We start from the raw sequence: 42,860 nt of genomic DNA, 5'->3' as shown, positions 1-42,860 counted from the left end.
CCCGCCCCGGCGCCCGCCCCGGCCACCGGCATCGGCATGCCGCTCCCCGCCGCCGCGTCCGCCGTACCGGCGGGTGCGGGCGGCGGGATGCCGATGCCGGCTGCGGCGCAGATGCCGCAGCCGGCGATGCCGCAGCCCCAGATGCCGCAGGCGGTGCCGCAGCCCGCGCCTCAGCCGATGGCCGCCCCGGCCCCGCCGCTGACGCCTGCGGCACAGGCGCCGGCACCGGTCCCGGCGCCGGTTCCCGCTCCGGCTCCGGCTCCGGCTCCGTCGCCCATGGCCGCTCCGTTCACCGGGCCCACGCCGCCGGGTGTTCCGGCCCGTGGGGGCCTGACAGCGGCGCAGGTGCGGGGGACGAACGGGCTGACGCCGGCGCCGGCCACGGGGTGGCCCGCAGCGCAGAGCTGGCCCAACGCCGCGGGGATGGGGCAGGCCGGGTAGTTCGGCGGGTGCGGGTGCGGGGTGGCCGGTCGCGCAGTTCCCCGCACCCTTGGTGGACTGCACCGCTGTCCCTTTCCGGGGTCAGTGGGCGACGGGCCATCCGCTGCTCCAGTTCAGGAGGTTGATGCCCAGCTTGGGTGTGCCGTTCGCGTTGCCGTCGTAGTAGTGGTAGACGATCAGGTCGCCGTCGGCGTCCTTCAGGATCGACTGGCCGCCGGGGCCGATGACGCTGCCGTGCGACTCCAGGACGGGCGTGCCGCCGTTGTTCATCAGGTCGACGCCGTTCTTGTCGCGGTACGGCCCGGTGACACCGGAGGCACGTCCGACCTTCACCTTGTACGTCGAGCTGGTGCCTGCGCAGCAGGTGTCGTACGAGGCGAAGAGGTAGTAGTAGCCGCCCCGCTTGACGATGAAGGGCGCCTCGACGGCCTTGGTCCCGGTGGGACGGGAGGCGAGCGAGTACCGGGCGGTGTTGGAGGAGAGCTGCTTCCCGGTGGAGGGGTTGATCTGGATCATCTTGATCCCGGCCCACCAACTGCCGAACGACAGCCACCACTTGCCGTCGTCGTTCACGAAGAGGTTCGGGTCGATGGCGTTGAAGTCGCTGGACGAGTTCGAGGTGTGGACCGTGCCCTGGTCGGTCCAGCTGCCCGGCCGGCCGGTGCTGGAGGTGGCGAGACCGATGGCAGAGGTGTTCGAGCCGAACTTCGAGACGGAGTAGTACATCAGGTACTTGCCGCCGTGGTACGAGATGTCCGGCGCCCAGGCCTCCGGGACGGACGAGTAGTTCCGCCACCAGCCCGGCCTGCTGGAGAAGGCGTCGCTGCCGTTGCGGAAGGCGGTGCGGTCGCTGCTGGTCTTGTGGGCGATGCCGCCGCCGGTGGCGTAGAGCAGGTACGCGCCGGACGAGGTGCGGATCATCGACGGGTCGTGGGTGACGACGTCGCCGGTGACCCGGCCGGGGTTGGGGTATGCGGACGCCGTGCCCGGTACGAGGGCGAGCAGGAAGGCTGCGGGGAGGGCGAACAGGGCGGTTCTCTTGCGCAGGACGGAGCGGCTCATGCGGGTCCTCCTTGCGGTGGGGGTGACAGGGCCGTCCGGCATCCCGAACAGCGATCGCAAGTTCGAACGGACCGTAGAATCGAACCCCTTGCGCGTCAATGGTCCGCGCGGCAACAACCGCGCGGACCATCGAGGTCCGGCTCGCGGCGGGTCAGCCGGTCGGAAGTCCCAGCCCGTAGTACCTGACGTGATAGCCGTCCACGTACTCGGCCTCACCGCCGACGATCAGACCGGCCGGCTCGGCCACCCCCGCCGCCCTGGCCGTCGCCACGAGCATCTCGGCGAGGGCGCGGCCCTTGGGTTCGCCGGGCCCTCCCGCGTCCACGCGCCACAGCGGATCGTCGTCGCGCCACACCGAGGCCGTACCCGGGTGCTCGGCGACGGTGCCCCAGCCGAGCGCAGCCGCGTCGACGTCGTCCGGGGCGAAGCAGCCGATCGACAGCCGGTCGCCGCACGTGAGGTCGAAGAGGAGGGGTGCACCACCGCCGGTCCGCCCGTAGAACGGCATTCCGAAACCGACACCGAGGGCGACGGCCTCGGCGGGCAGGGATTCCAGGAAGTCGCCCAGCGACCGGGTGACGGTCTCCCAGCTGCGGGCGGTCCAGCCACCGGGGAAGCCGAGGCCGGCGTTGGCGGGGTCGCTGTTGCTGCCGAAGAAGCCGCTGATCGCGTGCTCTTCGCCGTGGCCCTGACGCCAGAACCAGTTCTCCGCCGGGTCGGTGGGCTGTAGGACCAGCTCCGGCCCCGCCTTCCCGGCGCGCAGCTCCAGGGTGTCCGTACTGCCGCGCCAGCGCAGGAAGGGGGCGCCCCACGACGGCCCGCTGTCGTAGAAGGGACCCATGCCGCCGTGCGATCCCATGACGGACGGCCGCCCCAGGGCCGCGGTCAGTTCCTCGTTCGCGGCACGGAAAGCGGCGGCCTGCGCCGCGGCGCCGGGATCGGCGGTCGCCACCGGCACGGCGAGTTCCACGTACGACTCACCGGCGGTGTACCGCTCTTCGTAGGTGCCGACGGGACGCAGGCGGGCGTCGCCCGAGGACCGGCCGGTGACCAGGACGGGTCGGTCCGCCGTGCCGCCCCGGGCCCAGCCGAGCCCGTCCGCCAGGGTGTTCACCCCCTCCGGCGTCCAGCCGCCGGTGTCCGCGGCGAGGAGCCGCCGGGCGAGGTCGGCGAGGGATGGTTCATCAGTGCTGCCCCGTTGTCCGTTCATGCGCTCATCGTGCCGCAGCCCTGTCCCTCGGTGTCGAGCGCGGTCCCGTAGAGCCGGTCCACCTTCAACCGGATGACGACGCGCCGCTCGTCGACCAGTTGCCGGAGGAAGGCGTCCTCGTCCTCCGGTTCGGCGCCGGGCGGGATCATCGCGAGCAGCTCCCGGCCGACCGAGTCGCCGGGGACCGTCGTGACGTCGGAGACCTCGGCGTCGCCCTCCGCCACGGCGAAGGACCAGACGTCCCCGCCCTGCACGTGCAGCGCCGCACGGGGTGCGCGGCGCAGGTGCTTGACCTTGACGCGGTCGGCCGCCGTCGAGAACCGCACGGTGCGGGAGTCGGGGTCCCAGCTGTAGACCATGGTGGTCAGATGGGGGTGACCACTGCGCTTGACGGTGGCGAGCGTGCCGAACCGCTGCGCGGCGAGCAGGTCGGAGAGGGCTTCGTCGGACAGGAGGCGGGGTGTCGGTCTGTCGGTCATGCCATGGCCAACGCCCTTGAGGCTTCGATCATTTCGAGATCCGCTCCGTCATCCACTCCGGCAGATGTACCTCCGCGCACACCGTCTTGCCGGGCGGCTCGCGGTCGAGCACCTCCCAGTGATCGGCCAGCGCGTCGACGAGGACGAACCCCCGCCCATGCTCGTCGAGGGGCCGGGGTGGCCGCACGGCCCCCGGAGCAGGCGGACGCGGCGGCTCACTGCGGGTGTCGGTCACCTCCACCCGGAGGCTGCCCGTGCCGATCGCCAGCCGCAGTTCGAAGTCCCGTCCCGGGACGCGCCCGTGGGTCACGGCGTTGGCCGCCAACTCGGCCACGATCGCGCCGGCCGCGTCGGAGACGTCCGTCCCGTAGGGGATCCCCCAGGTGTGCAACTGGTTCAGCGTGAGGTGCCGGGCAAGGCGGGCACCGCGCGGAGTGGAGCTGAGGCGCTGCCTGAACACACGTACGGTGACCGGGTTCCGGGAGATGGACTGTGGCGTCATGCGCCCAATCTGACGGCCGAGAAGGGCGATTCTCCAGGCTGCCGCCGCGTACGCTGCGGCAGCGTACGCGGTGACAGACTGGACAGTACCGGTGACCAACCGTGACGATCCCTTCGGGAGGTGACCGACGGTGGTCGATGGCGCGGTGGGGACGGGCACGGGTGGCGAGCCGGAGTCGTCCGACAGTCTGCGGACGTTCGGAGCGGTGGTCCAGGGCTTGCGCGAGCACGCGGGGCTGAGCCGGGAGGAGTTCGGGGAGCTGGTGCGGTTCTCCAAACACACGGTGGCGTCCGTGGAGTTGGGGAGGCGGATGCCGGATGCCACGTTCGTGGCCCGGGCGGAAGAGGCCTTCGGGATGACGGGTGTCCTCCAGAAGGCAGCGGGACGCCTGGAGCGGCAGCCGGGGCTCGCCGCGTGGTTCCGACGGTGGGCCCAACTGGAGCAGGTGGCGATCACCTTGTACACCTACGAGTGCCGCATGGTTCCAGGCCTCTTGCAGACAGAGGCTTACGCACACCAGCTGTTCATCGACGAGCTGCCCCCGCTGGGCGACGAGCAGATCGAGGCCCATTGGGCAGCACGTGCCGAACGGCAAACACTGTTGCAGGAGCGCCCGAGCACCGCGTTCAGCTTCATTCTCGAGGAGCACCTGTTCCTACGGCGCACAGGCGGGACGGAGGTCACACGAGGTCTCATCGACCACGTCTTGGGGATCGCGGAGTTGCGGAACGTCGAGATCCAGGTCATGCCGTTGATGCGGGAGTCGCATGCGGGGCTGCACGGCCCTCTGCAGTTACTGGAAACCCCGGAGAACCATTGGTTCTCCTACCTGGAAGGACAGCAGAACGGGCAGCTCATCAGCGACCGGAAAGTAGTCAGCGTGCTCCAAAGGAGGTATGCCAGGATGCGTGCACAGGCTCTCTCCCTCTCAGACTCCGTGAGCCTGTTGCAGCGCTTGCGAGGAGACCTATGAGCACCAGCGAACTGGCCTGGTTCAAGTCGAGCTACAGCAGCAGCGGTTCCGGCGACTGCCTGGAAGTCGCCACCTGCCCTGAAGCGATCCACATCCGGGACTCGAAGAACCGGCAAGGTCCCGAACTCCACCTCTCCCCCACCGCCTGGTCCGCCTTCCTCACGCACGCCGCCAAGTGACTGTCGGGGCCGCTCATCCCTGGGCGGCCCCGAACAGCCCGTCGACGATGCGCCGCAGTACGGCCTCCTCCTGACCGGTGTCTTCACCCCGCTCGTACTCGGTCAGCGCGATGCCGGCGAGCGTGAACTCCCCCGTCAGTGCCCGCACCGCTCCCAGCAGGCCGTCGACGTCCAGCCCCCCGGGTTCCGGTGTGCCGACGGCAGGGAAGACCCTCGGGTCGAGGACGTCGAGGTCGATGTGGACGTAGACCGCCTCGGCGCCGGTCGCGCGCACCGCCGCAAGGAGCGGACCCGGTTCGGCCAGCTGCTCGACGCCGACGTGCCGGATGCCGCGACGCTCGACGAGGTCCCGCTCGCCCGGGTCCAGGGACCGGGCCCCCGCCAGCACCACGCGGTCGGCCGACACGCTCCGCACGGGTCGCAGGCCCTCCGGTCCGTCGCCGATGAGTGCGCGCAGCACCATGCCGTGGAAGGCCCCGGAGGGAGACGACTCCGGTGTGTTGAGGTCGGCGTGCGCGTCGAACCACACCAGCGCCAGCCGGTCCCCGAACGCGGAGAGGGCGGTCTCGACGGGGGCGAGATCGACTCCGCAGTCGCCGCCGACGGTCACGATCGTGTCACCCGGCGGAACCTCGGCCAGCGCCTCGCGCACCGCGTGCAGGTGCCGCTCCAGCACGTCTGCGTTCCGTACGCCGCCCCGCGCGTTCCCGGCGCCGCCGTCGAGCACGACCGCGCGCCGCCGGCCTTCGGGCATCAACTCGACAAGCCGGGCCGCCCCACTGCGCAGACGGCCGGCTGTCGCCGCTCCCGACCCCTGCCACTGGGCCACCTCAAGTACGACCCGACCGGACACGGGAATCTCCTCTCGACGGTGATCAACCCAGCCTAGGGGCGGCAGGGACACGGACGGCCGTGCCCCCGGCGCCTCACCGTCGCCCGCCGAACTCCCAGTCATGCACCTCGATTGCGGCGTAAGGCTCCGGGGTCAGCACCGCACGCGCCGCCTCCGCACTCACAGCCCGCACCAGTGCCGCCGTGCCCACCCACACCGCACCGTCGTCGGACAGCAGCGGCCCGTACGCGATCAGTTCGTCCCGCCAGGCGTCCGGCACATCGAGGTCGGCACCGCCCCCCGAGCCGAGACCGATCACGAGGTAGCGCCTCCCGCCCGTCCGCCCACCGGGGAACTCCCCCATGGTCCGCCCCAGAAGATTGCGCCACCGCCGCACCAGCACGTCCCGGTACGCCCCGGCCTGGTAGTTGGGTTCGTCGAAGGCGAACGCGCGGGCAGCGGCGGCATCCGGCAGGTCGACGATGTGCACGCTGCCCGTGACCGTCTCCCCGTCCTCCCCGAAAGTCGGCCCCCGGGCGATCAACTCCGCTTCGTAGCGGTCCATATAGGCCCAGTGCGCCTCTCCCAGCTCCTCACGCAGGGGCAGGGAGCCGGGCCGGTCGCGGTGGTAGCAGAAAAACTCCATGGCTCATCCAACCCCGGTGGCTACGCTCGTGTCTCCGTCGTCGTGACCGTACGGCCGTGGCCGGCCTCGGCCACGGGCCGGACGACGCGCGGAAGCAGGAAGGGCGACCCACCGGACCACAAGGCCGGTGAAGCCGCCCCCCGTTCACACCGTCACGACTTCTTCGGGCACTGCTTCCACGCCAGGTGGTAGACCGTGCTGATGTCCCCGTCCGTGGAGTCCATCGTCATGAAGCTGACCTTGTCGGCCGACTGGGTGCCGGCGTTGACGCGGAGTTCGGTGTTGATGTTGAAGTTGCGCTGCACTCCGCAGGGCGCGTAGACCAACTGGGCCCAGTCCGTCTCGTCGGTGGCCTGCCAGTTGTCGTTGAGGGGCCCGTTGAAGGGGTGGTTCTTGTACACCGTGCTGGGCGAGCCCTGGAAGTAGTACGAGGCCCGCTGGCTGGCGCTCGCCCCGCGCTGGAGCGAGGCGAATCCGCGGTAGTCCGCGCTGGCGATGGCGTAGGTGAAGCCGCCGGGGACGTGGACCTTCAGGTTGAGCTGGCAGTTCCTGCGGAACGCGGTCGGGTCGGAGCTGCCGCCGGCCTGGGCGAGGTAGTCGCTGTAGGTGACCGTGAACGCCGTGTTGTCCTCGGAGACGGCGACCGCCGCCGTGCCCTGCGGGCAGCCGGAGCCGTTCACCGTGGCGACCTGGATGATGATCTTGTCCGGGGGCGGGTCGTCGAACCCGGAGGACGGGGATGATGCGGGAAGTGCGCTGGTGAGCAGCGCGGCGATCGCGCCGCTCAGGAGCAGGCCACCGGCCATGGTTCTCCCATCCGTTCGTGGGGGGTGGATCGTGACGATGCATGAACATGCACATGTCAAAATGACAAGTACACACACCCCCGGCCTGTGACCATTCCATGAAGGAGATGTGAAGAGCGGGAGCGGTCGCATCGTACGCAGGGCGGCACGGGCGGGCCAGGTCGCTCACCGGCCATTCACACTGGCGGGAATTCACCCGGTACCGGCGGACGCATAGGGTGCGTTGCACCAGCGCGTCGGACCGAGGACATCCCGAGGACGGAATGAGGATCACGCACAGTGCGCGCAGCGCCGCGCACCACCGCCGCCCCTCAGGGGTTCTCCCAGGCCGCCGGTTCCGCGGCCAGCCGCTCCACCGGCTCCGGCAGCGCCCCGGCCGCGAGGTCGGCGAGCGTCACACCCTCCAGGACCCTGCGGACGTTGGCCCGCAGGGCGATCCACAGCGGCAGCAGCGGCTCGGCTGTGCCGGAGTAGGCGAGGCCGGTCGGCCGCTCGCCGCGCACCGACACGATCGGCCCGTCCACGGCCCGGATCACGTCCGCGACCGTGATCTCCGAGGCCTCCCTGGCCAGCCGGTAGCCGCCGCCCCCGCCGCGCCGGCTGTCGACGACGCCGCCACGCCGCAGATCGCCGAGGATTCCCTCCAGGAACTTGTGGGGGATCTCCTGCGCGGTGGCGACGGCCTCCGCCTTGACCGGCCCCTCCCCCTGCCGGACGGCCAGCTCCACGACCGCTCTTACCGCGTAGTCCGCACGTGCCGAGATCCTCATAGGACCATTGTGGCCGTCACCCTGTAGACATTGAGCACACGCACCCCGCAACACATCGAGCACACGCACCCCGTACGACGAGCACACGCACCACGTACCGCATGGCACAACAGGAGGCGCTCCCTTGGAGCTCAGCAGGCGTACCTTCCACGCTCTGGCCGGCACGGCGGCGCTCGGCTTCGCGCTGACCGGCAGCGGGTCGCCGACCTCCGCCAACCCGGCACGCCCCGCGCCCACCGGCCCGCCGCCCCCGGTGCCGAGCGCGGACGGCCGGCCGCACGAGATCGGCTTCGACCACCACTCGCTGATCGTCGACGGCCGCCGGCTGGTCCTCTGGTCGGGCGAGATGCACCCCTTCCGGCTGCCGAGCCCGTCGCTGTGGCGGGACGTGCTGGAGAAGATGCGCGCCCACGGCTACAACGCCGTCAGCGCGTACGTCGCCTGGAACCACCACTCCCCCGCGCCCGGCCGCTACGACTTCACCGGCGTGCGCGACCTGGACCTGTTCCTGCGGACGGCCGCCGAGACGGGGATGTACGTGATCCTGCGGCCCGGGCCGTACATCAACGCCGAGGTCGACGCCGGCGGCTTCCCCGGCTGGCTGACCGCCACCGAGGGCCGGGCCCGGACCTCCGACCCCACGTACCTGCGCTATGTCGACGAGTGGCTGACCGCCGTCAACGCCGTCGTCGCGAAGCGCCTGTTCACCCGGGGTACGGGCACGGTGCTGCTCTACCAGATCGAGAACGAGTACGACGCGCACGTCGACGAGCCGTCCGGGCGCGCCTACATGTCGTACCTGTATGAGAAGGTCCGCGCCGACGGCATCGACGTGCCGCTGTTCCACAACGACAAGGGCAGGAACGGCTTCTGGGCGCCCGGCTCGTTCGGCACCGGCGGCGAGAAGGGGCGCTGGCTGTACGGGTTCGACGGGTACCCGGAGCCGGACGAGGTGCCTCCGGACTGGGGGTTGTTCGGCAGCGGCGGCAAGAAGGGCGGGGCTACGGCCAGTCCGAAGACGCCCGGGTTCGTGCCCGAGTCCGGCGGGGGCTGGTTCGACCCGTGGGGCGGGTCCTTCTTCGACGGCAAGGGGTACGCCGAGGCGCGCCGGACCCGGGACGCGGCGTACGAGCGGCGCTTCTACCTCACCAACCTCGCCAACGGCATCACGCTGCACAACGTCTACATGACGTACGGCGGCACCTCCTGGGGCTGGCTGCCCGCGCCGTCCGTCTACACCTCGTACGACTACGGCGCCGCCTTCGACGAAGCCCGCAACGCCACCCCGAAGCTCGCCCCGATGCACCAGATCGGGCAGTTGCTGCGGTTCGTGCCCGACCTCGCCCGGCTGAACCGGGCGAAGTCCGTGCGGGCGGCCGACGAGCGGATCAAGGTCTACCACCTGGCCAACCCCGACACCGGGGCCCGTTTCTACGTCTTGCGCAACGACACCGGCGAGGCGGTCTCCGCGCCGCTCCCGGACGCCGGGATCGACGTGCCGGTCACCGTCCCGGCCCACGACGCCAAGCTGATCGCCGCGAATCTGCGGCTCGGCCGGCGGACGCTGGTGCACGCCACCGTGCAGCCCATGCTGAGCCTGACCGCCGGACGGCAGGACATCGCGGTGTTCGCGGGCCGCCGGGGCGAGATGGCCCAGGTCGTGCTGGAGTGCGCGGACGAGCCGACGCCCATGCGGCTGGACGCGGAGCCCGCCTGGTCCTGGAACCTCGGCAAGCTGAACATCACCGCTCCGCTCGGGGCCGGCGGGCTGAGCCGCGTGCGGGTCGAGGGCGACGGTGTGGACACGACGATGCTGGTGCTGTTCGCCGACGACGCCACCGCCCTGCGGCTGTGGCCCTACGAGACCCCGTCCGGCCCGCTCCTCGTCTACGGCCCCGCCCTGCTGCGCTCGGCCGAGCTGCGCGGCTCCACGGTCCACCTCACCGGCGACACCACCGGGCAGACCGGCCTGGAGGTGTGGGGGCCGCGCGGGATCACCCACGTCACCTGGAACGGGCGCCCGGTCCCCACCCGGATCAGCGCCTCCGGAAGTCTGCTGGCGCTGCGGCCGCTGCCCGGGGTGACCCGGCCGGCCCTGCCCGCCCTGGACGGCTGGCGGCGGCGGGACGGGAACCCGGAGGCCGAGCCGGACTTCGACGACTCGGCCTGGACGACGGCCGACAAGGAGACCACGTTCAGCACCACGCCCGTGCCCGACGGGCAGCCCGTCCTGTTCGCCGACGACTACGGCTTCCACTACGGCGACGTCTGGTACCGCGGCGAGTGGACCGGCGACAGCGGCATCGAGTCCGTGTCCCTGGCCTACAGCACGGGCACGCAGGGCCTGCTGATGGCCTGGCTGGACGGCGAGCCGCTGGGCACGCACCGGATGCCCGTGCCGGACAAGGATCGGGCGCGGCAGGGCACGTGGACCGCGAAGGCCGGCTTCGACCTGCCGGAGCGGCTGCGGGAGAAGCTCCGCGAGGAAGAGCCGGAGCAGCGGCACGTGCTGTCCGTGCTCGTCCGGCGGATGCAGCACGACATGGACGGCGCGGCGCTCGACACGCACAAGGCCGCGCGCGGGCTGACCGCCGTCACCTTCGGGGGCGGCTCCCCCGGGGTGACGTGGCGGATCCAGGGCGCGACCTCGCCGGACCCCGTGCGCGGTCCGATGAACACCGGCGGGCTGCACGGGGAGCGCGAGGGCTGGCACCTGCCCGAGTACGACGACGGGGACTGGAAGGACGCCGAGCTCCCCGCGGCCGGCCGGCGGCAGGGCGTCACCTGGTACCGGACGGACTTCCGGCTGGACGTCGCCCCCGGCGTCGACGCCTCGGTCGGGCTCGTCCTCGACGACGACCCCGAGCGGGCGTACCGCGTCCAGATCTTCCTCAACGGCTGGAACATGGGCCAGTACATCAACGACGTGGGCCCGCAGCACACCTTCGTGCTGCCGAACGGCATCCTGCGCACCCGGGGCGCCAACACCCTGGCGCTGGCGGTGCTGTCCGACGGGACCACCCCCTCCGGGCCGGGCGAGGTGCGGCTGACGCTGCTGGGCGCCGCGGCCGGAGGGGTGCCCGTGAAACCGGTCTGACCGGACCGGCCGGGGGCCGTCAGGCCAGCCGGATCACGTTCCAGGACAGCGGCTCCAGGACGGCGCTCAGCGTGCCGTCCCGCAGAGCCGTGCCGTCGACCGGGTGGGGAGCGACCCGCTCGGGCTCGTCGAGGGTGTTGCGGGCGTCGGGGTCGGCGTCCGCGAGGGCGCTGTGCTCGACGACGCGGTCCACGTCGAGGCCCCTCAGGGCGACTTCGAGGGGCAGGGCGTCGGTGCGGCTGCGGTTGACGGCGAAGACGGTGACGGTGCCGTCACCGGCGCGCACGGCGGTGGCGTGCAGCAGGTCGGTCTCGCCGTACTTCCTCGTCTCGTACGTCGGCGAGTCCACCCGGACGTCCAGGACCTGGCCGCGGCCGTACCGCGCGGCCTGCGCGAACGGGAAGAACGTGGTCTGCCGCCAGGCCGGGCCGCCGGGCTCGGTCATGATCGGCGCGATGACGTTGACGAGCTGGGCGAGGCAGGCGACCGTGACGCGGTCGGCGTGCCGGAGCAGGGCGATGAGGAGCGAGCCGAAGACGACCGCGTCCATGACGCTGTAGTTGTCCTCCAGCAGGCGCGGGGCCTCCGCCCAGTCCCGGGCGCCGGAGTTCTCGATCTCGTGCCACTCCGACATGTACCAGACGTTCCACTCGTCGAAGGAGAGGTTGATCTTCTTCTTCGACTTCAGCTTCGCGCCGATGTGGTCGGCGGTGGCGACCACGTTCTCGATGAAGGACTCCATGTCGACGGCGGAGGCCAGGAAGGAGTCGAGGTCGCCGTCCTCGGGCTGGTAGTAGGCGTGCAGGGAGATGTAGTCGACGAGGTCGTACGTCTCCTCCAGGACCGTCGCCTCCCACGCGGCGAACGTCGGCATGGACTGGCTGGAGGAGCCGCAGGCGACGAGTTCGACGCCGGGGTCCAGCTGGCGCATGGCCCGGGCCGTCTCGGCGGCGAGGCGGCCGTACTCCTGCGCCGTCTTGTGGCCGGTCTGCCAAGGGCCGTCCATCTCGTTGCCCAGGCACCAGAGGTTGATGCCGAAGGGGTCCTTGTCGCCGTGCGCGGCACGGAGGTCGGACAGGGCCGTGCCGGCGGGGTGGTTGGCGTACTCCTGGAGTTCGAGGGCCTCGGCGACACCCCGGGTGCCGAGGTTGAGGGCCATCACGGGCTCGGCCTGGGGGCCGATCTTCTTCAGGAAGGCGATGTACTCGGAGAGGCCGAAGCGGTTGGTCTCGGTGGAGCGCCAGGCGAGGTCGAGGCGGCGGGGCCGGTCCTCGACGGGGCCGACGGAGTCCTCCCACTTGTAGCCGGAGACGAAGTTGCCGCCGGGGTAGCGGATGGCGGTGACGCCGAGTTCCCTGACGAGGTCCAGGACGTCCTGACGGAGGCCGGCTTCGTCGGCCGTGGGGTGGTCGGGTTCGAGGATGCCGGTGTAGACGCAGCGGCCGAGGTGTTCCACGAAGCTGCCGAAGAGGCGAGGGTTGACCTCGCCGACCGTGAAAGCGGGGTCGAGGGTGAAGCGGGCGGTGTGCATGGTCGCCTTTCGGGGTGGGTGGTTCGGTTTCGGTGGCGGCTGCGGCTTCGTGGGGGTTGGGGGGTTGTTCGCGCGGTTCCCCGTGCCCCTGAACATGGGCGCTATTGGCCTGCCAGGCCTGTGTGCGCCACGCCCGCCACGATCTGCCTCTGGAAGAACACGAAGACGATGATCAGGGGCAGGCCCGCCATCAGGCCGCCGGCCATGAGCTGGGCCCACTGGATGCCGTAGGAGTTCATGACGGTCGCGATGCCGTTCGGCATGGTCATCAGGTCGGGGTTGTTGGTCACCATGTACGGCCAGAGGAAGTTGTTCCACGAGGCGATGAAGGTGAAGATGCCGACCGCCGCGAGGGAGGGGCGGGAGAGCGGGAGGACGATGGTGAAGAAGACCCGCCAGCGGCCGGCGCCGTCGATGAAGGCGGCCTCCTCCAGTTCGCGCGGGATGCCCTGGAAGAACTTGTAGAGGATGTAGACCATCGCGGCGGGTGCGCACTGCGGCAGGATCATGCCCCAGTAGGTGTCGACCATGCCCATCTGCTGGACGGTGGTGAAGAGCGGCACGCCGAGGACCGCCGGGGAGATCATCAGGCCCGCCATGACCATGCCCATCAGGACGTTCTTGCCGCGGAAGTCGGTGCGGGCGAAGCCGTAGCCGGCCAGGGCGCTCACCAGCAGGACGACGGACGTCACGCAGACCGAGACGACCAGCGAGTTCACGAACCAGTTGGTGATGTTGCCGGACTCGAAGAGGGCCTTCCAGGCCTGGCCCGTCCAGTCCTCGGGGAGCCAGTGGGGCGGGACCTGCACCGCCTCGGTCTCGGACTTGAGCGAGGTGAACAGGCCCCAGGCGAAGGGCGCGAGGAAGACGACCGACACGGCCGTGGCGAGGAGGGTGAGCAGGATCTGGCTGGGCGTCCACGCCTTGGTGGTCATCGGGCGCTCTCCTCACGGTTGCGCAGCAGCCACATCCGGGCGAGGGCGACGGCCGCGATGATCACGAAGAAGATGACGGAGATCGCGGAGGCATAGCCCACGCGGTAGCTGGTGAAGCCCTCTTCGAGCGTGTACTGCACGAAGGTGCGGGTCGATCCCTCGGGTCCGGGGAGGAAGTCCATCATCACGACGGCCTGGTCGAAGATCTGGAGCGAGGCGAGGACCTGGAGGGCGACGACCAGGCCGGTGATGTTGCGCAGCAGCGGCAGCGTGATGTGGACCATGCGGTGCCAGGCGTTCGCGCCGTCCAGTCTGGCGGCCTCGTAGAGGTGGTCCGGGATGCCCTGGAGGGCGGCGAGGTAGAGCAGGAAGCTGAAGCCGACGGTCCACCACAGGGTGGTGATGACGATGGCGAGCATCGCGTAGGACTTGTCGGTCAGCCAGGGCGTCTCCAGGCCGAAGACGTGGTCGATCATGCCGGTGCCGGGATTGAACAGCCACTGCCACAGGTTGGCCGCGACGGTGGACGGCAGGAGGAACGGGGCGAAGAAGCACAGCCGCCACAGCCACTTCCCGCGGTCGATGTGGTGGGCGAGCATCGCGAGGAGGAAGGCGAGGACGGTGATGCAGGGGACGACCAGGAGCGTGAAGTACGCGCTGTGGCCGAGGGAGTCCCACACCAGGGGGTCGTCCAGGGCCTCGCGGTAGTTGTCGAGGCCGACGAAGCTCGCGCCCTCACCGGTGATGTTGGCGTCGGTGAAGCTGAGGTAGACGCCGCGCAGCAGCGGCCAGATCACGAACAGGGCGAAGAGCAGCAGAAACGGGGCGACGAACCAGCCGCCGTGCTGGAAGCCCTGCCGGCGGCGGAGGGTGGCGCTGCCGGCGGCGGTCGTCACGCGTGCGGGTGCGGCGATGGTGTGGGCGCCGGTGGCCATCAGGCGGCACCTCCTTCCGCGGCGGTCTTCCCGTCCATGGGGTTCTTCGTGGCGAGGAGCTGGGTGAGCGCCTTCCTCATGCGGCCGGCCGCGGTCTCCGGCCGGGCGGAGCCCATCGTCGAGGAGACGACGACGGGGCCGACGCGCTGGGCGAGGATGCCGGTGGAGCCCGCGAACCACACCTTGGGCTCGGTGGCCTGGTGGTCCATGGCGGAGACGTATTCGCTCTGCGGGTCCAGCTTCTTGTACGCCGCGGTGGACAGGGTGGGGGTGTACGCCGGGATATGACCGCCGGCCGCCCACTGCCGGGCGTGCCGGACGACGTAGGCGGCGAGCCGGTGGGCGGCCTCGTTGGCGGCGCCGCCGCGCTCGGACTGGTGCGGCAGGACGAAGGAGTGGGACTCGGCGTGGGTGGCCTGCCGGCCGAAGACGGGCGGCAGGGGGGTCGCTCCGTAGTCGAGCTTCGCTCCGGAGTAGACCGGGACCGACCAGTTGCCCTCCCAGACGAAGGGGGAGCCGTTGATGAACTGCTCGGCGCTCGCGAGGCCTCCGAAGCCCGGGTCGGAGTACCCGTCGGTGACGTGCCGGCGCAGGAACTCGAGGACCCGGACGGCCTTGTCGGTGTCGAAGGTGACCTCGGTGCCGCCGGCGTCGAACCAGGTGCCGCCGAGCTGGGTGTAGAAGGCGACGAAGAACCACCACTGGAAGTTCTGGTCGGCGTTCCACATGCCGATGGTCTGGAGCCCCTTCTTCGTGGCCCGCTTGGCCTCCTTCAGGACGTCGAACCACTCGTCGGTGGAGGTGACGGGCACGATCCGGCCGTCGTCGCCGAGGAGCCCCGCCTTCTTCAGGACGTCCTTGCGGTAGAAGCAGAGCTGGACGTGGATGTCGAGCGGGAGGGCGTAGAGCTTGCCGTCGATGACGCCGCGCTTCCACAGGGTGGGGTTGTAGTCCTGCTCCCGGACGCCGTACTTGGCGAGCAGGCCGATGTCCCAGGGGTCGAGGAGGCGGCCGGGGGCGAAGCCGGTGACGCGGCCGAGGTGCATCACGCCGAGGTCGGGCGCGCGGTTGCCCGCCGCCGCCATGGCGAGTTTGGTGTAGAAGGGGCTGCCCCACTGGAGGGTGGAGTCCTTGACGGCGAGGTCCGGGTTGGCCGCACGGAAGGCGTCCAGCATCGCGATCATGTTGGAGCCGTCGCCGCCGCTGAAGAGGTTCCAGTAGCGCACCCGTGTGTCGGCGTCGGAGGCGAGTGCGTCGGCGCCGGTGCCGAGCGCGGCGAAGCCGAGGCTGCCGGCGACGAGGAGCCCGCCGAGCCCGCCGAGAAGCTGCCTGCGATTCAGGTCAGGTCCTGCCATGCCCTGCCCTTACGATCGATGACGAAAGCCGTTCGGTATTTCGGATAGCGCTCGTTACTTCGAACGGGACCGTAAATTCGAAGCGCTGGCCCGTCAATGGTCCGGTCAGACTTCGGTCGGGACTTTTCCGGACAGGAACGGTCGTTCTCCTTTGAACATCGGACGCCGGATCGCATGACGCGCACACTTTCGGGCGCGTAGTCTCGGACCCGCGACAGGCCGTCGGCCGGCGGTGAGAAGGGGGAGCGATGGACATCGCGGGCGCGCGGGCCCGGGCCGCCCGACTCTCCGCCGCGCTCAGGCGCTCACGCAGTGGCTCGGCCATGCGCGGCCTGGCCGCCGAACTCGCCACCGCGGTACGGAAAAGACCGGACCACCCCACCGACGTGCGGTCCCTGTGCCGGGCACTGTGCGAGGAGATGAGCAGCCGGCGCGGCGGGCGGCCCGTCGAGCTGCGCTTCGAGCGCTTCCCCGACGAGATCGAAGTGACCGGCCTGTGGGTGGAGTTCCAGGACTTCGACCTCGTCATCGTCGAGGAACGGGCCGAGGCGGTGCAGCAGTTGGTCATCCTCGGGCATGAACTGTGGCATCTGCACGCGGGGCACGGGCATCACCACGGGGCGGGTGCGGCGGCGGCCCACGCGTTCGCCGACCGGCCGGGGTGGGACGACGCCGCGCTGGCGGTGGCCGCCCGCAACGGCTCCCGGGAACGGGACGAGGCCGAGGCCGACGCCTTCGGCCACCGGCTGGCGGCGGGGTGCCGGGCCCTGCTGCCGGGCGGGCGCGGGCCGGCGGCACCCCTCGAACCCGTGCAGCGGTCGCTGTACTACCGGGGACCGCGAGGGGGTGCGGCACCGTGACGACGGTGGCGCTGACCCCGGCCGAGTTCGTCAACCAGTTCTATCCGAACTTCTGGTGGATCCCCGCGGGGGTCCTGGCGGCCGCGCTGGCCATCAAGCTGCCGAGCATCATCCGGCTCTGGAAGGACCCGATGCTGCGCGCGGTCGGCGGGCTGCTGCTGCTCGCCTGCGCGGTGTTCGTGTTCGTGGCGCCGTCGACGATCGCCCGGGTCAACCGGCTCACCGGGGTGGCGAACTTCTCAGGACCCTGGGTCTACTCGCTGCTCACCGCGTTCTGCGCCTTCTGCCTGCTGCTGATCATCTCCTGGCGGAACGGTCTGTCCGACCGCTCGGAGCGCACCCGGCGCGCGATGCGCGGGGTCGTGGCGGTCTACTCCGGTGTGATCGTCGCGATGTGGGTGCTGTTCGCCCTCGCGGACGTGCCGGTGGAGCGGCTGCGGGACCTCGACACGTACTACGCGAACACCCCGTACATGCGCGAGGTGATCGTGCTGTACCTGCTCGCGCACACCGTGGCCGCACTGGTCACCAACGGGCTGATCTGGAACTGGGTCCGCACCGACGGGCTCGACTCGCTGCTGCGCTGGGGGCTGAAGTTCCTCGGCGTGGGCTACGCGGCGCAGTTGTTCTTCGACGTGGCCAAGATCAGTGCCGTGGTGGCCCGTTGGTCCGGGCGGAACGTCGACTGGCTGAGCACGGCCGTCGCCCCGCCGCTCGCCTGCCTGTCCGCCGTGCTCATCGCGGTCGGCTTCATCCTCCCGCACGCCGGGCAGTACCTGCACGGCCGCTGGCACGTCCGGCTCGCCCACCACGAACTGCGGCCGCTGTACCTGCTGATGAGGACGGTCAACGGCACGGGGGTCCCGTTCCTGCTGCGCGCCACGCCGGAGCTGCGGCTGGTCCGCCGGGAGACGTTCATCCGCGACGTGCTGCTGCCGCTGGCCCGGCACATCGACGAGGACCGGCGCGAACGGTTCCACGATGCCGCCCTCGCCCTCGGTCACCCGCCCGACCGGGCCAGGACGCTCGCCGCCACCGCGGCGATCCTGGACGCGGCCGACGCCGGGAACCGGACACGGCAGGACGACGGCACCGGTGCCCGGGACACCACGGACCTGCTGCGCGAGATCGGTGCCGTGTCCCGGGCCCTGCGCCGCACGGAGGACCTCCGGGCGATCCGCGCCCTGGCACGTGACCACACGGACGGCAGATCGCTGACCGGCTGACCACGCCCCGCCCGCGACCGGTGCCCCTCGCCTCCGGCGGGATCGCGTCGACGTGACCCGCACGGGGGCCGCGCACGGTATGTGAAGGTACGGTGAGAGCCGTCCGGGGCGGGCCCGTGTGGCTCGAAACCGGCGCCGGCGGACGGGTGTTGTGCGCCGCGCGGCTGCGGCCGGACGACGGGGAATGCCCTCAGGGCAAAGGAGCCTTCATGGCTGATCGCGGGGAGTCGCATGTCGCGTAGAGCTGTCGTCATCGGTGCGGGTCTGGCCGGCATGCTGGCCGCGGCGGCCCTGTCCGCCGTCGCGGACGAGGTGGTCGTGCTCGACCGCGACGATCTGCCCGAGGGGCCGGAGCACCGCAAGGGCCTGCCGCAGGGACGTCACGCGCATCTCCTCCTGGCCGGCGGTCTGGCCCCCATGGAGGACCTGGTGCCGGGCGTGAGCATGCGCAAGCACCTGCTGGCCGCCGGTGCGCACGAGATTCCGCTCGGCTCGGGCATGGTCGCGCTGACGCCCGAGGGCTGGTTCCGGCGCTGGCGTCACCCCGGACCGCGGATGCTGACCTGCACCCGGGCCCTGCTCGACTGGGCGGTGCGGGGCGCCGTGCTGGACAGCACCGGGGTGGTAATCCGCAAGGCGCGGGTGCTGGAGCTGACGGGGTCGCGGCAGCGGGTGACCGGGGTCCGCCTGTCGACCGCCGCCGGGGAGGAGGACCTCGCCGCCGACTTCGTGGTGGACGCGAGCGGCCGCGGCTCGCGGATCGTGACCTGGCTGGCGGCGCTGGGCGTCGACGACGTGCGCGAGAAGACGGTGGACGCCGGCCTGGTGAACGCCACCCGTCTCTACCGCACTCCCGAGGGAGCCGGGCGGTTCCCTCTGACCATGGTGCAGGCCGATCCGTACCAGGGGCGGCCCGGCCGCAGCGGCATGGTGCTGCCGATCGAGGGCGACCGCTGGATGGTCAGCCTCGCGGGTACACGGGGCGGCGGCGAACCGCCGTCCGATCCGGACGCGTTCCTCCGGTACACCCTGGACCTGCCCGACCCGATCGTGGGCCGGCTGATCTCCGGCGCGGAACCGCTCACCGACGTCCATGTCAGCCGCAGCACCAGCAATCACCGCCGGTACCTGGAGAAGGTCCGCTCCTGGCCCGACCGCCTCGTCGTCCTCGGTGACGCGCTGGCCACGTTCAACCCCGCCTACGGACAGGGCATGTCGGTGGCCGCGCTGGGCGCCCGGGAGCTGGACCGCGAGCTGCGGCGGTCCGGCCTCGGCGAGCCCGGGCTCGCCCGGCGGGTGCAGCGGAGGGTGGCCAGGCCGGTGGAGTCCGCGTGGACGATGGCGGTGAGCCAGGACGTCTGGTACCCCGGGACGCGCGGGGGCTCGCCCGGGGTCGCCGACCGTCTGGTCACCGCCTACACCCGCCGCATGATCCGCACGGCGACCGGTTCCTACACGGCGGCGTCGGCGGTCTGGGACGTGATGAGCATGACGACGGGGCCGACCCGGCTGCTCCGGCCGTCGACGGTCCTGGCGACGCTGAGCGGGCCGCCGTTGCCCGCGGCGGTGGGGGCGCCGCTGACGGACGACGAGCGTGCGGTCCTGCGGCGCCTGGACCGCACGGGAGGCTGAGCCAGGGTGGCCCGGTGCGGTTCGGGCTCCCGGCCGCCCCGCCGCTCGTCAGCCGGCGAACGCGGGCTGTGCCAGTCCCTTGCCCGCCCCGGGCACCACGAACAGGGACCCCGCCAAGGCGGGCGGCTCGGTCAGCCCGGTACGGGCCGTGGTGATGTACAGGTCGGTCAGGTCGGGCCCGCCGAACGCGCAGGCCGTCACCAGCGGCACCGGCAGCTCGATCACCCGGTCCAGCTCACCGCCGGGGGTGTACCGCCGCACCGCCGAGCCCTGCCACAGGGCGACCCACACGCACCCCTCGGCGTCCACGGTCAGCCCGTCCGGGAAGCCCGCGGTCTCCTCGACCCGGGCGAGGGTCCGCCGGCCGGAGATCCGTCCGTCCGCGTAGTCGAAGACGTCGACCCGCCGGGTCGGGGTATCGATGTAGTACATGAGCCGCCCGTCGGGGCTCCACCCCGTGCCGTTGCTGACGGCGACGTCGTCGAGCACGACCTCCACGGTGCCCTCGCCGGTGACGCGGGACAGCGTGCCGCCCCCCGGCGCCTCGTCGTAGCGCATGGTGCCCGCCCACAGCGCACCGTCCGGCGCGATCGCGGCGTCGTTGGCGCGGCGGCCCGGGACCGGCTCGTGGTGGAGCCAGCGGAAGCGGCCGTCCGGGCCGAGGAGGCCGATCCCGTCGCGCAGGTTCAGCACCAGGCCGCCGCCGGCGCGCGGCTTGACGGCGCCGATGTGCTGTTCCGTACGGCGGACGGTGCGGCGCCCGGTAGCCGGGTCGTAGGTGTGCAGGCGGGAGCCGAGGATGTCGATCCACAGCAGCCGGCCGGCCGCCGCGTCCCAGGTGGGCCCCTCGCCGAGTTCGGCCTCGGCCCGCACGGCGACCTCGTACGGCGCCGTCGCCGTCATGCCAGGCTCCGGTGACCGAGGTGCTCGGACAGCTCGGCGGCGCCCTTGACGGCGAGCTGCTCCAGCTCGGCGCGGCGCTCCTCGCTCCAGCGGATCATGGGCACGGAGATCGACAGGGCGGCGACGACCTGCCCGGTGCGGTCGCGGACCGGCGCGGCCACGCAGGACACGTCCGGGTTGGACTCGCGGTTCTCCACGGCGAGGCCCCGCTCACGGATCTCGGCCAGGGCCTCGCGCAGCGCGCCCGGGTCGGTGATGCTGTTGGGAGTCATCGCGGCCAGCTGGGCGCTGTCCGGGATGCGCGCGGTGAGCTCCGGCTCGGGAAGGGAGGCCAGCAGCATCTTGCCGACGGACGTGCAGTGGGCGGGCAGCCTGCGGCCGGCCGCCGACACCATCCGCACGGCGTGCGTGGAGTCGACCTTGGCGATGTAGATGACGTCCGTGTCCTCCAGGATCGCCACGTGCACGGTCTCGTCGCAGGTCTCGGCGACGGACCGGGCGACCTGCTGGCCCTCGGCCGCGAGGTCCAGCTGCTCGGAGTACCGGGCCCCGAGCTGGTACGGGCGTACGCCGAGCCGGTAGCGTCCGGGCTGACCGGGCATCGGGACGATGTACTTCCGGGCGGCGAGCGTGGTCACCAGCTCGTGCACGGTGGTGCGCGGCAGCTGGAGCTTGCGGACGATGTCGGGGGCGGAGAGCGTCCCGTCCCCGTCGAGGAAGAGCTCCAGAATGTCGAGAGCCCGGGTCACGGCTGGTACGAGGCGTCCCACGACCGGCCCCCTCCCTAAATGTCTCAGGCGCCTGTGTTCGAGATTTCAACAGGCGATCGGCATGACGAACACAGGCTAGCCATAGAGGTATGTCCGGGCAATGGGCAGCGGGCCTACAAGCGGAATCCCCCGAGGGCCCCACATGCGCGTGGTGTGCCCATTAAGGTGCCCGGTGTGCGACACGTCACAGGTGTCGCAGAGGTGGGGGGATTTCTGTGCGGGACATGACCATGGGCTCGAACGTGTCTTTAACGGCCCTGAGTGAGAACGTCGGCTCCGCGATCGTCAGCCTGGGCTGGTCCAGCCCGACCGGGGAGGGCGACGCCGACGTGTCCGTCCTGCTGCTGGACGGGAACGGCAAGGTACGCAGCGATGCCGACTTCTACTTCTACAACAACCCGGTGGCCCCCGACGGCAGTGTGCAACTGCTCGGCAAGGAGCCGACGGGAGACGGCAGCGAGGACCGGATCAGCTTCGACCTGACCGCTGTACCGGCGGAGGTGGAGCGGATCGTCGTGGCCGCGAGCCGCTACGAGGGGGCGCGCTTCGGCGAACTGGACGACCTGAAGGTGACGCTGGCCGACGCCGTGGGCGAAAGCCTCCTCCGGTTCGTCATCGAGGACGCCGGCCAGGTGAGCGCGATCATCTTCGGTGAGCTGTACCGGCGCGGCGAGGAGTGGAAGTTCCGAGCCGTCGGTCAGGGGTACGAGAGCGGGCTGGCGGGACTGGCAACGGACTTCGGCGTCGACATCGAGGACGACGAGGCGGAGTCCGGGAGGGAGGTGGCGCCGGAGCTCGCCGTGAGCACCCCCGGCGCTCCGCCACAGGCGACACTGGAGGCGGTGCCCGCACCACGCCCGCCGGCCGAGGAAGAGGCCCCGCCGAAGAAGCGGGCCGGTCGGCCCCGCACCGCGAAGAAGAAGGTCACACCGCCCAGGGCGCCCGTGAAGAGCCTGGCGGAGAACGAGTCCTGGAGACAGGCCAGGCTCTTCCCGGTGTCTGCGCTCAAGAACGACCGGGACCGGGAGACGCGGGCCACGTCGGTGCTCTTGTCGGTGATGGCCCAGGTGCCGCGGTTCGGCCGGCGCATCACCGCTCCCTTCGGCGCGCCGTCCGGCCGCATGGAGACGTTCACCGAAGTGTCCCTGCCGCACGGGGACACACCCCGACGCCCCGACGGAGTCATCCGCGTCGAACGCGCGGGCAAGCTGTGGACGGCCCTCGTCGAGACCAAGACCAACGGCAATCCCCTGAAGTCCGACCAGGTACAGGCCTACATGGACATCGCTGCCCGGCGCGGCTACGAGGCCGTGATCACCCTGTCGAACGACGTGGCACTCGAGGGCAGCCCACTCGTCGACGTGAAGATCGACCGGCGCCGCAAGCACCAGGTGGCGCTCTGGCACCTGTCCTGGGCCGAAGTGGCCCATCAGGCGCAGATGCTGATCCGGCACGAGGGCGTCGGCAACGCGGCGCGCACCTGGTTGCTCCAGGACTTGCTCCACTACCTCCAGCACGACAACTCCGGCTGCCACGGCTTCCAGAACATGGGCGCCGCATGGGTGCCCGTGCGCAACGGGATCAACGACGAGACCCTCTGTCAGGGCGACCCCCGCTCCCTGGAGGTCGTGGAAAGCTGGGAGCGGCTCATCCGGCAGGTGTGCCTGCGGCTCGGGGGCGAGCTGGGGCAGAAGGTGCTGCCCACCCAGCGTTCCCGGCGCGGTACCGACCCCGGGACCCGCCGCGCCCGCCTGGCGGACCAGCTGTGCCTGGAGGGCAGGCTCCAGGCGGAGTTGCGGGTCGAGGGGGCACCCGGTCTGCTCACCATCAGCGCCGACCTGCGGACCGCCAAGCTGCGCACGTCCGTGGAGATCCCGGCGCCCGAGCAGGGCTATCCACTGACCTGGGCCAAGCGTCTGATCCGTCGTCTCGCCGAGGCGCCGGCGGATCTGCACGTCGAGACTCTTGTGGAAGGCGAGGCGGGCGGCCCGCGGGGCACGCTGGAGCGGTTGCGTCCCGAACCTGGGGATCTGCTGCCGAAAGACAGCTCGACCCGCATCACCGGATTCCGGCTGTCACTCTTCAAGGGCATGGGAAGCGGCCGAGGCAGCGCGGAGTCCGGGTTCATCCGGAGCGTCGACGACGCCGTGCACCGCTTCCACACCTCGGTGGTGGCGCACTTGGACGCTCCTCCATCCGGACGGATCGCCGCGAAGGAGCGGGCCACCGCATGACACCGGGGCGGCGCCGCTCACCGGGCACGCCGCCCCCGCATCCCTCCCAGCTCCCCCCTCAGCCGCTGCGCCCGCAGCACCAGTTCCAGTTCGAAGCGGCGGTCCGGGTCGTCGATCTCGTCGCCCCACAGTTCGCGGATCTGACGCAGGCGGTAGCGGACCGTCTGGGGGTGGACGCCCAGACGGGTGGCCACCTCCGGGGCGCCGCCGCGGGTCTCCAGCCAGGCCAGGAGGGTCTCGGCGAGGCGCCGGCCGTGGGTGGGGCCGCAGTGGGTCAGGGGGGCCAGGCACCTCAGGGCCAGGTCGTCGATGAGCTCCTCGGGCTGGAGGAGGACGAGGGCCTCGGTGTGTTCGGTGCAGTAGAGGACCTCACCGGAGGGGAGGAGGTCCCGTTCCATCAGACGGACCGCCGCCTCCGCCCAGCGCAGGGACTTGGCCGCTTCGGTGAGCGGGACCGGTGGGCCGATCGCGCCGGACCAGCCGGCCAGGGCCCGGTGCATGAGCTCCGAGCGGCCCGCCGCGTCCGGCTCGGGCACGACCATGCGGGGCTGCTCGTACTCCATGTCCAGCAGTACGCCTTGGCCGACCGCGGGGGCCATCGCCTCGCGGGCCGGGCGGAGCAGGACGCCGACCGCGACCTTCGCCGGTAAGGGCCAGCCGATCCGGGCGGCGCGTTCGGTCAGGGCTTCGGAGGGGTCGCCGCGGTGGTGCTCGGCGAGGAGCAGCTCCATGAGGCGGCGTTGCAGACGCAGGCGTTCGCCGGCCTGGCGGGCGGCTGCCTCGGCGTAGCCGCGTACGGACTGGTCGACCAGACCGTCGAGGTACTCGTAGCCCGCGTCGACGAGTTCGTACATCGCCGGGGGCGGGATCTCCACGCGCTGACCGATGTCGGCGAAGCGGCGCCAGGCCAGGCGTACGCCCATGCGGTAGATGGCCTGGAGGGAGTCGAGGGAGCGGCCGTTGAGGCCTTCGCCGCGGCCGAAGTCCTGGAAGACACCGGGCGGGACGGTCGGGCGTCCCTCCGAGTGCTCCAGGTGCTGCACGAAGACCTCGATGGCCCGGCGGATGCCGACCAGGGCCATCGGCTCGCCGGAGTCGTCGAGGACGACGGGCAGGTGCGGGTACTCCCGCTGGATCTCGCAGAGGATCTCCTCGGCGAGGGCGGGCGCCTCGGCCATGGCGATCGCGGCGAACCGGCGTACCTGGAAGCGCGGTACCTCGTGCCAGGCCGAGCGCGTCGAGAGGGCGGCTGCGGTGCGGGCGGCCGTCACGGTCAACTCCCCTGGTCCGTTTGCTCGTACGTGATCAGGGGGGTGTTCGGTTGGTCGGGTGTGGCTTCGAGCAGCGCGACGACGCCCAGCGCGGCGCCCACGGCGAGGGCGGCGGCGAGCGCGACGGTCAGCGCGGCAGCGAGCAGTCTCGACATCGCAGGGTCAGCCTCTCTGTCCGGATTCGCCCGGAGATCGTCCGGAGGTTTCCCCACCTCGGCGTCCCGTCCCTGCCTGTCGCGCCCAGTCTCGACAAGCATTGACACCCCGTCAAGAGCCGCCTACGGTTCCCGGCCCAACCGCACGTGCGCATTCCGCCGCCGTGCCGGCCCTCTCGTACGTCGAGCCGTCCCAAGCCACTGGAGTGCCCGGATGCGCCGTACAACCTCTCCCTTTTCCCTGGTCCTGCTGGGTCTCGGTACGTTCCTGCTGGTGCTGGCGCCCCTGCTCGCCTGGTACGTGGAGCCCCGTGCAGCGGTGAACCCGATCGACATCGACACGACCGCCGTCTACACCGGCCGGGGCAGCGTCTTCGACACTGACCGGATCGAGACGGTTCCCGACCGGAAGATCACCGTGACCCAGCGGGTGCGGGGCAACGTCGAGGACAGCGAACGCAGCGGCAACGCCGTCTGGGATGTGACGACCACGGTCGACACCGACAAGTCGCTGCCGGCCGCCGATCCGCACGACGCGCTGGACTTCGTCCCGCACCGCTGGGTGATGGACCGGAAGACCACCCGGCCCGTGCACTGCTGCGGGGAGAAGCCCTACATCGAGGGCGAGGCGTACCTGAAGTTCCCCTTCGACGTGCAGAAACGCTCCTACCAGTGGTGGGACAACACGCTCGGCGACACGGTCGTGCTGCGCTACCGGGGCACCGCGAAGATCCAGGGCTACACGGGCTACAGGTTCACCGGCTCCGTGCCGCCGACGCAGACCGGCACGCGCATGGTGCCGGGCAGCCTCGTGGACCAGCCGAACCGGCCGCAGGTGCTGGCCGAGGAGTGGTACTCCAACCACGGTTTCGAGCTGGTGGTGGACCAGGCGACAGGCCGTGTGATCTACGCGCAGACCGGCCCGAAGCGGACCCTGCGGGCACCGGGCGGGAAGAAGGACGCGGCGGTGCTGCTGGACAGCCGGAAGGTCTCGTTCACGACCGCGACGCAGAAGGAAGCCGTGCGGCAGGCGAAGCGGGACAGCGGGCAACTGCGGATGGTGGGCACGACACTGCCGATCGGAGCGGCCGTGGGGGGCTTCGTGCTGGCGGTAGCGGGGGGCGTTCTCGTGGCGCGTGGGCGGAAGGAGCCGGAGAGCCCCGTTCCGGCCGATACGTCCGGTACGCCCCAGCCCACCCTCACGATGTGATGTGACGTCAGCTCCAACAAAGCCGGAAATTGTCACGCCGGTGAGTAGCCGTGGCGAACGTCCGGGCGAAAACTGTCCAACCCCACCCGAGCACACCCCGTCCACACTCCCCTCCCAGGAAGAGCTCAGGCTCCGCACAGACCGACCCCCTGTGACGACCACACCCCCCACGTTTTCCCCACGCTGAGTTCCGCACCCCAACACGAGTTGGAGCACCGATGCCCCAGCACGTACCGTCCCGGCTGCGTGCCGCGCTCCCCAGTGCGTCGCAGCACCTCTCGGCGCTCCCCCCACATCCGCGCCGGATCGTTTTCCTCGCCCATCGTGATCTGGACAATCCGTCCGCCGGCGGCTCCGAGCTGCTGGTCGACAGACTCGCCGACGGACTGACCCGGCTGGGGCACCAGGTGACCCTGCTGTGCGGAGGGCCGGCCGCCTTCCGCGACTACCGGGTCGTCTCCGCCGGCGGCCCCTACGGCCACTACCTGCGCGCCCGGTCCGCCTTCACCCGGCAGGTCGGCGACTGCGACCTGCTGGTCGAGGTGTGCAACGGCATGCCCTACCTGGCGCCGCTGTGGCACCGGGGGCCGACGCTGACCCTGGTCAACCACGTCCACACGGAGCTGTGGCCGATGCGCTTCGGCGGGCCGCTGGCCCCGGCGGCGCGGCTCGGCCGAAGACTCGAACAGTGGGCGCTGACCGGGGCGCAGCAGCGGAGTCTGCTCGTCGCCGTGTCCTCCTCGACCGCGCACGCGCTGCGCGAGATCGGCGTCGAGCGGGACCGGATCCGGGTCGTGCACAACGGGGTCGAGGAACCGGGCCCGCGGGCCGAGCGTTCGCCGGAGCCGTTGTTCGTCGCCGTCGGGCGGCTCGTCGAGTACAAGCGGATCGACCTGCTGCTGCGGCTGTGGGAGCGGGTACGGCCGGTGACCGGCGGACGCCTGGTGATCGTCGGGGACGGGCCCGAGCGGGGCCGTCTGGAGCAACTGGCCGGGCCCGGCGTCGAGTTCACCGGGTACGTCTCAGAAGCCGAGAAGCACCGGCTGCTGTGTGCGGCCTGGCTGCTGCTGCACCCGTCCGCGGTGGAGGGGTGGGGGCTGGTGGTGACGGAGGCCGCGGCCCGCGAGACACCTGCCGTCGCCTTCGACGTGCCGGGACTCAAGGACTCCGTCGTCGACGGTGAGACCGGCGTCCTCGCGCGGGGCGAGTCGTCCTTCGCCGCGGCGTGGTGCGCGTTGGCCCTCTCCGGGCGACGGCGGGAGCTGATGGGGAAGGCGGCGCGGGAGCGGGCCGCGCAGTTCCGGTGGGACCGGACGGTGCGGCAGTTCAGGGCGGTCGCCACGGAGGCGGTGAGGGGCTGGAGCCCGTGAAGCCGCCCACGCGCCCGCGCGGCGGACCCGCAGCCGTCGCAGCCACGCGCCCCTATGCGCGCGACCCCTCGTTCCGGAGATCCCTCGCCCTGTTCCGTGCCTTCCTCCACGAGCAGGACGACCCCGAGGCCTGTTACTCGCTGCTCGCCCGCGACGCGGTCGACCAGGTCGAGTCCTACGACGGGCCGGTCGCCGGGCGTACCGTGCTCGACGTCGGTGGCGGCGGCGGGTACTTCACCGCGGAGTTCCGGCGCCGCGGGGCGAACGCGTTCCTCTTCGAGCCCGACCTGGCCGAGCTCGGCCAGAAGCCCCCCGACTCGGCCGTCGTCGCCGACGGGTACCTGCTGCCCGTGCGGGACGGCGCCGCCGACGTCACCTTCTCCTCCAACGTGCTGGAGCACGTGGCGGATCCGGAGACGTTCCTCAGCGAGCTGGCCCGGGTGACCCGCCCGGGCGGGCTGATCTACGTGTCGTTCACCAACTGGCTGTCGCCGTGGGGCGGGCACGAGTGGGCCCCGTGGCACTACTTCGGCGCCGACCGGGCCCGGGCCCGCTACCTGCGGCGGACCGGCAGGCCGGCCAAGCACACCCTCGGCGAGAACCTGTTCGCCGTGCACATCGGCTCCACCCTGCGGCAGGTGCGGGCCCGGGACGACGTCACGGTCGTCTCGGCGCGCTCCCGCTACTGGCCCTTCCTCGCGGAGGCCGTCGTCAAGGCGCCCGGCATCCGCGAGTTCGCCACCTGGAACCTCCTCCTCATTCTGCGGCGGTGTCCTGCATGACGACCACGGTTCAGGCTCCTCCCCCGGCAGCCGTCCCCACCACCGCGACCGCCGCGGGCCCGCCCGACGGCCCGCGGTCGCGGCGCTGGCTGCTGGGCTTCTGGGCCGTGGTGTTCGTGTTGTTCCTCGTGGTGCGACCCGGGCGGCAGACCTTCGACACCAAGCTCGGTGTCACGGTCGATCCGGGGCAGTTCCTCGCCGATCTGGGCCAGCTGTGGCACGACCGGGCCGGGTTCGGCGGGATCCAGGACCAGTACGTCGGCTATCTGTGGCCGATGCTGCCGTTCTACTGGCTGTGCGATCTCGTACGGCTTCCGGTGTGGCTGGCGGAGCGGCTGTGGCTGTCGCTGATCGTGTCCGTTGCCTTCTGGGGGGCGCTGCGGCTGGCGGAGCGGCTGCGGGTGGGCAGCGGGGCGTCCCGGCTGCTGGGCGCGGTGGCGTACGCGCTGTGGCCGGTGTTCACGACCGTGATCGGGTCGACGTCGGCGGCCGCGCTGCCGGGAGCGTTCCTGCCGTGGGTGCTGCTGCCGCTGACGAACGAACGGTACGCCGCCCGGGTTGCGGCCCTGCGGTCGGCGCTGCTCGTGCCGTTCATGGGCGGGGTGAACGCGTCGGCGACCCTGGCGTCGCTGCTGCCGGTCGGGCTGTACCTGCTGTCCCGGCCGCCCGGGCCGCGGCAGCGCAAGCTGATCGCCTGGTGGGCCCCCGCCGTGATCGTGGTGACGGCCTGGTGGTGGGTGCCGCTGCTGCTGCTCGGTGTCTACGGCGAGAACTTCCTCCCCTATATAGAGACCTCGCAGACGACGACGGACACCATGGCGGCGACCGAGGCGCTGCGCGGCGCCGGCAACTGGGTCGCCTATCTGCACCTCGGTGAGGCGTGGCTGCCGGCCGGCTGGGCCGTGGCCTCCTCCGTCGTCGTGATCGTGTGCTCGGCGCTCGCCGCCGGACTCGGGCTCGCCGGGCTCGCGCGGCGGGACATGCCCGAGCGGCGGTGGCTGGTGCTGACGGTGCTGGTGGCCGTGCTGGTCCTGCTCGCCGGGTACGGCGGGGCGTTCGGGGCGCCGTTCCACGGGGTCGTGCAGGGCTGGCTGGACGGGTGGCTGTCGCCGTTCCGGAACATCTACAAGTTCCAGACCGGTGTGGCGCTGGCGCTCGTGCTGGGTCTGGCGCACCTGGTGGGCGTGGCCTCCGAGCCGCACGGGGCCCGGCGGGTGCGCGGCCGGCGCTTCGCCCCGCTGATCGCGGCCGTGCTGATCCTGCCGGGGCTGCTGTGGCCTTACCTCAACGGCTCGATCCTCAACCCGGGTTCCTTCCAGAAGCTCCCCACCTACTGGCAGGCCACCGCCGACTGGCTGGAGAAGTACTCGCCCGACTCGCGCGCCCTGGTCGTCCCGGCCACCGCGCACGGCGTGTACACCTGGGGCTCCCCCATCGACCAGCCGCTCGACGTGCTCGCCGAGTCGCGGTGGGCGCAGCGCGACTACGTGCCGTTCGGCACGCCCGGCAACCGGCGCGCCATGGACGCCGTCGAGCAGGCGTTGCTGTCCGGCTCCCACGTGCCCGGCCTGGCCGACTACTTGAGCAGAGCCGGGCTGTACTACGTCGTCGTACGCAACGACCTCGATCCCGACCAGATCGGGTACGTGCCCACCGCGACCGTCAAACGCACCCTGGAGCAGTCGGGGTACGAGCGGGTGACGGGGCTCGGGCCGGTGATGACCGGCGGCCGGATCGCGCAGGACGCGCCGCTCCAGGTCGAGGGGCTGTACCCGCGGCAGCGGGCCGTGGAGATCTACCGGCCGACGGGTGAGGACGTGGTCCGGCCGGGGCAGGCCGGGCTCGCCCCCGTCGCCGACACGGCCGTGGTGTCCGGCGGGCCCGAGGCGCTGCTGCCGCTGGCGGAGCGGCTGCGCGGGCGGGCGACCGTCCTGACCGGCGACAACCATCCCGGGCTCGGCACGCCGGCCGTGCAGGTGGTGGGTGACGGGCTGCGGCGGGCGGACACCCGGTTCGGGCTGGTCAACGCCGGCACGTCGTACACCTATACGCGCGACGAGCGCAACGCGCCGGACGCCCAGCAGGACCCGGGCGAGAAGCCGCGCCAGATCCTGCCCGCCGAGGGCTCGGACCACCAGACGGTGGCCGAACTGCGCGGCGCCCGCTCGGTGTCGGCGTCCTCGTACGGCAACTGGCTGTTCCACCTCCCGCAGTACGACCCGGTGAACGCCTTCGACGGCAACCCGGACACCGCGTGGGCGGAGGGCGCGCCGGACACGCCGGACGGGCAGTGGCTGCGCATCGGCTTCACCGGCTCCTACGACATGCCGTCCTCCTTCAAGGTGACGCCGCTGCCGCAGGAGAGCGTGCGGGCGGCGGCGACGAAGGTGCGGGTGGAGACCGAGAAGGGCGAGAGGACCAGTTTCCTCCAGCCGAACGGCATGACCCAGAGGATCAAGGCGCCCGAGGGCGCGACGGGGTGGATGAAGCTGACGATCGTGGACTCCGTGGAACGCCGGACCGGTCTCACCGGCGCCGGCTTCTCCGAGATCGGCCTGCCGGACGTGCAGGTGACCCGCCTGCTGCGGCTCCCGGCGGACGCCGAGAACGCCACGTCGGCCGCCACCGTCGTCTCCCTGCACCGCGCCTCCGACCCGACGGGCCTGTCCGCGACCGGCACCGAGGCGGGCCTGCACCGCCGCTTCACGACACCGGCCGCCGGGACGTACGAGGTGAAGGCGAGCGCGGTGCCGGTGCCGGGCGAGGCACTCAACGAGCTGCTCTACGAGGTCGCGCCCGAGCAGCAGGCCCGGATCGTCGCCACCGCCGACTCCACGGCGCGCCTCGGAGCGGGCCTGACGGCGCGCAACCTCACCGACGGCGACCTGACGACGGCGTGGGTCGCGGGCGACCGGCCGGCGATCCACCTGCGCTGGGAGGGCAAGCAGCCGGTCGGCGAACTGGTCCTGGCCCCCGCGGGCGGGCTGTCCGCCCGCGCTTCCGAGGTGCACATCAGCTCCCCGGACGGCGCGGCGATCGCCGGAGTCGACGAGAACGGCTGGGTCCGCTTCCCGCCGATCACCACGGACCGGCTCGACATCACGATCACCGAGACGGCCCCGCTGACCCTGCACAACCCGGTCGCCGACGAGGACCTGCGGCTGCCGGTGGGGCTCACGGAGGCGTACCTGCCGTCCCTCGACCAGTACCGCACCCCGCAGCCCGACGGCACCCGGACGTTCTCCCTGCCGTGCGGCAAGGGTCCGGACGTGGCGCTGGACGGCGAGCTGTACCAGACGAGCGCGAAGGGCACCGTGCGGGACCTGGTGGAGCGCCGGGGCGTGGAGGTGACCCTCTGCCAGGAGGGCAGGGACGACGCCGAGGTGCGGCTCGCGGCCGGGGAGCACCGGCTGGAGGGCGGAGACGCCGGCCCGCTCGCGCTCACGGACGTGACGCTGACCCGCGGCACGGTCCCCGAGGCCGCGGCGGCCGGGCGCGACCTGCGGATCCGGGACTGGCTGGGTGACCGGCGCGCGGTCACGGTCGGTTCGGGCGCGGCCTCGTACCTGACGACGTACGAGAACTTCAACGACGGCTGGAAGGCCACCCTGGACGGCAAGGAGCTGACCCCGGTGCGGCTGGACGGCTGGCAGCAGGGCTGGCGGGTCCCGGCCGGGGCGGGCGGCGAGGTCAAGCTGTCCTACGAGCCGGCCACGACGTACGACGCGGCCCTGATCGGCAGCGGCGTCGGCATCGCGGTCCTGGTGGGCCTGGCGCTGTGGCGGCGCCGCGCCCCCAACCCCGACGCGCCCCAGCCGGTCCCGCCGCTGCCCGGGCTGTGGCTCGGCACGGTGGCGCTGACGCTGGTCGGCGTCGTGATCGCGGGCTGGCTGGCCCTGCTGGTCCCGGCGCTGGCGCTGCTCGCCGCCCGGCGGCACACCCTGCTGGTGCCGATCGCGTTCGCCGCCCTGGCGGCAGCCGGGATCGTCGCGGCCTTCGGGGCCGGGGAGCCGGTGGGCGCGGGCGACGGCGCGTTCGGTCACCTGGCCCAACTGCTGGCTCTCACAGGCCTGTTCGCGGGGCTGGTGAGCCTGCGCGAGGGACCGGCCCCGGAGGCTCCGACACAACGGCTGCCGAAGACCGGAACGGGGGAGGGCACATCCGCATGACGGCACCGGTACGCATCCCGTTCCCTGTGGTGGACGAGGTCTCCCGGCACTGCCTCCAGCAGGAGGAGCCGGAGACCGTCCACATCGAGGTCCACCTCCCGGGCCCCCTCGACCGGGCGCGGCTGCGCAAGGCGTTCCTGGAGGCCCTGCACCGGCATCCGCGGATCCTGATGCGGGAGGCGCGGGGGCCGTGGTACCGGCGGCAGTACGAGTGGGAGCTGACGGCGGAGCCGGACGTGGAGGTGGTGACCTTCGCCCCGCCGGGCCCACGAGCCCTGCTCGACGCGCGGACCCGGGCCCTCGCGGCCGCCCCGCCGCTGTCGGCGTCCCCGCCGATCCGGCTGGAGGTGGTGGACTCGGTCCTCCTCCTCACCATCAACCACACCGCCCTGGACGGTCCGGCCTGCCTGCGCGTCCTGGCCACGGCGGCCGAGCTGTACGGCGGCCGGGACAACGCCCCGGCGGCGCCCCCGACCCGCCCCGCCGAACCCCGGCAGGAACCCCCGGACACCCCGGCCGGCTGGTCACCCCCGGCACGGGTGGCGCACGGCACGCCCGAACCCGCTCCGGGCAACGGCATGCTCGTCGCCGAGCTGCCCCTCCCGCACCGCCCCAAGGGTTCCCCGTACACCGTCAACGACCAGCTCATGGTCACCACGGCCCTGACCATCGCCCACTGGAACCGGGAGCACGGCGCCCGCCCCCGCCCCCTGCGCATCACGATGCCGGTGGACGACCGCCCCCGCGACACCACGATGCCCATCGGCAACGGCACCCGGCTGGTGGAAGTCCCGTACGCGCCGGGGGAACTGGACGTCACCGACATGCCGGCCCTGCTGCGCCGCACCGCGGAGCGCACCCGCGCCCTGAAGTCCCTCCCCCGGCCCCAGCTGGGCCACGGCGCCGCCCTCCTGACCGCGCCCTGGGCGCCCGTCACCGCCCGCGCCGCCCTCACCCGCACCCTGCGCCGGGCCGCCGCGCCCTGGACGTCGACGACCCTGCTCAGCAACATCGGCCGCATCCCCTACCCGCTCGACTTCGGCGACGAGGCGGGCCGCGCGCACGCCGTCTGGTTCTCCGCCCCGGCCCGGATGCCGCGCGGCCTGACCGTGACCACCGCCTCCACCGCGGGCCGTCTCCATCTGGCCCTGCGCTGGTCGAAGGCCCTGCTCGGTCACGGCGACGGCGCCCACCTCCGCGACCTGTTCGAGCACTACCTGCACACCACGGAGGTGACCCCGTGACGACGCCGACCACCACCGGACCCCAGCCCCGTGACCTGCGGGACTTCTACGAGAACCCCGCCGTGCCCGTCGCGTCCGGCACCCCGCGCAGCCTCCGCCAGGCCCGCATGCTGGCCCGTGCCCTGAGCGGCCCGGCGGCCGCGTCCCCGCAGACGATCCTCGACATCGGCTGCGGGGACGGCACCGCCGCCGCCACCGCCGCCCCGCTCCTGCCCGGCCACCGCGTCATCGGCGTCGACTGGTCCCAGGACGCCCTGCGCCGCGCCCGCACCCGCATCCCGTACGCGGTGCGCGGCGAACTCACCGGCGGCGGGCTGCCGTTCGCGTCCGGCGCGGCGGACGCCGTGCTGTTCAGCGAGGTCGTCGAGCACCTCGTCGACCCCGACGCGGCCCTCGACGAGATCCGCCGGATCCTGCGGCCCGGCGGGCATCTGATGCTGTCCACGCCGAACCTGGCCGCCTGGTACAACCGCGGCCTGCTGCTGGCCGGAGTGCAGCCCGTGTTCTCGGAGGTCAGCCTGCGCGGCATCCACGGCCGACCGGGCAAGGAGGTCGTGGGGCACCTGCGCCTCTACACCGCCCGCGCGCTCAGGGAGTTCGTCGCCGCGTCCGGCTTCACGGTCGAACGGCTGGAAGGGGCTCCCTTCCACGGCGTGCCGCGCCCGCTGCGCCCGCTGGACCGGCTGGCCTGCGCCCGGCCGCAGCTCGCGTCGATCCTGCTGCTGCATGCCAGGAGGACGTAGCCCATGTGGTGGGGAGTGGCCGCGGCCCTGCTGGCGAACACCCTGTACAGCCTGGGCTTCGTGCTGGAGAAGCGGGCGCTCACCTCGCTCCCCGAGGTGAGCATCCGGCAACCGGCCCGGCTGCTGCGCCTCGTCCTCGGCAGCCCGCTGTGGATCGGCGGGTCCCTCGCCCTGGCCGCGGGTTTCGCCGCACAGCTCGTCGTCTACCGCACCCTGCCGATCGCCGCCGCGCAGGGCATCTTCGTCTCCGGCCTGGTGCTGCTGGTGCTGCTGTCGGCGCGGCTGCTCGGCGAGGAGACGTCCGGCCGGGAGCGGTACGCGCTCGGCGCGATCCTGCTGGCGCTGCTGATGGTGGTGCTGTCGCTGCGGGAAGGGTCGGACACCGTCGGCCAGGACGCTCCCTACCAGCTGATCCTGCTGGTGTGCGTGCCGTCGCTGGCGGCCGGGGTGTGGCTGTACGTCTCGGCCGAGCGGCGCACCCGCAACCGGCACCGGCGGCCCACGACCGGCGTCGAGTACGGCGTGGCCGTGGGCCTGCTGTACGGCGTCAGCTCGCTGGCCATCAAGGGCGTCGCCGGCCGTCTGACGACCGAGGGGACCGGAGGCGCGGTCCTGGGCCTGCTGGGCTCCCCGTATCCCTATCTGCTGCTCTTCACCGGTGTGTTCGGCCTGGTGATGTCCCAGGCGGCGCTGCAACGCTGCCGGGCCTCGCTGATCGTGCCGGTGTGCACGACCGTGACGTCCCTGTTCACGGCGGTGCTCGGCACGCTGTCGTTCGGCGAGGCCCTGCCGGACGAACCGCTGCGGCTCGCGCTGCGGGTGGCGGGCACGGCCCTGGCGGTCGCCGTCCTGCTGACCATGCCGAAGCACGACACCGCTCCCCAACCCTCCCCACCCGCCAAGGAGCTGGCATCCCCATGAAGCCCGACGACCCGCTGCTGAAGATCCTGGCGTGCCCGCTCGACAAGGGTCCGCTGCATCTGCTGGCCGAGGAGGCCGGGCAGGAGGAGGCGCTGTACAACCCGCGCCTGCACCGCCGTTACCCGATCACCGACGGCATTCCGCAGCTGCTGCCGTCCTCGGGAGAGCAGGTGCCGGACGACGAGCACGAGGAACTCCTGAAGAGGATGGCGCCGTGACCAGCCTGGCGGCCCGTGTCGCCCCTCTGCTGCCCGCCCGTCTGGTGGCCGCGGCGGCCCGGGCGCTCTACCCCCGGTTCGAACCGGAGCTGGCCCGGCTCGCCGAGCTGTGCCCGCCGGGCTGCCGTACGGCGGTGGACGTCGGCGGCTGGTACGGGCCCTGGACACACCGTCTGTCCGGCCTCGCCGAGCAGGTCGTGACGGTCGAGCCGGTGCCCCATCTGGCCCGGCTGCTGGTCGCCGCCGCCCCGCCGAACGTGCGCGTGGTCCGGGCGGCCGCCTCGGACCGGCCGGGCATCGCCCGCCTGTGGCTGCCCTCGGACGACTCGGGCGACCGGGGCGTGTCCTCGCTGGTCCGCCGCGACATCCACGGCCGCGCGCTGGACGTCCCCTGCGTCACGCTGGACGAGCTGGGGCTGCGCGACGTCGGCTTCATCAAGATCGACGTGGACGGCAACGAGCCGGCGGTGCTGCGGGGCGCGACGGGGCTGCTGGCCCGCGACCGGCCGGCCCTGTTCGTGGAGCTGGAGTCCCGCATCCAGCCGATCGCGCCGGTGGTGACCTATCTGTCCCTGCTGGGCTACGACGGCTGGGTCCTGCCCGGCGACACCTGGGTCCCGCTCGCCCGGTTCCCCCTGGAGGACCACCAGGCGGACGCCTCCTACGTCGTCTCCCACGGCCTGCTCCGCCGCGTCCTGCCCTCCCCGCTCCGGCGGGGCCCGCGCTACGTCAACTCCGTCCTGTTCCTCCCCGACGGCCGCCGCCCGGGCAGGAACCCGGTGGGCGACGATGGGACCCATGCCCTCCGGAAAGCACCCCGCTAGCCCCTTCACCCCGCTCGACTTCCAGCTGGTGCTGCTGCGCCGCATGGCCGACCACAATCCCGGCCTCGTGGAGGACGCCCGCCACGAGCTGGGGGTGTCGATCGCGGACATGCGCGAGGCCAACCGACGGTGGCAGGCGATGGTCCGCTCCCCGCGTTCGCGCCCGCCCCTGTCGCGCTACCGCCAGGTGCTGGGCGACCCCGAGTCCCGCACGCCCCGCCGGATCGGCGATCTCGACTGCGAGGCCTGGCTGTGGCCGGTGCCGCTCTGGCCCTCCCTGCGCTTCGAGGTGCTGACCGCCCCGAACCGCGCGGTGTGGAACGAGTGGCTGGTCCGTGCCCCGGGCGCGAAGGGCCCCGCGCTGCGCACGCTGGACGACCTCTCCCCCTGGTCCTGCACGGTCGACGAGGCGGCCCGCGCCTTCGCCCCGGCCCGCCCCCTTCAGGGCTCGGCACCGACCCGGTGGGGGCTGGCGTTCACCGCGCCCGACGCCGAGGGCGTCCGGCGGGAGGCGGTCGCGGAGTTCACCTGGGGGCTGGTGCAGCGGGTGGCCGTCACCGGCGCTCACAGCTGAGACGGCGGCGTCCTCAGGAGGTGTCCGTGTGCCGGGTCCTGGCCGGTACGCAGACCCACGCGAGGACCGCCGCCGTCAGACAGGCGAGCGCCCCGATGCCCATGCTGGTCCGGATTCCGGTGCCGTAGTCCGCGGCCGAGGCGAGCAGGCTGCCGCCGAGCGCGACGCCGGTGGCGCTGCCGACCTGGCGGGTGGTGTTGAACAGGGCGGAGGCGGCCCCCGAGTAGGCCGGGGGCGCGGCGCCCATCACGGTGGCGGTGGAGCCGGTGAGGGCGAAGGACGTGCCGAAGCCGGCGGCCATCATCGGGAGCACCAGGAGCCCGTAGGCGGGGTCCGGGCCCGCGGCGGCCCAGCCGGCCAGGCCCAGCGCGGCCAGGAGCATGCCCGAGACCACCAGCGGGCGGTCGCCGGTACGGCGGGACAGCCGCCCGGACAGCACCGAGGCGAACATCGTCATCGCCACCGCCGGGAACAGCGCCAGACCGGTGCCGAGGGCGCTGTAGTCGCGCTGGTGCTGGAACTCCAGGCTGGCGGTGAAGACCATGCCGTAGAAGCCGAAGTTGAACAGCAGGCCGATGACGGCGCCGCCGCTCAGGGCGCGTGTGTGCAGCAGACTCAGCGGCAGGGCGGGAGACCGGGCCAGCCGCTCGCGCAGGGCGAAGGCCGCGGCGGACAGGACGGCCAGGCCCAGGCCGGCGAGCACGGCCGGGTCGGACCAGCCGCGCCGCCCGGCCTCGTTGAGCGCCGCGGTCAGCAGGGCGACGGCCGCGACGACGGAGACCTGCGCCGGCCAGTCCAGGGCCCGGTCGGCTCGCCGGGGCGAGCGGGCCACGTGCCGCAGGGTGAGCGCCAGGCAGGCGGCGCCGACGGGCAGGTTGATCAGGAACACCCAGCGCCAGCCCACCGTGGAGACGAGCAGCCCGCCCAGCAGAGGTCCCGCGGACGCCGCGATGCCCGCCATCGAACCCCACAGCCCGAAGGCCCGTGAGCGGACGTCCGGCTCCGGGTAGGCCTGCTGGAGCAGGGCCAGCGAACCGGGCACGATCAGCGCCGCGCCGAGCCCCTCCACCAGCCGGGCCACCACCAGGAAGGCGGCGCCGGGCGAGAGTGCGCAGGCCGCCGAGGACACGGTGAACACCGCCACGCCCCAGCAGAAGACCCGCCGGTTGCCCAGCCGGTCCCCCAGCGCCCCGCCCGTCAGCAGGAACCCGGCGAAGACCAGCGTGTACCCGTCGGTGATCCACTGGATCCCGGTGAGCGAGGCCGACAGCTCCCGCCCGACCACCGGCACGGCGACGTTGATCACCGTCACGTCCAGGATGACCATGAAGTACCCGGCGCACACCGCGAGCAGCGGTGCCCAGGACCGTCGCTCGGAGGGCATGGCCCCAGCAGTACACCAAAAGCCGCGCCAGGGGACGTATGCCTCGCGTGCCGTGCTCAGCCCGCGGCGGCCAGTACCGCCTCCACCACCTTGGGCACGGAGCCCGGATGCAGATGGAGGAACAGGTTCGGCTCGATCAGCTCCAGCTCCATGACGCACGGCTCGCCGTCGGGCCCGGTGACCAGGTCCACCCGCGCGTACAGCAGCTCCGCGTCCCCGGGCACGGCGGCCAGCGCCTTCTCCGCGACGGCCAGTTCGGCGGCGGTCGGCTCCCAGGGGCGAAGGTCGGGGTGGGCGACCTTGTCGGCGTCGTACGGTGTGCCCGGGGCGAGGACGGCGCCCTTGACGCCGGCGTGCAGCAGACGTCCGCCGAAGAACTGCAGGGCCCGCTCGCCGTGGGTGTCGATGCTGCTCAGGTAGGGCTGCACCATGACGGTGAGCCCCTCGCGGTGCATGCGCTCGGCCTGCCGCAGGGCGGCGTCCCGCTCCCCTGCCGGGTAGCGGGCGGCGTAGCGGGCACCGGCCCCGGAGGCCGGCTTCACGACGAACTCGCGGTCGGCGGGCAGGTCGAGGGGGTCGCCGGGCGCGCAGTACCGGGTGGGCACGACGGGCACTCCGGCGTCCGCGAGCTGCCGGAGGTAGCGCTTGTCGGCGTTCCACTGCACGACACCGGCCGGATTGGCGAGCCGGGTCGCCTTCGCGCACCGCTCGGCCCACGCCGTGAACTCCCCGGCGCGCCAGCTGTAGTCCCAGGTGGAGCGGAGGAGCGCGAGATCGAAGGCGGCCCAGTCCGTGTCCGGGTCGTCCCAGGGCACGGCGACGGCGTCGGCCCCGGCCTCCCGCAGCGCCTCCACCAGCACCGGCAGGTCGCGGTCCTTGTGCTCCTCGCCGCGGGGGTCGTAGGTGACGACGGCGATGCGCGGGGTGCCGGGCACGGCGACTCCATCCTCGTACGGACGATCGATGCGGTGTCCGCCGAGGCTAACAATTGCGTCCGGAACCGCGACACCCCGTTTGACCTTCACCTTCGGTGAACGATCGGCGCGTTCGCCAGGGCATGCCCGCTCTCGCCGAAGGCACTGCGCCTGTACGACGAGCTGCACCTCTGCGGCCGGACAGCTGGAGCAGGCCCGGCTGGTGGCGTGGCTGCGGCGGCTGGGCATCGGCCCGGACAACGTCCGCTGCGTGGCGGCGGACGCGGTGGAGCCCTGACCCGGACGGCGTAGGACCACGGGCCGTGGGCGGCCCCGGCCGGTCTACTGGCCAGGGGAGCGACCTAGGAAGGGATTCCCATGGCTGTGGTGCTGACGCTGCGCTGGGCCGGGGTGACGCCCGACCAGTACGACGCGATGCTGGACACGGTGGGCTGGGAGGAGCGGGTGCCGGACGGTCTCGTCCTGCACGTGGCCTGGTTCGAGCCGGGGGTCATGCACGTGACCGACGTGTGGAACGCCGAGGAGGACTTCCGGCGCTTCTTCGCCGAGCGCCTCGCCCCGGCCGTTCAGCAGGTCGGACTCGCCGGACAGCCGGACGTCCGCTTCACCCCGGCCCACCGGCGGTTCGTGGCGCCAGGCGCCGGCGGCGGGGCCTGAACCGAACCCCGCCGCCCGGAGCGGCTCGATCAACCGCCGCTCGTCATCCGCCGGTCCGGGAACAGACGTGCCCTCAGCTGCGGGTGTAGGTGAGGAACGCCGCCCCGCTCTCCAGGACGACGTGGTCCGTCAGCTTCCAGGTGCGCGGATCGAACGCGGCCGTGCGGCCGAAGAGCGGGATCCCGGTGCCGATGGTCAACGGGCCCAGCTTGACGATCAGCTGGTCGATCTCGGTGTAAAGGGCACCGGCCAATTCGCCCCCGCCGATCAGCCAGAGGTCCTTGCCGTCCTCCTGCTTCAGCTCCCGTACCTTCGCCACCGGGTCGCTCGCGACCAGTTCCACGGCCGGGTCGGGGCTTTCGGTCAACGTGGTGGAGAACACCAGGTGTCTCAGGTGCGGGTAGGCGTCGGTCATTCCGGCTTCGAGGCCGATCTCGTACGTTCTGCGCCCCTCCAGGACGGTGTCGAAGTGTGTGCCCTCCGCGGTGACGTTCAGCGCCTTCCTGGCCGGGGCGGGCAGGGTCTCGGGGTACTCGGCGGCCAGGTGCTGCAGATAGTCGATGGGGATCGGCCAGAAGCCGTCCGGTCCTGTGGGGTCGGCGCCGTCGGGCCCGGCGATGAAGCCGTCGAGGGTGGCGGCGATGTAGTACACGAGCTTGCGCACGGGGTTCCTTGTCGATCGGTGACGGATCGTGAACGGGCCGGGTCGGGCGACAGCCCGGGATCCTTCACGCCGGGACGGTGCCGGTTCCCGGCGCAAGGGCATGGTGACCCGAACTCCGGCCTCACGCAGCCGTTTTTCCTGCTCCCGCCGATCACGCGCCCGGGCGGCAGCACCTCGACGCCTCGGGCGGGCAGGACGACGTCGACCGCGAGCGTTTCTTCCGGCCGCCGATGGTGTACGGAGGGATCGTGGTCGCGGTCGTCCCCGCGGCGGCGTGGCCGGTGATGGTCGTCCCCGGCTGGGGGCAGCCCACCCGCCGACCAGTGGAGCAGGCAGACAGCTAAGGAGACGTGACGCGTGACCTCTCTCTTCCCGGCCCTGACCGGCGGCCAGGCCGACCGGCCCGCCCTGCGGTTCGGCGAGCGCTCACTGACGTACGGGGAACTCGCCGCCGCGGCCGGTGCGACGGCCGAGCGCATCGGGGACGCCCGCCGGGTCGCCGTCTGGGCGACGCCCACGATGGAGACGGCCGTCGCCGTCGTCGCCGCGCTGCTGGCCGGAGTGCCCGCCGTGCCGCTCAACCCCAAGTCCGGTGAGAAGGAACTCGGGCACATCCTGACCGACAGCTCCCCCGGCCTGGTGCTCACGGCACCCGACGATCAACTCCCCGAGCCCGTACGAGGCCTGGCCCGGCTCGACGTCGACGTGCACGGCACCGGAACCGCCCCCGCGGAGCCCGCCGACGAGAGCGCCCCGGCCCTGATCGTCTACACCTCCGGCACCACCGGCCCGCCCAAGGGCGCCGTCGTCCCCCGCCGGGCCGTCGCGAGCACCCTCGACGCCCTGGCCGACGCCTGGCGGTGGACCGGCGATGACGTCCTCGTCCACGGACTGCCGCTGTTCCACGTGCACGGCCTGGTCCTGGGCATCCTCGGCCCCCTGCGGCGCGGCGGCTCGGTGCGGCACCTGGGCCGCTTCAGCACCCAGGGCGTCGCCCACGAGCTCAACACCGGCGCGACCATGCTGTTCGGCGTGCCGACGATGTACCACCGGATCGCCGAGGCCGTGACGAGCGATCCGGAACTGGTGAAGGGGCTGACCGGGGCGCGGCTGCTGGTCTCCGGGTCGGCGGCGCTGCCGGTGCACGACCACGGCCGGATCGCGACCGCGACCGGGCGGCGGGTGATCGAGCGGTACGGCATGACGGAGACGCTGATGAACACCAGCGTCCGCGCCGACGGCGAGGCCCGCCCGGGCACGGTCGGCGTGCCGCTGCCGGGCGTGGAGCTGAGGCTGGTCGAGGAGGACGGCTCGGAGGTCGCCGTGCACGACGGGGAGACGGTGGGCGAGATCCAGGTGCGCGGTCCGAACCTGTTCACCGAGTACCTCAACCGTCCCGACGCCACCGCCGCCGCCTTCACCGCCGACGGCTGGTTCCGCACCGGCGACATGGCGGTGCGCGACCCCGACGGCTACGTCCGGATCGTCGGCCGCAAGGCCACCGACCTGATCAAGAGCGGCGGTTACAAGATCGGGGCCGGTGAGATCGAGAACGCGCTCCTCGAACACCCCGGGGTGCGGGAGGCGGCCGTCACCGGCGAGCCCGACGCCGATCTGGGGGAGCGGATCGTGGCGTGGATCGTGCCTGCGGATCCCCAGTCGCCGCCCGGACTTGAGGAGTTGGCCGGTCATGTGGCGCGGCGGCTCGCCCCGCACAAGCGGCCGCGGGTCGTGCACCACCTCGACACGCTGCCCCGCAACGACATGGGGAAGATCATGAAGCGGGCGCTGACCCATGGCTGAGCGCCTCTCCGCCCGCGAGGCCGTCACCGCCCTCGCCGACGACGCCACCTTCGCCGAACTCCCCGTCCCCGCACGGCGGCCGAAGCCCGACGGCCCGCTCGGCTGGCCGGGCTACGACGCCTCCCGCGCCCGGGCCTCGGAACGCACCGGCGAGCAGGAGTCGGTGGTGTGCGGCACCGCCCGGGTCGGCGGTACCCGGGCCGTACTGATCGCGTTCGAGTTCGGGTTCCTCGGCGGCTCCCTGGGCGAGGGCACCGGTGACCGGCTGGAGGCGGCGTACGCCTACGCCCGGGAACGCCGCTTCCCCATCGTGCCCCTGGTGGCGACGGGCGGCAGCCGGATGCAGGAGGGCATGCTCGCGCTGACCCAGCTCCAGCGGGTGGCGCGTCAGTCGGCGCTCACCCGGGAGGCCGGTCTCGCGCAGGTCGCGGTCCTGCGCGACCCGACGACCGGGGGCGGCTGGGCGACCCTGGGCGCGGGTGCCGACGTGGTGCTCGCGCTGCCCGGCGCGCAGGTCGGCTTCGCCGGCTCCCGGGTGCGGCCGGCGGACGCGGACCC

At 72.4% G+C, this 42,860-nt stretch carries 39 protein-coding genes and 2 pseudogenes; 22 read left to right on the top strand and 19 right to left on the bottom strand.

The genetic code is table 11. The features are described 5' to 3' along the window. Window positions 1-441 (top strand): annotated as a pseudogene (locus GTY56_RS40590) (histidinol-phosphate aminotransferase family protein); the annotation flags it as partial. Window positions 442-522: 81 nt separating this feature from the next. Here the strand turns inward: GTY56_RS40590 and GTY56_RS16380 are convergent. From GTY56_RS16380 to GTY56_RS16365, 4 genes are all read right to left on the bottom strand, one after another. Next, a complete protein-coding gene (locus GTY56_RS16380; protein WP_161366121.1) occupies window positions 523-1,503 on the bottom strand; it encodes an arabinan endo-1,5-alpha-L-arabinosidase in 981 nt (326 codons plus the stop codon). 151 nt (window positions 1,504-1,654) lie between these two features. After that, window positions 1,655-2,713, bottom strand: coding sequence for a hypothetical protein (locus GTY56_RS16375; protein WP_161366120.1), 1,059 nt, complete (start codon window positions 2,711-2,713; stop codon window positions 1,655-1,657). After that, a complete protein-coding gene (locus GTY56_RS16370; RefSeq protein WP_161366119.1) occupies window positions 2,710-3,192 on the bottom strand; it encodes a pyridoxamine 5'-phosphate oxidase family protein in 483 nt (160 codons plus the stop codon). The genes GTY56_RS16375 and GTY56_RS16370 overlap by 4 nt, the downstream gene beginning before the upstream one ends. 28 nt (window positions 3,193-3,220) lie before the next feature. Continuing rightward, window positions 3,221-3,694 (bottom strand): ATP-binding protein, encoded by a 474-nt coding sequence (locus tag GTY56_RS16365; protein WP_161366118.1) that lies wholly within the window; start codon window positions 3,692-3,694, stop codon window positions 3,221-3,223. A 130-nt stretch (window positions 3,695-3,824) separates the two neighbouring features. Between GTY56_RS16365 and GTY56_RS16360 the strand changes: the two genes are divergently transcribed. Both GTY56_RS16360 and GTY56_RS16355 read left to right on the top strand, forming a co-directional pair. Further along, window positions 3,825-4,667, top strand: a complete 843-nt coding sequence (locus GTY56_RS16360) for a Scr1 family TA system antitoxin-like transcriptional regulator (RefSeq protein ID WP_161366117.1) — start codon at window positions 3,825-3,827, stop codon at window positions 4,665-4,667. Beyond that, on the top strand, window positions 4,664-4,846 hold the full coding sequence (locus GTY56_RS16355) for a DUF397 domain-containing protein (RefSeq protein ID WP_161366116.1): 183 nt from the start codon (window positions 4,664-4,666) through the stop codon (window positions 4,844-4,846). The genes GTY56_RS16360 and GTY56_RS16355 overlap by 4 nt, the downstream gene beginning before the upstream one ends. Window positions 4,847-4,859: 13 nt before the next feature. On the opposite strand, the gene GTY56_RS16350 is transcribed toward GTY56_RS16355, so the two are convergent. The 4 genes from GTY56_RS16350 to GTY56_RS16335 form a co-directional block, all read right to left on the bottom strand. Continuing rightward, on the bottom strand, window positions 4,860-5,699 hold the full coding sequence (locus GTY56_RS16350; RefSeq protein ID WP_161366115.1) for an arginase family protein: 840 nt from the start codon (window positions 5,697-5,699) through the stop codon (window positions 4,860-4,862). Window positions 5,700-5,772: 73 nt separating this feature from the next. Next, window positions 5,773-6,324 carry a YciI family protein gene (locus GTY56_RS16345; protein WP_161366114.1) on the bottom strand — a complete coding sequence of 184 codons (552 nt, stop codon included), beginning with the start codon at window positions 6,322-6,324 and terminating at the stop codon, window positions 5,773-5,775. A 152-nt stretch (window positions 6,325-6,476) separates the two neighbouring features. Continuing rightward, window positions 6,477-7,130: a DUF4360 domain-containing protein gene (locus tag GTY56_RS16340; protein ID WP_161366113.1), complete on the bottom strand. Its 654-nt coding sequence runs from the start codon at window positions 7,128-7,130 to the stop codon at window positions 6,477-6,479. 311 nt (window positions 7,131-7,441) lie between these two features. Continuing rightward, window positions 7,442-7,900, bottom strand: coding sequence for an RrF2 family transcriptional regulator (locus tag GTY56_RS16335; protein ID WP_161366112.1), 459 nt, complete (start codon window positions 7,898-7,900; stop codon window positions 7,442-7,444). Window positions 7,901-8,024: 124 nt separating this feature from the next. Between GTY56_RS16335 and GTY56_RS16330 the strand changes: the two genes are divergently transcribed. Next, the gene (locus GTY56_RS16330) at window positions 8,025-10,997 is read left to right on the top strand and encodes a glycoside hydrolase family 35 protein (RefSeq protein WP_161366111.1); all 2,973 of its coding nucleotides are present in this window, start codon (window positions 8,025-8,027) and stop codon (window positions 10,995-10,997) included. A 19-nt stretch (window positions 10,998-11,016) separates the two neighbouring features. Here the strand turns inward: GTY56_RS16330 and arfA are convergent, their stop codons facing one another. The 4 genes from arfA to GTY56_RS16310 all read right to left on the bottom strand — a co-directional run bounded on the left by arfA (window position 11,017) and on the right by GTY56_RS16310 (window position 15,753). Continuing rightward, window positions 11,017-12,528: an arabinosylfuranosidase ArfA gene (gene arfA / locus GTY56_RS16325; protein WP_161366110.1), complete on the bottom strand. Its 1,512-nt coding sequence runs from the start codon at window positions 12,526-12,528 to the stop codon at window positions 11,017-11,019. Between the two features lie 101 nt (window positions 12,529-12,629). Further along, window positions 12,630-13,463: a carbohydrate ABC transporter permease gene (locus GTY56_RS16320; protein ID WP_161366109.1), complete on the bottom strand. Its 834-nt coding sequence runs from the start codon at window positions 13,461-13,463 to the stop codon at window positions 12,630-12,632. Then, the gene (locus GTY56_RS16315) at window positions 13,460-14,398 is read right to left on the bottom strand and encodes a carbohydrate ABC transporter permease (protein WP_161366108.1); all 939 of its coding nucleotides are present in this window, start codon (window positions 14,396-14,398) and stop codon (window positions 13,460-13,462) included. Before GTY56_RS16315 ends, GTY56_RS16320 begins: the two co-directional genes overlap by 4 nt. Next, window positions 14,398-15,753, bottom strand: a complete 1,356-nt coding sequence (locus GTY56_RS16310; protein ID WP_161366107.1) for an extracellular solute-binding protein — start codon at window positions 15,751-15,753, stop codon at window positions 14,398-14,400. The genes GTY56_RS16315 and GTY56_RS16310 overlap by 1 nt, the downstream gene beginning before the upstream one ends. 248 nt (window positions 15,754-16,001) lie before the next feature. Between GTY56_RS16310 and GTY56_RS16305 the strand changes: the two genes are divergently transcribed. From GTY56_RS16305 to GTY56_RS16295, 3 genes are all read left to right on the top strand, one after another. Then, window positions 16,002-16,613, top strand: a complete 612-nt coding sequence (locus GTY56_RS16305; protein WP_202510278.1) for a toxin-antitoxin system, toxin component family protein — start codon at window positions 16,002-16,004, stop codon at window positions 16,611-16,613. Next, window positions 16,610-17,839 carry a hypothetical protein gene (locus GTY56_RS16300; RefSeq protein ID WP_161366106.1) on the top strand — a complete coding sequence of 410 codons (1,230 nt, stop codon included), beginning with the start codon at window positions 16,610-16,612 and terminating at the stop codon, window positions 17,837-17,839. The genes GTY56_RS16305 and GTY56_RS16300 overlap by 4 nt, the downstream gene beginning before the upstream one ends. Before the next feature lie 231 nt (window positions 17,840-18,070). Next, window positions 18,071-19,471, top strand: coding sequence for an FAD-dependent monooxygenase (locus GTY56_RS16295; RefSeq protein ID WP_161366105.1), 1,401 nt, complete (start codon window positions 18,071-18,073; stop codon window positions 19,469-19,471). A 48-nt stretch (window positions 19,472-19,519) separates the two neighbouring features. Here the strand turns inward: GTY56_RS16295 and GTY56_RS16290 are convergent, their stop codons facing one another. Continuing rightward, complete coding sequence (locus GTY56_RS16290; protein WP_161366104.1) at window positions 19,520-20,374, bottom strand: SMP-30/gluconolactonase/LRE family protein; 855 nt, start codon at window positions 20,372-20,374, stop codon at window positions 19,520-19,522. After that, on the bottom strand, window positions 20,371-21,144 hold the full coding sequence (locus tag GTY56_RS16285) for an IclR family transcriptional regulator domain-containing protein (RefSeq protein ID WP_161366103.1): 774 nt from the start codon (window positions 21,142-21,144) through the stop codon (window positions 20,371-20,373). Before GTY56_RS16285 ends, GTY56_RS16290 begins: the two co-directional genes overlap by 4 nt. Before the next feature lie 224 nt (window positions 21,145-21,368). On the opposite strand from GTY56_RS16285, the gene GTY56_RS16280 reads away from it, so the two are divergent. Continuing rightward, window positions 21,369-23,378 carry a TerD family protein gene (locus GTY56_RS16280; protein ID WP_202510277.1) on the top strand — a complete coding sequence of 670 codons (2,010 nt, stop codon included), beginning with the start codon at window positions 21,369-21,371 and terminating at the stop codon, window positions 23,376-23,378. Window positions 23,379-23,395: 17 nt separating this feature from the next. On the opposite strand, the gene GTY56_RS16275 is transcribed toward GTY56_RS16280, so the two are convergent. Next, on the bottom strand, window positions 23,396-24,649 hold the full coding sequence (locus GTY56_RS16275; protein WP_161366101.1) for a PucR-like N-terminal domain-containing protein: 1,254 nt from the start codon (window positions 24,647-24,649) through the stop codon (window positions 23,396-23,398). A gap of 2 nt (window positions 24,650-24,651) precedes the next feature. Then, window positions 24,652-24,804 carry a hypothetical protein gene (locus tag GTY56_RS39985; RefSeq protein WP_167345865.1) on the bottom strand — a complete coding sequence of 51 codons (153 nt, stop codon included), beginning with the start codon at window positions 24,802-24,804 and terminating at the stop codon, window positions 24,652-24,654. 214 nt (window positions 24,805-25,018) lie between these two features. Between GTY56_RS39985 and pgfA the strand changes: the two genes are divergently transcribed. The 10 genes from pgfA to GTY56_RS16225 all read left to right on the top strand — a co-directional run bounded on the left by pgfA (window position 25,019) and on the right by GTY56_RS16225 (window position 36,859). Further along, on the top strand, window positions 25,019-26,014 hold the full coding sequence (gene pgfA / locus GTY56_RS16270; protein ID WP_161366100.1) for a cell envelope lipid trafficking protein PgfA: 996 nt from the start codon (window positions 25,019-25,021) through the stop codon (window positions 26,012-26,014). Window positions 26,015-26,232: 218 nt separating this feature from the next. After that, window positions 26,233-27,384: a glycosyltransferase family 4 protein gene (locus GTY56_RS16265; RefSeq protein ID WP_161366099.1), complete on the top strand. Its 1,152-nt coding sequence runs from the start codon at window positions 26,233-26,235 to the stop codon at window positions 27,382-27,384. An 89-nt stretch (window positions 27,385-27,473) separates the two neighbouring features. Further along, window positions 27,474-28,166, top strand: coding sequence for a class I SAM-dependent methyltransferase (locus GTY56_RS16260; protein WP_161366123.1), 693 nt, complete (start codon window positions 27,474-27,476; stop codon window positions 28,164-28,166). Then, on the top strand, window positions 28,163-32,335 hold the full coding sequence (locus tag GTY56_RS16255; RefSeq protein WP_161366098.1) for an alpha-(1->3)-arabinofuranosyltransferase: 4,173 nt from the start codon (window positions 28,163-28,165) through the stop codon (window positions 32,333-32,335). Before GTY56_RS16260 ends, GTY56_RS16255 begins: the two co-directional genes overlap by 4 nt. Further along, on the top strand, window positions 32,332-33,579 hold the full coding sequence (locus tag GTY56_RS16250; RefSeq protein WP_161366097.1) for a condensation protein: 1,248 nt from the start codon (window positions 32,332-32,334) through the stop codon (window positions 33,577-33,579). The genes GTY56_RS16255 and GTY56_RS16250 overlap by 4 nt, the downstream gene beginning before the upstream one ends. Then, complete coding sequence (locus GTY56_RS16245; protein WP_161366096.1) at window positions 33,576-34,322, top strand: methyltransferase domain-containing protein; 747 nt, start codon at window positions 33,576-33,578, stop codon at window positions 34,320-34,322. The genes GTY56_RS16250 and GTY56_RS16245 overlap by 4 nt, the downstream gene beginning before the upstream one ends. A 15-nt stretch (window positions 34,323-34,337) precedes the next feature. Further along, window positions 34,338-35,243: a hypothetical protein gene (locus tag GTY56_RS16240; RefSeq protein ID WP_161366122.1), complete on the top strand. Its 906-nt coding sequence runs from the start codon at window positions 34,338-34,340 to the stop codon at window positions 35,241-35,243. Then, window positions 35,240-35,461 carry a Trm112 family protein gene (locus GTY56_RS16235; RefSeq protein WP_107454782.1) on the top strand — a complete coding sequence of 74 codons (222 nt, stop codon included), beginning with the start codon at window positions 35,240-35,242 and terminating at the stop codon, window positions 35,459-35,461. Before GTY56_RS16240 ends, GTY56_RS16235 begins: the two co-directional genes overlap by 4 nt. Continuing rightward, on the top strand, window positions 35,458-36,285 hold the full coding sequence (locus GTY56_RS16230) for an FkbM family methyltransferase (RefSeq protein WP_161366095.1): 828 nt from the start codon (window positions 35,458-35,460) through the stop codon (window positions 36,283-36,285). The genes GTY56_RS16235 and GTY56_RS16230 overlap by 4 nt, the downstream gene beginning before the upstream one ends. After that, window positions 36,251-36,859, top strand: coding sequence for a hypothetical protein (locus GTY56_RS16225; RefSeq protein WP_161366094.1), 609 nt, complete (start codon window positions 36,251-36,253; stop codon window positions 36,857-36,859). Before GTY56_RS16230 ends, GTY56_RS16225 begins: the two co-directional genes overlap by 35 nt. A gap of 13 nt (window positions 36,860-36,872) precedes the next feature. Here the strand turns inward: GTY56_RS16225 and GTY56_RS16220 are convergent, their stop codons facing one another. Beyond that, window positions 36,873-38,243, bottom strand: coding sequence for an MFS transporter (locus GTY56_RS16220; RefSeq protein WP_161366093.1), 1,371 nt, complete (start codon window positions 38,241-38,243; stop codon window positions 36,873-36,875). 56 nt (window positions 38,244-38,299) lie between these two features. Next, complete coding sequence (locus GTY56_RS16215; protein WP_161366092.1) at window positions 38,300-39,178, bottom strand: DcsG N-terminal domain-containing protein; 879 nt, start codon at window positions 39,176-39,178, stop codon at window positions 38,300-38,302. Window positions 39,179-39,280: 102 nt separating this feature from the next. On the opposite strand from GTY56_RS16215, the pseudogene GTY56_RS41585 reads away from it, so the two are divergent. Next, window positions 39,281-39,437: pseudogene (locus GTY56_RS41585) on the top strand (MerR family transcriptional regulator); the annotation flags it as partial. A 98-nt stretch (window positions 39,438-39,535) separates the two neighbouring features. Beyond that, on the top strand, window positions 39,536-39,835 hold the full coding sequence (locus GTY56_RS16210) for a hypothetical protein (RefSeq protein WP_161366091.1): 300 nt from the start codon (window positions 39,536-39,538) through the stop codon (window positions 39,833-39,835). 73 nt (window positions 39,836-39,908) lie between these two features. On the opposite strand, the gene GTY56_RS16205 is transcribed toward GTY56_RS16210, so the two are convergent. Beyond that, window positions 39,909-40,499: a dihydrofolate reductase family protein gene (locus GTY56_RS16205; RefSeq protein ID WP_161366090.1), complete on the bottom strand. Its 591-nt coding sequence runs from the start codon at window positions 40,497-40,499 to the stop codon at window positions 39,909-39,911. Between the two features lie 357 nt (window positions 40,500-40,856). Here GTY56_RS16205 and GTY56_RS16200 point away from each other — a divergent pair, with 357 nt between their 5' ends. Together GTY56_RS16200 and GTY56_RS16195 are read left to right on the top strand one after the other, a co-directional pair. After that, window positions 40,857-42,302, top strand: coding sequence for an AMP-binding protein (locus tag GTY56_RS16200; protein WP_161366089.1), 1,446 nt, complete (start codon window positions 40,857-40,859; stop codon window positions 42,300-42,302). Further along, a partial coding sequence (locus GTY56_RS16195) for a carboxyl transferase domain-containing protein (RefSeq protein WP_272923373.1) occupies window positions 42,295-42,860 on the top strand: 566 nt, incomplete at its 3' end. The genes GTY56_RS16200 and GTY56_RS16195, both read left to right, overlap by 8 nt.

The sequence above is a fragment of the Streptomyces sp. SID5643 genome, assembly GCF_009872555.1.
In the GTDB taxonomy this organism is placed as follows: Bacteria; Actinomycetota; Actinomycetes; order Streptomycetales; family Streptomycetaceae; genus Streptomyces; species Streptomyces iakyrus.
This window is presented reverse-complemented; position numbering and strand designations above follow the sequence as displayed.

Excerpts from the sequence above, each read along its gene's own strand:
- GTY56_RS16375 (WP_161366120.1), bottom strand. The coding sequence starts at position 2,713 with ATGAACGGACAACGGGGCAGCACTGATGAACCATCCCTCGCCGACCTC.
- pgfA (WP_161366100.1), top strand. The coding sequence starts at position 25,019 with ATGCGCCGTACAACCTCTCCCTTTTCCCTGGTCCTGCTGGGTCTCGGT.
- GTY56_RS16225 (WP_161366094.1), top strand. The coding sequence starts at position 36,251 with ATGGGACCCATGCCCTCCGGAAAGCACCCCGCTAGCCCCTTCACCCCG.
- arfA (WP_161366110.1), bottom strand. The coding sequence starts at position 12,528 with ATGCACACCGCCCGCTTCACCCTCGACCCCGCTTTCACGGTCGGCGAG.
- GTY56_RS16265 (WP_161366099.1), top strand. The coding sequence starts at position 26,233 with ATGCCCCAGCACGTACCGTCCCGGCTGCGTGCCGCGCTCCCCAGTGCG.
- GTY56_RS16310 (WP_161366107.1), bottom strand. The coding sequence starts at position 15,753 with ATGGCAGGACCTGACCTGAATCGCAGGCAGCTTCTCGGCGGGCTCGGC.
- GTY56_RS16235 (WP_107454782.1), top strand. The coding sequence starts at position 35,240 with ATGAAGCCCGACGACCCGCTGCTGAAGATCCTGGCGTGCCCGCTCGAC.
- GTY56_RS16345 (WP_161366114.1), bottom strand. The coding sequence starts at position 6,324 with ATGGAGTTTTTCTGCTACCACCGCGACCGGCCCGGCTCCCTGCCCCTG.
- GTY56_RS16210 (WP_161366091.1), top strand. The coding sequence starts at position 39,536 with ATGGCTGTGGTGCTGACGCTGCGCTGGGCCGGGGTGACGCCCGACCAG.
- GTY56_RS16315 (WP_161366108.1), bottom strand. The coding sequence starts at position 14,398 with ATGGCCACCGGCGCCCACACCATCGCCGCACCCGCACGCGTGACGACC.
- GTY56_RS16250 (WP_161366097.1), top strand. The coding sequence starts at position 32,332 with ATGACGGCACCGGTACGCATCCCGTTCCCTGTGGTGGACGAGGTCTCC.
- GTY56_RS16255 (WP_161366098.1), top strand. The coding sequence starts at position 28,163 with ATGACGACCACGGTTCAGGCTCCTCCCCCGGCAGCCGTCCCCACCACC.
- GTY56_RS16370 (WP_161366119.1), bottom strand. The coding sequence starts at position 3,192 with ATGACCGACAGACCGACACCCCGCCTCCTGTCCGACGAAGCCCTCTCC.
- GTY56_RS16355 (WP_161366116.1), top strand. The coding sequence starts at position 4,664 with ATGAGCACCAGCGAACTGGCCTGGTTCAAGTCGAGCTACAGCAGCAGC.
- GTY56_RS16295 (WP_161366105.1), top strand. The coding sequence starts at position 18,071 with ATGTCGCGTAGAGCTGTCGTCATCGGTGCGGGTCTGGCCGGCATGCTG.
- GTY56_RS16280 (WP_202510277.1), top strand. The coding sequence starts at position 21,369 with ATGACCATGGGCTCGAACGTGTCTTTAACGGCCCTGAGTGAGAACGTC.
- GTY56_RS16365 (WP_161366118.1), bottom strand. The coding sequence starts at position 3,694 with ATGACGCCACAGTCCATCTCCCGGAACCCGGTCACCGTACGTGTGTTC.
- GTY56_RS39985 (WP_167345865.1), bottom strand. The coding sequence starts at position 24,804 with ATGTCGAGACTGCTCGCTGCCGCGCTGACCGTCGCGCTCGCCGCCGCC.
- GTY56_RS16340 (WP_161366113.1), bottom strand. The coding sequence starts at position 7,130 with ATGGCCGGTGGCCTGCTCCTGAGCGGCGCGATCGCCGCGCTGCTCACC.
- GTY56_RS16380 (WP_161366121.1), bottom strand. The coding sequence starts at position 1,503 with ATGAGCCGCTCCGTCCTGCGCAAGAGAACCGCCCTGTTCGCCCTCCCC.
- GTY56_RS16335 (WP_161366112.1), bottom strand. The coding sequence starts at position 7,900 with ATGAGGATCTCGGCACGTGCGGACTACGCGGTAAGAGCGGTCGTGGAG.
- GTY56_RS16290 (WP_161366104.1), bottom strand. The coding sequence starts at position 20,374 with ATGACGGCGACGGCGCCGTACGAGGTCGCCGTGCGGGCCGAGGCCGAA.
- GTY56_RS16220 (WP_161366093.1), bottom strand. The coding sequence starts at position 38,243 with ATGCCCTCCGAGCGACGGTCCTGGGCACCGCTGCTCGCGGTGTGCGCC.
- GTY56_RS16320 (WP_161366109.1), bottom strand. The coding sequence starts at position 13,463 with ATGACCACCAAGGCGTGGACGCCCAGCCAGATCCTGCTCACCCTCCTC.
- GTY56_RS16305 (WP_202510278.1), top strand. The coding sequence starts at position 16,002 with ATGGACATCGCGGGCGCGCGGGCCCGGGCCGCCCGACTCTCCGCCGCG.